This is a genomic window from Variovorax paradoxus, from assembly GCF_000834655.1.
GTDB classification, from domain to species: domain Bacteria; phylum Pseudomonadota; class Gammaproteobacteria; order Burkholderiales; family Burkholderiaceae_C; genus Variovorax; species Variovorax paradoxus_F.
The window spans coordinates 57,672-114,609 of record NZ_JXQQ01000044.1 but is presented as its reverse complement, the minus strand read 5'-3'; the positions used below and the strand labels follow the sequence as shown (position 1 = coordinate 114,609).

The 56,938-nt window shown below is 67.5% G+C and carries 48 protein-coding genes and 2 riboswitches (1 of these 50 running past the window's edge); of the genes, 14 read left to right on the top strand and 34 right to left on the bottom strand.

The features are described from left to right. The 6 genes from priA to RT97_RS18875 all read right to left on the bottom strand — a co-directional run. A protein-coding gene (priA, locus tag RT97_RS18900; protein ID WP_042580372.1) for a replication restart helicase PriA crosses the window boundary here: on the bottom strand, positions 1-1,066 show its 5' portion. The gene continues 1,010 nt to the left of window position 1, outside the view; only the first 1,066 of its 2,076 coding nucleotides appear in the window; it begins with the start codon at positions 1,064-1,066; its stop codon lies off the left edge, out of view. A gap of 503 nt (positions 1,067-1,569) precedes the next feature. Beyond that, positions 1,570-2,679: a uroporphyrinogen decarboxylase gene (gene hemE / locus RT97_RS18895; RefSeq protein WP_042580338.1), complete on the bottom strand. Its 1,110-nt coding sequence runs from the start codon at positions 2,677-2,679 to the stop codon at positions 1,570-1,572. Between the two features lie 62 nt (positions 2,680-2,741). Then, positions 2,742-4,085: an MFS transporter gene (locus tag RT97_RS18890; RefSeq protein WP_042580337.1), complete on the bottom strand. Its 1,344-nt coding sequence runs from the start codon at positions 4,083-4,085 to the stop codon at positions 2,742-2,744. Positions 4,086-4,213: 128 nt separating this feature from the next. After that, on the bottom strand, positions 4,214-4,924 hold the full coding sequence (locus tag RT97_RS18885) for a redoxin domain-containing protein (protein ID WP_172672226.1): 711 nt from the start codon (positions 4,922-4,924) through the stop codon (positions 4,214-4,216). 77 nt (positions 4,925-5,001) lie between these two features. Next, positions 5,002-7,233 (bottom strand): protein-disulfide reductase DsbD family protein, encoded by a 2,232-nt coding sequence (locus RT97_RS18880; protein ID WP_172672225.1) that lies wholly within the window; start codon positions 7,231-7,233, stop codon positions 5,002-5,004. Positions 7,234-7,279: 46 nt separating this feature from the next. Then, positions 7,280-8,038, bottom strand: coding sequence for an alanyl-tRNA editing protein (locus RT97_RS18875; protein WP_042580336.1), 759 nt, complete (start codon positions 8,036-8,038; stop codon positions 7,280-7,282). Between the two features lie 130 nt (positions 8,039-8,168). Between RT97_RS18875 and RT97_RS18870 the strand changes: the two genes are divergently transcribed. Continuing rightward, positions 8,169-9,545, top strand: a complete 1,377-nt coding sequence (locus tag RT97_RS18870; protein ID WP_042580335.1) for a PQQ-dependent sugar dehydrogenase — start codon at positions 8,169-8,171, stop codon at positions 9,543-9,545. 15 nt (positions 9,546-9,560) lie between these two features. On the opposite strand, the gene RT97_RS18865 is transcribed toward RT97_RS18870, so the two are convergent. Then, positions 9,561-10,115 carry a GNAT family N-acetyltransferase gene (locus tag RT97_RS18865; RefSeq protein WP_042580334.1) on the bottom strand — a complete coding sequence of 185 codons (555 nt, stop codon included), beginning with the start codon at positions 10,113-10,115 and terminating at the stop codon, positions 9,561-9,563. Between the two features lie 89 nt (positions 10,116-10,204). Between RT97_RS18865 and RT97_RS18860 the strand changes: the two genes are divergently transcribed. Then, entirely contained in the window at positions 10,205-11,953 is a 1,749-nt protein-coding gene (locus RT97_RS18860; protein ID WP_042580333.1) for a chloride channel protein, read from the top strand. Between the two features lies 1 nt (position 11,954). Here the strand turns inward: RT97_RS18860 and RT97_RS18855 are convergent, their stop codons facing one another. Continuing rightward, positions 11,955-12,965, bottom strand: a complete 1,011-nt coding sequence (locus RT97_RS18855) for a zinc-binding alcohol dehydrogenase family protein (RefSeq protein ID WP_042580332.1) — start codon at positions 12,963-12,965, stop codon at positions 11,955-11,957. 86 nt (positions 12,966-13,051) lie between these two features. Between RT97_RS18855 and RT97_RS18850 the strand changes: the two genes are divergently transcribed. Further along, positions 13,052-13,960 (top strand): LysR family transcriptional regulator, encoded by a 909-nt coding sequence (locus tag RT97_RS18850; RefSeq protein WP_042580331.1) that lies wholly within the window; start codon positions 13,052-13,054, stop codon positions 13,958-13,960. Between the two features lie 381 nt (positions 13,961-14,341). On the opposite strand, the gene RT97_RS18845 is transcribed toward RT97_RS18850, so the two are convergent. The 5 genes from RT97_RS18845 to pgaA form a co-directional block, all read right to left on the bottom strand. Further along, complete coding sequence (locus RT97_RS18845) at positions 14,342-15,139, bottom strand: SDR family oxidoreductase (protein WP_042580330.1); 798 nt, start codon at positions 15,137-15,139, stop codon at positions 14,342-14,344. A gap of 102 nt (positions 15,140-15,241) precedes the next feature. Continuing rightward, positions 15,242-15,832, bottom strand: a complete 591-nt coding sequence (pgaD, locus tag RT97_RS18840; RefSeq protein ID WP_042580329.1) for a poly-beta-1,6-N-acetyl-D-glucosamine biosynthesis protein PgaD — start codon at positions 15,830-15,832, stop codon at positions 15,242-15,244. Next, positions 15,822-17,099 carry a poly-beta-1,6-N-acetyl-D-glucosamine synthase gene (gene pgaC, locus RT97_RS18835; RefSeq protein ID WP_042580328.1) on the bottom strand — a complete coding sequence of 426 codons (1,278 nt, stop codon included), beginning with the start codon at positions 17,097-17,099 and terminating at the stop codon, positions 15,822-15,824. The genes pgaD and pgaC overlap by 11 nt, the downstream gene beginning before the upstream one ends. After that, positions 17,096-19,150 (bottom strand): poly-beta-1,6-N-acetyl-D-glucosamine N-deacetylase PgaB, encoded by a 2,055-nt coding sequence (gene pgaB, locus RT97_RS18830; protein ID WP_253278266.1) that lies wholly within the window; start codon positions 19,148-19,150, stop codon positions 17,096-17,098. Before pgaB ends, pgaC begins: the two co-directional genes overlap by 4 nt. 8 nt (positions 19,151-19,158) lie before the next feature. Next, complete coding sequence (gene pgaA, locus RT97_RS18825; RefSeq protein WP_042580327.1) at positions 19,159-21,657, bottom strand: poly-beta-1,6 N-acetyl-D-glucosamine export porin PgaA; 2,499 nt, start codon at positions 21,655-21,657, stop codon at positions 19,159-19,161. A 379-nt stretch (positions 21,658-22,036) separates the two neighbouring features. On the opposite strand from pgaA, the gene RT97_RS18820 reads away from it, so the two are divergent. Then, positions 22,037-22,873 (top strand): creatininase family protein, encoded by an 837-nt coding sequence (locus tag RT97_RS18820; RefSeq protein WP_042580326.1) that lies wholly within the window; start codon positions 22,037-22,039, stop codon positions 22,871-22,873. A gap of 7 nt (positions 22,874-22,880) precedes the next feature. Here the strand turns inward: RT97_RS18820 and RT97_RS18815 are convergent, their stop codons facing one another. The 9 genes from RT97_RS18815 to RT97_RS18775 all read right to left on the bottom strand — a co-directional run bounded on the left by RT97_RS18815 (position 22,881) and on the right by RT97_RS18775 (position 30,510). After that, the gene (locus tag RT97_RS18815) at positions 22,881-23,852 is read right to left on the bottom strand and encodes a threonine dehydratase (protein ID WP_042580325.1); all 972 of its coding nucleotides are present in this window, start codon (positions 23,850-23,852) and stop codon (positions 22,881-22,883) included. A gap of 20 nt (positions 23,853-23,872) precedes the next feature. Further along, the gene (locus RT97_RS18810) at positions 23,873-24,505 is read right to left on the bottom strand and encodes a LysE family translocator (protein ID WP_042580324.1); all 633 of its coding nucleotides are present in this window, start codon (positions 24,503-24,505) and stop codon (positions 23,873-23,875) included. Between the two features lie 2 nt (positions 24,506-24,507). Then, complete coding sequence (locus tag RT97_RS18805; RefSeq protein WP_042580323.1) at positions 24,508-25,200, bottom strand: VOC family protein; 693 nt, start codon at positions 25,198-25,200, stop codon at positions 24,508-24,510. A gap of 13 nt (positions 25,201-25,213) precedes the next feature. After that, entirely contained in the window at positions 25,214-26,137 is a 924-nt protein-coding gene (locus RT97_RS18800) for a PhzF family phenazine biosynthesis protein (RefSeq protein ID WP_042580322.1), read from the bottom strand. A 132-nt stretch (positions 26,138-26,269) separates the two neighbouring features. Further along, positions 26,270-26,911, bottom strand: a complete 642-nt coding sequence (locus RT97_RS18795; protein ID WP_042580321.1) for a glutathione S-transferase family protein — start codon at positions 26,909-26,911, stop codon at positions 26,270-26,272. 5 nt (positions 26,912-26,916) lie between these two features. Then, positions 26,917-27,579, bottom strand: coding sequence for a LysE family translocator (locus tag RT97_RS18790; RefSeq protein ID WP_042580320.1), 663 nt, complete (start codon positions 27,577-27,579; stop codon positions 26,917-26,919). Positions 27,580-27,592: 13 nt separating this feature from the next. Next, complete coding sequence (locus RT97_RS18785) at positions 27,593-28,795, bottom strand: PLP-dependent aminotransferase family protein (protein WP_155403842.1); 1,203 nt, start codon at positions 28,793-28,795, stop codon at positions 27,593-27,595. Between the two features lie 97 nt (positions 28,796-28,892). Next, a complete protein-coding gene (locus RT97_RS18780; RefSeq protein ID WP_042580319.1) occupies positions 28,893-29,855 on the bottom strand; it encodes a DMT family transporter in 963 nt (320 codons plus the stop codon). Between the two features lie 55 nt (positions 29,856-29,910). After that, positions 29,911-30,510, bottom strand: coding sequence for a LysE family translocator (locus RT97_RS18775; protein ID WP_042580318.1), 600 nt, complete (start codon positions 30,508-30,510; stop codon positions 29,911-29,913). Positions 30,511-30,600: 90 nt separating this feature from the next. Between RT97_RS18775 and RT97_RS18770 the strand changes: the two genes are divergently transcribed. The 3 genes from RT97_RS18770 to RT97_RS18760 all read left to right on the top strand — a co-directional run bounded on the left by RT97_RS18770 (position 30,601) and on the right by RT97_RS18760 (position 34,190). Then, complete coding sequence (locus RT97_RS18770; RefSeq protein ID WP_042580317.1) at positions 30,601-32,046, top strand: PLP-dependent aminotransferase family protein; 1,446 nt, start codon at positions 30,601-30,603, stop codon at positions 32,044-32,046. A 65-nt stretch (positions 32,047-32,111) separates the two neighbouring features. Further along, the gene (locus tag RT97_RS18765) at positions 32,112-32,867 is read left to right on the top strand and encodes a PhaM family polyhydroxyalkanoate granule multifunctional regulatory protein (RefSeq protein WP_042580316.1); all 756 of its coding nucleotides are present in this window, start codon (positions 32,112-32,114) and stop codon (positions 32,865-32,867) included. Positions 32,868-32,912: 45 nt separating this feature from the next. Then, positions 32,913-34,190, top strand: a complete 1,278-nt coding sequence (locus tag RT97_RS18760) for an FIST signal transduction protein (RefSeq protein WP_042580367.1) — start codon at positions 32,913-32,915, stop codon at positions 34,188-34,190. A 94-nt stretch (positions 34,191-34,284) separates the two neighbouring features. On the opposite strand, the gene RT97_RS18755 is transcribed toward RT97_RS18760, so the two are convergent. Beyond that, positions 34,285-35,586, bottom strand: a complete 1,302-nt coding sequence (locus tag RT97_RS18755; protein WP_042580315.1) for a D-amino acid dehydrogenase — start codon at positions 35,584-35,586, stop codon at positions 34,285-34,287. A 90-nt stretch (positions 35,587-35,676) separates the two neighbouring features. After that, positions 35,677-35,798: riboswitch (glycine riboswitch) on the bottom strand. A gap of 11 nt (positions 35,799-35,809) precedes the next feature. Beyond that, positions 35,810-35,902: riboswitch (glycine riboswitch) on the bottom strand. A 116-nt stretch (positions 35,903-36,018) separates the two neighbouring features. On the opposite strand from RT97_RS18755, the gene rfbB reads away from it, so the two are divergent. From rfbB to rfbC, 4 genes are read left to right on the top strand one after another with little or no spacing between them, the layout of a single operon-like run. Continuing rightward, on the top strand, positions 36,019-37,092 hold the full coding sequence (rfbB, locus tag RT97_RS18750; RefSeq protein ID WP_042580314.1) for a dTDP-glucose 4,6-dehydratase: 1,074 nt from the start codon (positions 36,019-36,021) through the stop codon (positions 37,090-37,092). Beyond that, positions 37,089-37,979, top strand: a complete 891-nt coding sequence (gene rfbD, locus RT97_RS18745) for a dTDP-4-dehydrorhamnose reductase (protein WP_042580313.1) — start codon at positions 37,089-37,091, stop codon at positions 37,977-37,979. The genes rfbB and rfbD overlap by 4 nt, the downstream gene beginning before the upstream one ends. A gap of 32 nt (positions 37,980-38,011) precedes the next feature. Beyond that, complete coding sequence (gene rfbA / locus RT97_RS18740) at positions 38,012-38,908, top strand: glucose-1-phosphate thymidylyltransferase RfbA (protein ID WP_042580312.1); 897 nt, start codon at positions 38,012-38,014, stop codon at positions 38,906-38,908. After that, complete coding sequence (rfbC, locus tag RT97_RS18735; RefSeq protein ID WP_042580311.1) at positions 38,905-39,453, top strand: dTDP-4-dehydrorhamnose 3,5-epimerase; 549 nt, start codon at positions 38,905-38,907, stop codon at positions 39,451-39,453. Before rfbA ends, rfbC begins: the two co-directional genes overlap by 4 nt. 4 nt (positions 39,454-39,457) lie before the next feature. On the opposite strand, the gene RT97_RS18730 is transcribed toward rfbC, so the two are convergent. The 11 genes from RT97_RS18730 to RT97_RS18680 form a co-directional block, all read right to left on the bottom strand. Beyond that, positions 39,458-40,483, bottom strand: coding sequence for a glycosyltransferase family 2 protein (locus RT97_RS18730; protein ID WP_042580310.1), 1,026 nt, complete (start codon positions 40,481-40,483; stop codon positions 39,458-39,460). After that, the gene (locus RT97_RS33480; RefSeq protein ID WP_052810702.1) at positions 40,480-40,857 is read right to left on the bottom strand and encodes a GtrA family protein; all 378 of its coding nucleotides are present in this window, start codon (positions 40,855-40,857) and stop codon (positions 40,480-40,482) included. The genes RT97_RS18730 and RT97_RS33480 overlap by 4 nt, the downstream gene beginning before the upstream one ends. A gap of 5 nt (positions 40,858-40,862) precedes the next feature. Then, positions 40,863-42,962 carry a hypothetical protein gene (locus RT97_RS18720; RefSeq protein WP_042580309.1) on the bottom strand — a complete coding sequence of 700 codons (2,100 nt, stop codon included), beginning with the start codon at positions 42,960-42,962 and terminating at the stop codon, positions 40,863-40,865. Further along, complete coding sequence (locus RT97_RS18715) at positions 42,959-43,348, bottom strand: GtrA family protein (protein ID WP_042580308.1); 390 nt, start codon at positions 43,346-43,348, stop codon at positions 42,959-42,961. The genes RT97_RS18720 and RT97_RS18715 overlap by 4 nt, the downstream gene beginning before the upstream one ends. A 10-nt stretch (positions 43,349-43,358) precedes the next feature. Next, entirely contained in the window at positions 43,359-44,717 is a 1,359-nt protein-coding gene (locus RT97_RS18710) for an NAD(P)/FAD-dependent oxidoreductase (RefSeq protein ID WP_042580307.1), read from the bottom strand. Beyond that, positions 44,718-45,653, bottom strand: a complete 936-nt coding sequence (locus RT97_RS18705) for an NAD-dependent epimerase/dehydratase family protein (RefSeq protein ID WP_042580306.1) — start codon at positions 45,651-45,653, stop codon at positions 44,718-44,720. 37 nt (positions 45,654-45,690) lie between these two features. After that, on the bottom strand, positions 45,691-46,437 hold the full coding sequence (locus RT97_RS18700; protein WP_042580305.1) for an SDR family oxidoreductase: 747 nt from the start codon (positions 46,435-46,437) through the stop codon (positions 45,691-45,693). Further along, positions 46,434-47,771 (bottom strand): FAD-binding oxidoreductase, encoded by a 1,338-nt coding sequence (locus RT97_RS18695; protein ID WP_042580304.1) that lies wholly within the window; start codon positions 47,769-47,771, stop codon positions 46,434-46,436. Before RT97_RS18695 ends, RT97_RS18700 begins: the two co-directional genes overlap by 4 nt. Further along, a complete protein-coding gene (locus tag RT97_RS18690) occupies positions 47,768-49,267 on the bottom strand; it encodes a UbiA family prenyltransferase (protein WP_080898358.1) in 1,500 nt (499 codons plus the stop codon). The genes RT97_RS18695 and RT97_RS18690 overlap by 4 nt, the downstream gene beginning before the upstream one ends. Positions 49,268-49,462: 195 nt before the next feature. Beyond that, the gene (locus RT97_RS32160; RefSeq protein ID WP_080898357.1) at positions 49,463-50,824 is read right to left on the bottom strand and encodes an FkbM family methyltransferase; all 1,362 of its coding nucleotides are present in this window, start codon (positions 50,822-50,824) and stop codon (positions 49,463-49,465) included. 21 nt (positions 50,825-50,845) lie between these two features. Continuing rightward, positions 50,846-52,198: a hypothetical protein gene (locus tag RT97_RS18680; protein ID WP_155403841.1), complete on the bottom strand. Its 1,353-nt coding sequence runs from the start codon at positions 52,196-52,198 to the stop codon at positions 50,846-50,848. A 383-nt stretch (positions 52,199-52,581) separates the two neighbouring features. On the opposite strand from RT97_RS18680, the gene RT97_RS33170 reads away from it, so the two are divergent. The 3 genes from RT97_RS33170 (at position 52,582) to RT97_RS18670 (ending at position 56,786) form a co-directional block, all read left to right on the top strand. Further along, complete coding sequence (locus tag RT97_RS33170; RefSeq protein WP_155403840.1) at positions 52,582-52,740, top strand: hypothetical protein; 159 nt, start codon at positions 52,582-52,584, stop codon at positions 52,738-52,740. A gap of 174 nt (positions 52,741-52,914) precedes the next feature. Next, the gene (locus tag RT97_RS32155) at positions 52,915-55,623 is read left to right on the top strand and encodes a glycoside hydrolase family 99-like domain-containing protein (protein ID WP_155403839.1); all 2,709 of its coding nucleotides are present in this window, start codon (positions 52,915-52,917) and stop codon (positions 55,621-55,623) included. Then, the gene (locus RT97_RS18670) at positions 55,620-56,786 is read left to right on the top strand and encodes a glycosyltransferase family 4 protein (RefSeq protein WP_052810699.1); all 1,167 of its coding nucleotides are present in this window, start codon (positions 55,620-55,622) and stop codon (positions 56,784-56,786) included. Before RT97_RS32155 ends, RT97_RS18670 begins: the two co-directional genes overlap by 4 nt. Positions 56,787-56,938: the final 152 nt, after the last annotated feature.

The window sequence follows — 56,938 nt, the reverse complement described above, 5'->3', positions numbered from 1 at the left end:
TGCGCTGGCCGATGGCGTCGAGCAGCGCGCCCGAGAGCACCGTCTTGGGCGGCTGCAGGTTCATGTCGACCAGCCGCACCGCGGGCAGCTCGCCCGCGCCGATGCGCGATGGCATCTCCAGCCGCACATAGCGTCCGCCCGGGTCGTCGCCTTCGGCGGGGCGGCTCTGGTGCCAGCTTTCGAGCGAAGGCGTGGCCGAACCGAGGATCACCTTCGCGCCTTCGCGCTGGCCGCGCCAGACGGCCAGGTCGCGCGCGGAATAACGCGCGCCTTCCTGCTGCTTGTAACTCGGGTCGTGTTCCTCGTCGACCACGATCAGCTTCAGCCCCGGGATCGACGCGAACACCGCCATGCGCGTGCCCAGCACGATGCGCGCGGCGCCGCTGTGCGCGGCGAGCCAGCTCGCCAGGCGCTGCGGATTCGTCATGCCGCTGTGCAGCGACACCACCGCCTCGTCGCCGAAGCGGGCCTTGAAGCGCGCTTCCAGCTGCGGCGTGAGGTTGATCTCGGGCACCATCACCAGCGCCTGCGCCTCGGGGTCGCGTGCGAGCAGGTCGGCCACGCAGCGCAGGTAGACCTCGGTCTTGCCGCTACCGGTGCTGCCCACCAGCAGGAACGTGCCGCTCTCGGACTCGATGCGGGCCAGCGCCGCCGTCTGCTCCGCGCTCAGCGCGATCAGGTTGGCGGCTTCGGCCGTCTGGGCGACGGGTCCGGTCGTTGTCTTGCGCTTGAGGCGGCGCGCGAGCTGCGTCGCCGTCAGGTCGCGCAACTGCGGCGGCAGGGACGCCAGGGCGATCTCGCCGATGGAGCGCTGGTAGTAGCGGGCGGCAAAGGCCACGAGATCGCGCCAGGCCTGGCCGAGCGGCGCCAGCGCGTCGAGGGCGGCGCCCACGGGCTTGAGGGCCATGTCGGGCTCTGCGCCGTCCAGCGAGACGGGTTCGTTCCAGACCACGCCCAGCACCTCGCGCCGGCCCAGCGGCACCCGCACCAGCGTGCCGGGCACGAGCGGCGCCGTGCCGGCGTAGCTCAGCAGATCGCCGAGTGCGGCATGTGCCGGCGTCTGCACGGCGATGTCGATACGCCACACCAGGCCTGCCGGCGCGCTCTCAGGCGGCGGCAGAGGGACGCTACCGGCGGCCGGGGCGTCCGTATCTGGGGCAGGACTGGCTGGAGAAATGGGAGACCTTGTTGGCAACGGTTGTTAATGCGACTTTGAGCAAAACCACTTAAGTCGTTGATTTTCCAGTGCTTTGCCAGCCATCCAGAGTTTCTGTGGATAACTTTGTTGACAACCGGCCTCGACACGCTGCGGAGCCTTGAAAATCAAGGCTTCGGCTGGATTGCCCCAAAAAAAAGCAAAGTTCAAATCCTATATAAATCAACAACTTACGCGTGCTATTGGTTTGGGAGCAAAGAGGTCAATGCCTCAGATAATCTTGCGCACTGCAACACAGGTTTTGTGCATAAGTCGGGCCTCCTACACCGTTTTTAGGCTTGACAAACAGCGGCGGAGCGATTTTCCCGGGGGCACTTCGCGCTTCCGCACGATCGGCCCCCCGGGTCACAGTTTCAGCCGCGCAGGGCCCGCGACTGCGTGTGGACCGCTTCGACCAGCGCCGCCACATGGTCGGGCGGCGTGAACTGGCTGATGCCGTGGCCCAGGTTGAAGATGTGCGTCGGGCCGGGGGCATTGCGGTCCGCATGGGGCTTGCCGAACGCCTGCAGGACTTTCGCCACCTCGGCCTCGATCTGCGCGGGCGGCGCGAACAGCACGTTCGGATCGATGTTGCCCTGCAGCGCCTTGGCCTTGCCGTCGGTGCCTTCGGCGACCTGGCGGCGCGCGGCGGCGAGGTTCACGGTCCAGTCCACGCCGAGCACTTCGCAATCGAGCGCGCGCATGGCTTCGAGCCAGAGGCCGCCGCCCTTGGTGAACACGATGCGCGGCACGGGCTGGCCATCGGCGCCGGTGCGCTTCAAGCCCGCGAGCACGCGCGCCGTGTAGGCGAGGCTGAACTCCTGGAAGGCGCCGTCGGCCAGCACGCCGCCCCAGCTGTCGAAGATCATCACGGCCTGCGCGCCGGCGTCGATCTGCGCGTTGAGGTACGTGGCCACCGAATCGGCATTGACCGCGAGGATGCGGTGCATCAGGTCGGGGCGGCTGTACAGCATGCTTTTCACGAGCCGGTAGTCGCTGGAGCCCGCGCCTTCGACCATGTAGCAGGCGAGCGTCCAGGGGCTGCCCGAGAAGCCGATCAGCGGCACCCGGCCGTCGAGCGCGCCGCGAATCGAGGCCACGGCGTCGAACACGTAGCGCAACCTGGCCATGTCGGGCACTTCGAGCGCGGCCACGGCCGCTTCGTCGCGCACCGGGCGGGCAAAGCGCGGGCCTTCGCCGGCTTCGAAAGAAAGGCCCAGGCCCATGGCGTCGGGCACAGTGAGGATGTCGGAGAACAGGATCGCCGCGTCCAGCGGGTAGCGTGCGAGCGGCTGCAGCGTGACTTCGGTGGCGTAGTCGGTGTTGGTGGCCAGCCCCATGAAGCTGCCGGCCTTGGCGCGCGTGGCGACGTACTCCGGCAGGTAGCGGCCGGCCTGGCGCATCAGCCAGACGGGCGTGTGATCGGTGGCCTGGCGCCAGCAGGCTCGCAGGAAAGTGTCGTTTTGCAATGGGGCGAAAGGCATTTCCCAATTGTCGCAGGGCCTCGCCATCGCCTGCGATGGCCCTGGGACCGTCCGTGGAAAGCTCAGACCACCGGCACGCGCCGCGAATCCGCCGGGCTCACGTTGCGCCGGTAGAGAACCAGCGTGGCGATCAGCCCGCAGATGGCGGCCGCCGTCATCCACAGGCCCGGCGCGCCCTTGTCGCCGGTCATCTCGATGAGCCCAGTCGCGATGGCCGGCGTGAAGCCGCCGAACAGCGCCGTCGCCAGGCTGTAGGCAAGCGAGAAGCCGGCGGTGCGCACATTGACCGGCATCACTTCGGTGAGCGCCACCACCATCGCGCCGTTGTAGCTCGCGTAGAGGAATGACAGCCACAGTTCCACTTCGAGCATGCGCGCGAAGCTCGGCGCGCCCACCAGCCACTTGAGCGACGGGTACGCGGTGAGGATGGTCAGCACGGTGAACAAAATCAGCAGCGGCTTGCGTCCCACGCGGTCCGAGAGCGCACCCATGATCGGCAGCCAGATGAAGTTGGAGACGGCCACGCACAGCGTGACGATGAGTGCATCGGTCGTGCTCAGGTGCAGCACCGACTTGCCGAAGGTCGGCGTGTAGACCGTGATGAGATAGAACGACACGGTGGTCATCGACACCAGCATCATCCCGGCGATGACGAGGCCCCAGTTGGCGATCATCGACTGGAAGATCTCGCGCGCATCGGGGCGGTGCTTGCGTGCCATGAACTCTTCGGTCTCCTGCAGCGAGCGGCGGATGACGAAGAGCACCGGCACGATCAGGCAGCCGACGAAGAACGGCACGCGCCAGTAGAAGTCGCCGATCTCCTGCGAGGAGTAGGTCACGTTGAGCCAGTAGCCGAGCGCTGCCGCCACGACGATGGCCACCTGCTGGCTGGCCGATTGCCAGCTCACGTAGAAGCCCTTGCGGCCCGGCGTGGCCATCTCCGAGAGGTACACCGACACGCCGCCCAGCTCCACGCCCGCCGAGAAGCCCTGCAGCAGCCGGCCGATGAGCACCAGGAGCGGCGCGATGACGCCGATGGTCGCGTAGGCCGGCACGCAGGCGATGAGCAGCGTGCCCAGCGCCATGAGCGCGAGCGTGACGATCAGGCCCTTGCGGCGGCCGACGCGGTCGACGTAGGCGCCCAGGAAGATCGCGCCCAGCGGTCGCATTAGGAAGCCCGCGCCGAAGGTCATGAAAGTGAGCATCAGCGAGGCGAACTCGTTGCCCGCGGGGAAGAACGCCTTCGAGATCTGCGTTGCGTAGAAGCCGAACAGGAAGAAGTCGAACATCTCCATGAAATTCCCGCCGGTCACGCGCAGCACGGTGGCGAATTTCGAGGAGGAGGCCGTGGTGGAAGAAGGGCGGGCGGCCGCGCCTTGTGGCGCAGCGGAGGGCGCAGGATTCATCTTGTTGTCCCCTTGGGCGATGTGTGAACGCCTAAGGCTAGGTCGGGCTCCCCGACCGCTACCTGACGCCGCGGGTCAGGTAGCTGTCACTCATGGAGTGACGGACGCAATGCGCGTCAGGTTCTGCGTCAGGTCTTGTATTTGATCGAGCAGCCGTAGGGCCGCGTCGTGGTCGCCGAGATCGGTTTGCCGCCGAAGGCTTCGCCCAGCGCCTGGTTCACGTAGTTGGTCGCGGTCTTGATGTCGTCCACGCGCGCCGACGCAATGCTGTCGATGCCGCCCGCATACACCAGCGTGCCCTTCGGATCGATGATGAAGATGTGCGGCGTGGTGCGCGCGCCGTAGACCTGGCCGATGACGCCGTCCTCGTCCATCAGCACGGCAGTGGGCGCGGCCGATTGCGACTTCATCCAGGCATCGAGCGCGTCGGCCTTCAGGTAGTCGCTCGCAGCGCGCTCGGTGGAGTTGATGGCCAGCCACACCACGCCCTTGGCGGTCGCGGCCTTTTGCGTGGCGGGCATGTTGCCGCTGCCGTAGTGCTTGCGCACGAAGGGGCAGCCGGGGTTGGTCCATTCGAGCACGACGAACTTGCCGGCGAAGTCGGAGAGCTTGTGCTTGGCGCCGGTGGTGTCCACGGCCACGAAGTCGGGCGCCTGCTGGCCCACGGCCGGTGCGGCGAACGCGTTGGTGCCCATCAAAAAGGCCCCGCCGAGCGCAACGGCGGCAGCGACCACGGCACGGCGGGAGGCTCGGCTCAGGGCGGCGCGGGCATGGCGCGCGGCACGAAGGGAACGCGAGTCGGAGGTCGGCGAGAGAGACATGGCCAGCTTGAGCTCCATTAGAAAATTCCAAACGACAACTGCAGCTTAGAACGGTTTCTTCAAGTGCATGTGACAACCCATGTCACGCAGTGTGGTCAAAGCGCGGCGAGTGCGGCGCGGACCTCGTCTTTACCCAAAATTTCGGTCAGCACGACCGGCGCCTTGCCCGGCGCCTGCAGCACGTACACAGGCACGCCGCTGCGGCCGAGCGCGGTGAGCGCGGCGGTGATCGCGGGGTCGCGGCGGGTCCAGTCGGCGCGCAGCATCGCGACCTTCTTGGCATCGAAATCGGCGAGCACGTCGGCATCGGCCAGCGTGCGCTTCTTGTTGTATTGGCAGGTCACGCACCAGGCGGCGGTGAAGTCGATGAACACCGGCTGGCCGGCGCCCGAGAGCTCGCTCACGCGCTCGGCCGACCACGGTTGCCAGCGCTGGTCGGCAGTGCTGTTCGCAGCCAGCCTGGCCGGCTCCACCACCTGCAGCACGTTGCGGCCGATGGCACCGGTCAGCACCGCGGTGAAGGCGATCAGCACGGTGGCGATCACCAGCCGCGTGCGGCCGCGCAGCGTGAATGCCCAGACGATGGCCGCCAGGCACACCAGCAGCGCGAGCAGCGTGCCCGCGCCGTCGATGCCGCTTTGCTGGCCGAGGATCCAGACCAGCCACGCCACGGTGGCGAACATCGGAAAGGCCAGCAGGCGGCGCAGCGTGCCCATCCAGGGTCCGGGCTTGGGCAGCAGGTGGGCGACGGCGGGCACGAAGCCGGCCACGAGATACGGCAGCGCGAGCCCGAGGCCCAGCGCCGCGAAGAGCAGCAGCGCCTGCGCGGCGGGCAGGCCGATCGCGAAGCCGAGCGACACGCCCATGAACGGCGCGGTGCAGGGCGAGGCGATCACCACGGCGAGCACGCCGGAGAGGAAGTCGTTGGCCAGCGGATGCTTGGCCTGGGCGGTGCACACCGACGAGGGCGCCGCGTGACCGAACTCGAACACGCCCACGAGGTTCAGGCCGATCAGCGTGAAGAGCGCCGCGAGCGCCGCCACCACGCCCGGCGACTGCAGCTGGAAGCCCCAGCCCAGTTGCGCACCGGCCGCGCGCAGCGCGAGCATGGCGCCGCCGAGCGCGAGGAACGACAGCATCACGCCGCCGGTGTAAGCGAGGCCCGCCTTGCGGTGTGCGCTGGCATTGCCTGCCTGCCGCGCAAAGCCCAGCACCTTGATCGCGAGGATCGGGAACACGCAGGGCATCAGGTTCAGCAGCAGGCCGCCGAGCAATGCGCCCAGCAACGCCATGGCGAAGGTGCCGGTGGGTTGGGCGGGCAGGTCGGTGGTCGAGGCGGATGCGGCCGCGTTGGCGGCATTTGCCGCATTGGCAGTGAGCGCGGCCTGCAGTGCGGGCGACACCTCGGCGCGTGCCGGCGTGGCGGCGGGCCAGTTGCCGGAAACCGGCGCTTCCGCGCGCCATGCCACCGGCTGGCCCGGCTGGCGGTCGGCGTCGGCGAGGGCGACCACGAGCGGCAAGACAGTGGGGCTCGCGCTGCGCTGGTCGGCCAGCGGCATCGTCGCGGTCCAGGTGCCGCCTTGCCAGCTTTGCGTCCAGTCCTTGCCGGAGACGGCCGCGGTGCGGATCACTTCGGGGGTCTCGGGGAAGAAGGCCAGCGTCTTGCCTTGCACGGCGGCCGGCAGCCCTTCGAGCGTGATTCGCAGGTTGGTGCCGTCGACCTCGATGCCGCCCGGTTGGGCCAGCGGCTGGGGCTGGGCGGCCTGTGCGGCGTCGAAGTCGGCCTTGTGCAGCGCGGTCGAGCCCTGCAGCGGCAGCGAAAGGATGAACTCGCCCTCTTCGGGGATGCATTCTTTTCGGCAGACCAGCCAGGAGGCCTTGAGCTTTACGTCCATGGCCGGCGTGCCGCCGGCCAGCGCCATCGGCGGCTTGTAGAGCGTCGAGACCTCCAGCGGGACCGGCAGCAGCACGGTGTTCTCGTAGCCGTAGTTGGCGAGGTTGCCGACCGGGATCTTCTTGGGCACCGGCCAGGCGATCTCGCCGGTCGAGACGCCGGCGGGCAGCGTCCAGGTCAGTTCGGTCGGGAGGCCCGAATCGCCGGCGTTCTTCCAGTAGGTGTGCCACTCGGGCTGGTGGGTGATCTGCAGGCCGACCCAGGCCTGGGCGCCGGGGGAGACGCCGTCGGGCGCATGCGCAACGAGTTCGGCGCGCACGTGCGGGGTGGTGACGACAGCCCCGGTCTTGGGCGCCAATTGCGCGGCGGCCGGCATGCTGGCTGCGGCGATTGCTATCAGAAGCGTAGCGAAATGGATGCGCGGGAAGATCATGCCGTCAGTCGGAGCAATAGGGCAGGGCGAAGTTCCGGGTGTTTCGTCAGGCGGCCGCTGCCGCCCAGCCCAGCACCACGCGCCGGCTGTTGGCGCTTTTCTTCTCGATCTTGGTGACGACCACGGCCCCGATCTCGGCGGTGTTCGCAACATGCGTGCCGCCGCAGGGCTGGAAGTCGATCTGCGCGTCGCCTTCGGCGCCGATGCGGATGGTGCGCACCGTGCCCGTGCCGCGCGGGGGCTGCACGCTCATGCTCTTGACCAGCGCCGGGTTCGCGTCGAGCTCTTCGTCGGTGATCGCGCCCACCGTCAGCGGATGAGCCGCCTCGACCAGCCGCGCGAGGCCGGCGGTGAGCGCTTCCTTGTCGAGCGGGTCGGTCATGTGGAAATCGATGCGCGCGTAGTCGGGAGTGATCGAGCAGCCGTTCACCGGCACCGGCACGAGGTGGCACAGGAGGTGGGAGGCGGTGTGAAAGCGCATCAGCCGGTGGCGGCGCTCCCAGTCCAGGCGGGCGGTGACGGTGTCGCCGGGCTTCAGCGCGGCCAGGAGGTCGGCCTGTTCGGGCGTCGGCACGTGGAGGAACTCGTGGGTGGGAAGGCCCTCTTCGTTCTTGGCCTTGCGGGTGTCGGCGATGACGAGTTCGCGGCCGTCGGCCAGGGCCAGCACGCCGCTGTCTCCAGCCTGCCCGCCGCCCAGCGGATAGAACACCGTGCGGTCCAGCACGATGCCGGCTTCGTCGATGCGCAGGATGCGGGCTTCGCAGGCGCGCAGGTAGGCGTCGGCACGGAACAGGTCGTCGGTCATCCGGCGATGGTAGCGGCGATGCGCGATTGGGGTGCGCCCACGCCAGAAAGCGCCCACGACCGACAACCCCGGGGCCGGCCCGCGATGGATGATCCGCGCGGTATGCGGCCCCCGCCGCGAAGGATCACGCATGAAAGCTCCGCAGCAAGCACCCACCCGCATCGCCCGCGCCTGGCAGATGTCCGCCCTGGCCGTCGCCGCCGCCCTGCTCGTGGCCGGCTGCGGCGAGGCCGCCAAGCTCGCCCCGGAGGTCACGACCGGCCCGCGTCCGCAGCTGGTCGAGCCGAACAAGACGATGATTCCGACCGTCAACGTGGCGCCAGCCGTCGGCTGGACCGACACCGCCGCGCCCACCCCCGCCGAAGGCCTGCGGGTGACCGCCCTCGCGCGCGGGCTGGAGCATCCGCGCTGGGTCTACACCCTGCCCAACGGCGACGTGCTCGTGGCCGAGAGCAACAAGCCGCCCAAGCCGGGCGGCAGCAGCGACGGCGGCAGTGGCCCGATCGCCAAGATCCGCAACTGGGTCATGGGCAAGGTCATGGCCCGCGCCGGTGCCGGCGTGCCCAGCCCGAACCGCATCACCTTGCTGCGCGATGCCGACGGCGACGGCGTGGCCGAGGTCAAGCAGGTCTTCATGACCAACCTGATGTCGCCCTACGGCATGGCGCTGGTAGGCAACGAGCTCTTCATCGCCAACGCCGATGCGCTCGTGAAGGTGCCCTACACCGAGGGCGAGACCTCGGTGAAGGTCAATCCCACGCTGGTCACGCAGCTGCCCGCGGGCATCAACCACCACTGGACCAAGAACGTGATCGCCAACGCCGACGGCACGAAGCTCTATGTGACGGTCGGCTCCAACAGCAACATCGGCGAGAACGGCCTCGCGGCCGAGGAAGGCCGCGCCGCGATCTGGGAGGTCGACGCCAAGACGGGAGAAAAGCGCCTTTTCGCGAGCGGCTTGCGCAACCCCAACGGCATGGGCTGGGACCCCGACACCAACGTGCTGTGGACCGTGGTGAACGAGCGCGACGAGATCGGCAGCGACCTCGTGCCCGACTACCTCACCTCGGTGAAGGAGGGCGCGTTCTACGGCTGGCCCTGGACCTACTACGGGGGCATCGTCGATGCGCGCGTGACGCCGCAGAACCCCGAGATGGCGGCTAAGGCCATCGCGCCCGATTACGCGCTCGGCTCGCACGTCGCGCCGCTCGGCATGACCTTCTCGCACGCGCGCGGCATGCCGCCGGAGTTCGCGAGCGGCGTCTTCATCGGCGAGCACGGCTCGTGGAACCGCAAGCCCAAGTCGGGCTACAAGGTGGTGTTCGTGCCCTTCATCGGCGGCAAGCCGAGCGGGCCGCCGGTGGACATCCTCACCGGCTTCCTCACCGCCGACGAAAAGGCCCAGGGCCGGCCGGTGGGCGTGACGCTCGACAAGAGCGGCGCGCTGCTGGTGGCCGACGACGTGGGCAATGCGGTGTGGCGCGTGTCGCGCGCGAAACCGCAGTAACTCGCGCCGGCTTTTTCAGCGCTGCGGGCGGCGGATCCGGAAGAGCCGGTGCGCAAGCAGCGGGCTTCCGGCGGGCACGGACGGATGGTCGAACGCACCGGCCACGTCCTCGTGCATGCCGATGCGTTCCATCACCGCGGCCGAACGCAGGTTGCCGAGCGCGGTGAAGGCGACGATTTCGGCGAACCCGAGCCGCTCGAAGCCGACCTGCAGCACGCCGCGTGCGGCCTCGGTCGCGAATCCCTGTCCCCACGCGTGGCGCGCAAACCGCCAGCCGATCTCCACGCACGGTGAAAACGGCAGCGTGGCCAGCGGCACGTTGAGGCCCGTGAAGCCCATGAATTCGCCCTTTGCCTTGTGCTCGACGGCCCAGAAGCCCCAGCCGTTTTCTTCGATGCGCGCCTTGATGCGTTCGATGAGCGCATCGCTGTCGGCGCGCGTGGGCAGCGGGAGCAGGAATTCCATGACCTGAGGGTCGGCTGCCATGGCGGCGAAAGGGGCGAAATCGCTCTCGCGCCACTGGCGCAGGCGAAGGCGGTCGGTGTCGAATTCGATCAGGGGAGCAGACATGCGGCGATTGTGAGCGATCGCATATACATCATGCTGTGATGTAATTGAGGCTGCTCCGAATCTCCCCGACGCGCGCCGACACCCCCGCCATGACTCCTGCTTCCCATCCCCCGCGCGGCGACTTCGCCCTCCATGCCCGCCTGCTGCGCATCACCGCCATGGCCGTGGTCATCGGCGTCATCAGCACCGTGGCCGCGCGCGTGCTGCTCGACCTGATCCGCTTCTTCACCAATCTCTTCTTCTTCCAGACCTTCTCGCTGGCCGAGCGCTCGCCGGCCACGCACACGCTGGGCGCCTGGGTCATCGTGGTGCCGGTGATCGGCGGCCTCATCGTCGGGCTGGTCGCGCGCTACGGCTCCGACAAGATCCGCGGCCACGGCATCCCCGAGGCCATCGAGGCGATCCTGTTCGGCAAGAGCAAGATGTCGCCGAAGGTCGCGGTGCTCAAGCCGCTCTCGTCGGGCATCGTGATCGGCAGCGGCGGGCCGTTCGGTGCCGAGGGGCCGATCATCATGACGGGCGGCGCCATCGGCTCGTTGATCGCGCAGTACTTCCACCTCACCGCCGCCGAGCGCAAGGCGCTGCTGGTGGCGGGCGCCACCGCCGGCATGACAGCCGTGTTCGGCACGCCCGTGGCCGCGGTGCTGCTGGCGGTCGAGCTGCTGCTGTTCGAGCTGCGTCCGCGCAGCCTCTTGCCGGTGGCCGTGGCCTGCGCGGTCGCGGGCTTCACGCGGCCGCTCCTGATGGACGCGGGCCCGCTCTTCCCGCTGCAGACGGCCGTGCCAGGTCCGCTCGCGATGCTCTCCTGCGTGGCCGCCGGCCTCCTGTGCGGCATGCTGTCGGCCTCGCTCTCGATCTCGCTCTACAAGGTGGAAGATTTGTTCGGCAAGCTGCCGATCCACTGGATGTGGTGGCCGGCCATCGGCGGCCTGGCGGTGGGCATCGGCGGCTACTTCGAGCCGCGCGCGCTGGGCGTGGGCTACGACGTCATCGGCGACCTGCTGCACAACCACCTCGCGCTCGGCGTGGTGGCCGCGCTGCTCGCGGTGAAGGCGGTGATCTGGGTCATCTCGCTGGGCTCGGGCACCTCGGGCGGCGTGCTTGCGCCGCTGCTGATGATGGGCGCGGGCCTGGGCGTGGTGCTCTCGCATGTGCTGCCCGGCAACGACCCGATGCTGTGGCCGCTGGTCTGCATGGCGGCCACGCTCGGCGGCGTGATGCGCGCACCGCTCACCGCCACCATCTTCGCCTTCGGGCTCACGCACGACAGCAATGCGCTGCTGCCGCTCCTGACCACCTCCGCCGTGGCCTACGGCTTCACCGTGCTCACGATGCGCCGCTCGATCCTCACCGAGAAGATCGCGCGCCGCGGCTATCACATCTACCGCGAGTACGGCATCGATCCGCTGGAGCGCCACTCGGTCGAGGAAGTGATGACGCGCGAGGTGCGCAGCATCGACGCCGCGCTGCCCGTCGGCGATGCGCTCGCACGCTACTTCGGCGAAGGCCAGGCGCACCGCGCCTACCCGGTGCTGCGCGGCAGCGCGGTGATCGGCATGGCCGACCGCGCGATGCTCGCCGCGTTCAGCGTGGGCACGGTGGGCGACGCCTGCGGCGATGCGGTGCCGGTGTTCGCGCTCGCGGGCGAGAACTGCCGCCTGGTGGCCACGCGCATGGCGCGCCACCGGCTGGAGCGGTTGCCGGTGGTGAAGGATGCGCAGTCGCTCGCGCTCGTCGGCCTCGTGGCGCGCAGCGATCTCATCAAGCCCTCGCTCGCGCACTTCGACGAAGAAGAAAAGCGCGAGCGCTTGCGCGGCCTGCCCTGGCAGGCCGGCTAGCTCAGAACCCCGCCAGCACCACCTTGCCCTGCGCCTTGCCGCTCTCGATGAGCGCATGCGCGCGCTGAAGATTGGCGGCGTTGATGGTGCCGAAGCTCGCGTTCGCCGTCGTGCGGATGCGCCCTGCATCGACCAGCGCCGCCACCTCGGCCAGCAGCTTGCCCTGCTCGGCGATGTCGGGCGTGGTGAAGCGCGAGCGGGTGAACATCATTTCCCAGTGCAGCGAGATGCACTTGGTCTTCAGCGGCATCGCGTCGAGCACCTTCATGTCGTCGATCACCGCGAGCTGGCCCTGGGGCTTGAGGCTCTCGATGATCTGCGCGAAGTGCTGCTCGGTCTGCGTGAGGCTGGCGACCATGTCGACCTCGCCGATGCCGGCGGCCTTGAGCTCTGCGGCCAGCGGCTTCGAATGGTCGATGACCGCGTGCGCGCCGAGCGCAAGGCACCACTCGCGCGTTTCGGGGCGCGAGGCGGTGGCGATCACGCGCAGCTGCGTGAGCTGGCGCGCGAGCTGGATGAGGATCGAGCCCACGCCGCCCGCACCGCCGGTGATCAGGAGCGTCTGGCCCGCGCCGCCGCCCTTGGGCACCTGCAGGCGGTCGAACAGCAGTTCGTAGGCGGTGATGGTGGTCAGCGGCAGCGCGGCGGCCTGCGCGTCGTCCAGGCTCTTCGGCGCGATGGCGGCAATGCGCTCGTCCACCGCATGCAGTTCCGAATTGGCACCGGGGCGAATGATCGAGCCCGCGTAGTACACGCGGTCGCCGACCTTGAAGCTCTGCACCTCGCTGCCGATGGCCTCGACGGTGCCGACCGCATCCCAGCCCAGCACCTTGGCCTGGCCGGCTTCGGGCGCGGCGTTCTTGCGGACCTTGGTGTCGACCGGGTTGACCGACACCGCCTTCACGCGCACCAGCAGGTCGCGCGCGCCGGGTACGGGCGCGGGCAGTTCGATGTCCTGCAGCGATTCGGCGTTGTCGATGGGAAGGGGCTGGTAGTAACCGATGGCTTTCATGGCGGATGACCTTTCTGAAACGATGCCTGAACTGTAGGATGGCAACGGCCATTTGATAAGTAGGCCGCTAACAGCAACACTTTCAAATGAAGATTGAAAATACCTCCGACCTGCAGGTGCTCGTGCAAACGGCGCGCGGCGGCACGCTCACGGCCGCGGCCCATGCGCTGGGCATCACGCCGGCGGCGGCCAGCGCCACGCTCAAGCGGCTGGAAACGCAGCTCGGCGCGCGCCTGTTCGAGCGCTCCACGCGCGCGATGCGCCTCACGCCGCAGGGCCAGACGCTGCTTGACTACGCGGTGCGGGCCTTCGAACTTCTGGCCGAAGGCGAGTCGCTGGTCACGGCCGATCGCGGCGAGCTCGTGGGCACGCTGCGCGTGGCCGCGCCCTCGGACCTCACGCGCAGCACGCTGCTGCCGTGGTTCGACGAATTCCTCGCGCTGCACACCGGCGTGCAGCTCTCGCTGTCGGTCGGCGACCGGCCGCTGGACGTGATGCGCGACGAGGTCGACGTGGCGCTGCGCTACGGCGCGCTGGCCGATTCGCGGCTGGTGGCGCGGCCCTTTGCGATGACGAATCCGCTGCTGACCGCCTCGCCCGAGTACCTGCGCCGCCATCCGGCGCCGAAGACGCCGCAGGACCTGGCGCACCACAACTGCCTGATCTTCAACCGTGGCGGACGGCGGCACCGCATCTGGCGCTTCGCGCAGAACGGGCAGTGGACCGAGGTTCGGGTGAACGGCAACCGCAGCGTGGACGACGCCTCGCTTGCGCGCGAGTGGGCGGTGGCGGGATATGGCATCACGCTGAAGTCGGCGCTCGATGTGCGGGACGACATTCGCAGCGGGCGGCTGGTGCATCTCATGACGGACTGGCAGACGGAGCCTTATCCGTTGCATGCGTTGCTTCCTAGCGGGCGGTTTGTGCCGGCGCGGGTACGGGCGGTTGTTGAATTTCTTGCGATGAAGTTTGAGGGGTTGGAGGCTGGGTTTTGAACGCGTCCTTTGATTGACGCTGCTGGCCGGGTCTCGCCCCGGCGGGCGAGCTACTTTCTTTTGCTTCGCCAAAAGAAAGTAGCCAAAGAAAAGGCGACCCCGCTGTCTGCGACCCTTCGCTTCGCTGCGGGCAACCTGCGGTGCTCGCGTTTCGCGGGGTCTCGCAGAACTCGCCTTCGGCTCAAACAGCTGCGAGCCCTGATCCGCGAAACGCTGCGCTCCTCGGCGCAGCCAGAGGGGCTTTGGAGACCGACGGGCCATCGCTGCGCTCGGCCTCTTTTTTGGTCGGGCCTTTGCTTCGCTCGGCTTGGGATTTGCTCCCTCTCCCCTTGGGGAGAGGGTTGGGGTGAGGGCGGCTGCGCGACGTGCGCCGGGCCTTCCTCAGATCAACGGCGTGACCGCACCGTCCATCGCGACGGTGGCGCCCGTCACATAGCTCGCCCTCGGCGATGCGAGGAACACGACCGTGTTGGCGATTTCCTCGGGCGTCGCGATGCGCCCGAGCGGCAGGCGTGCGGTGGCGCGCTTCAGCGCCTCGTCGGTGTCGATGCCCTGCAGCTTCGCGTCGGCCTTCATGCCTTCCTGCAGGCGCGCGGTCAGCGTGAGGCCGGGGTTCACGGCGTTCACGCGCACGCCCTTGGCCGCGTAGGCGGCGGCCATGCCGGCGCTCACCAGCATCAGCGCCGCATTGGCCGCGCCGCCGGCCATGTGCACGGGGCTGGCGACCTTGCCGCCCTGGCCGATCACGTTGACGATCGCGCCGCGGCCGCGCTCGCCCATGCGCTTGACCACCGGGTCGATCATGTGGATGTAGGTGAAGTACTTGGCGTCCATCGCGTCGTGCCACGCGGTGGGGGTCAGGTCGTCGGGCGGGGTGCGGCGCGCGGCGCCGGCGGAGTTGACGAGCACGTCGACCGGCCCGAAGGCCTTCTCGGCCGCATCGAGGGCGGCCACGGCGCCGGCCGGGTCCTTGAGGTCCGCGGCATGCACCGAGACCCTGTCTTCTGCCCCGGCGAACGCCTCGGCCAGCGCCTTGCGCCCTTGCTCCAGGTTCTGCAGGTCGCGCGAGACGAGGCTCACGCGCGCGCCTTCGCGCAGGAAGCCCAGCGCGCAGGCCAGGCCGATGCCCTTGCTGCCGCCGGTGATGAGAACGTGCTGGTCCTGGAGCTGGAGATCCATGAAAGTCCTTGAAGGGGTTGGAAACGATTCGCCGGCGGCGATTGAAGCACCGCGGCGAAACCCCTGCACGGACGTGGCTGTCCGTTCCCTCGTACTCGCGGGTCAGCGCGCTGCGCTGGCGCGGCGCTGCGGCATCTCGGGTTCCAGCGCGCCGGGGGCGGTATCGACCGCGTCGCGCAGCTGGCCGTGGTGGTCGTGGTGCGCGAGCAACTGGCGCGTGCGTTGCCAGGCCGACAGGCGCGAAGGCGGCACCTCGATGTAGGAAGCCAGCGCGAACAGCGACGACTGTTCCTGGTCGGGCGAGGCTTCGCGTTCCTGCTGGCGCAGGCGCAGCGGCGCCATCATCAGCATCGCGCCCAGGATCGCGCCGATCACCACGGCGTATAGGGCCAGCAGGTGCAGCACCTCGGGCTGCGAGCGCGCACCCAGCACGTAGGGCCATGCATACCAGACAGCGCAGAACCAGATGGCAACGGTCACTGCCGGCCGCAAGACGCGCAGCCACAGGTACATGGCCAGCGTGCGTGTCGGCGAGCGGCTGTTGCCATAGGCACGCAGCGGCATGCGCGCGGCGTCGATGATGGGCGCCTCGTCGGTCGGCTGGCCCCACGACCGGCTTCGTGTCGGGGGCGGCGCGTCGGCATAGGCCTCGGCTTGAAGATGGATGGCATGGGCATTGGATTCACGGGGCATCGGAGACTCCTCGGTCAGGGCTCGTCCACACCGCGCGTTTACCGCGTCGGCGTATCAGAGCTTTGGGAAGGGCGATGACGGTGGCCGCCATCGTGATGGTCCAGAAAGCGATCGGATACCAGATCGTTCCGGCGAAATAGCGCAGCAGGTCCTTGTCGTAGCGGCGGTCGATCCACAGGCTCACGAGCATCTGGAGGATGCAGGTCATGGCCAGCAGCGTGCCCTGCCAGTGCGGCAGCAGTGCCGAATGCCAGGGCGAGTCCTGCGGCAGGAAAGGCCGTGCCAGGCCGATCGCCAGCACCAGCGCCATCGCATAGGCCCAGACCACGCTGACCATGTACTCGGCATACACCAGCCACATGCGCCAATGGCGCGGGCGCAGGATGCGCGGCGTGTAGCGCAGCATGGTCTGGATGCCGCCCACGGCCCAGCGCAGGCGCTGCTTCCACAGGCCGCGCAATGTCTCGGGCATGAGGATCCAGCACAGCGCGCGCGGCTCGAAGCGCAACTTCCAGCCGCCCAGCTGGAGCTTCCAGCTCATGTCGATGTCCTCGGTGAGCACGTCGGGGCTCCAGAAGCCCACGTCGATCACCGCCCGGCGGCGGAACATCGCAAGCACGCCCGAGACGGTGAAGAGCGTGCCCACCAGCTGCTGCGAGCGCTTGATGAGCCCGATGATCGAGGAGAACTCGCCCACCTGCATGCGCCCGAGCAGCGTGGTGCGCGTGCGGATGCGCGGATTGCCGGTCACCGCGCCGATGCGCTCGGAGCTGAGCATCGGCTGCAGCATCCAGGCGATGGCGTTCTCGTCCACCAGCGCATCGCCGTCGATGCCCAGGATGTACTCGCCGCGCGCGAGCTGGCAGGCGGTGTTCAGCCCCACGGCCTTGCCCTGGTTGCTGGCGTTGTGGATCACGCGCAGCCGGCTGTATTCCGTGGTCATCGCGTCCAGCAGTTCGCCGGTGCCGTCGGTGCTGCCGTCGTTCACCGCGATCACTTCGTAGTGCGGATAGCGCGTGCGCATCAGCTGCTCGATCACCTCGCGCAGGTGCGGCGCCTCGTTGAAGCAGGGCACCACCACCGTCACCAGCGGATGGAAGGGGAGTGTCGGCAGCGGGTCGAGGTCCGCGGGATCGCCGCGCTCGAACACCCAGGCGTGGGAGAGCCCGCCGGCCATCCACACATAGGCCATGAAGAACGGGTAGTAGAAGACGAAGCCGAACAGCAGCGGCGGCAGGTTCTGCGAGAGGGCCTGGAGCGTGGTCATGGCGAGCCGGTTCCTTCTGCCGCCGAAGGCGACGGGATGACCTGGCGCACGGGGCGCGACAGCAGGGTTCGGACCGAGATGGCGCGGCGCACCACGTCCAGCGAGGGTTGGTTGTTCAAGAAGTCGTCGGGGTAGTAGCCCAGGTGGCGGATGCCCGCGCGCTGGAGCAGCGTCCACTGGCGCGCGAGCTCTTCATCGGGCACCGGATTGCCGGTGCGCCAGTCGCGTGCCTGCAGTTCGAACACCGTGCCGTCCAGGCCGCGCGGCGTGTCGGCCGCGCGGCGGGCCAGCCGTGCGAGCCATGCATCGCTCTGTGCAGGATTCTTGGCTTCGCGCTCCATGCGCGGCATGGCCATGAGCCCCACGTAGTCGTAGGCGGCGAGCGCGTTCTCGTAGTTCTGCGCGAACCACTGTTCGGCCGCGGGTTCCAGCACCGGGCGCGCATACAGGTTGCGCGCGGTCTCCAGGCCCGGCCGCCACACGCCCACGCGTGCCGCGAGTTCCTGCGTGAATTCGGTCAGGTAGCGTGTCTTGGCGGTGGTCCAGCGTGCCATCAGCGCCGGGTCGGCGCGGATGGCGGCCACGTCGGGCGGCAGGCCCCAGCGCGCGTACGCAGCGAGCGCGGCGGGGCTCGCGTCCTCGTCGTCCGAGAGCATCGCGTCGTCGTGGAACAGCAGGCCCTCGAAGAAGGCGTGGCGGCCGAGGTCTTCGTACAGGTCGCCCACCAGCGTGCGCACCGCGGGGTCGAAGGGCGAGAGGCGGTGGTAGCGATCGGGCGGCGTGGTGCCGTCCTGTGTGCGCACGGTGTGCGCGGCGAGCGGGTTCGAGGCCGGCAGGCGAAAGGCCATCACCGGCATCCAGGCGTAGACCTTCACCCCGGCGCGGCTGCGCAGCTGCCAGGCCGCGCGGGCGAACAGGTCGGCGCGCATCGGCAGGTGGCGGTTGGGAAAGTACAGCGCGTCGGCCACGCCGTCGCCGTCCGGGTCCGCATAGGCCTGCAGGAACACCGAGCGCGGGCGCACTGCGGCCACGCGCTCCACCAGCGCCGAGAGGTTGCGCTCCTGCTGGGCCGGGTCGGGGTCGTAGACGTAGTCCAGGTCCACGTGCATCACGCGGTTGATCGGTCGCGCCTCGCCGCCGACCGGGCTGCGAAGGAGGCGCGCGTAATCGGGTGCCTCGTTGTCGTAGGCCGCGAGCGCGCGGCGGATGCGCGAGAGCGGCACCGCCGCCGTGTTCGGCCCGTCGTCCAGCGTGAGGGTGACGGGCATGCCGGCGCGCTCGGCGGCCTTGAGCGCCGCATCGTTGTACGCCCCGTAGGGCCACACCATCGCGCGCACCTTGGCGCCGGTGCGCGCTTCGATGATCTCGCGGCTGCGGCGCAGGTCGGCCTCGACGCGCCGGGTGTAGGCGGCGTCGTCCTCGTAGCGGCCGGTGGCCGCGTCGTAGCGGTGCGTGGTCGCGGCGGGAAGCATGTTGCCCTGCGGGTTGGCCGGAATGCCGGTGTGCATCGCATTGCTGTGGCTCGCGAGTTCGACCAGGCCCGAGCGCGCCATCTCGGCCGCTTCGCTCCAACGCAGGAACTCGTCCCGCTGCGCGGGCTTGTCGCCCCAGTGCACGAGGCTGCCCTCGGGCACCTCGAGCCAGCTGGACACCAGCGCCAGCACGGCGGGGTACCGGTAGCGCTGCAGCAGCGGGAACACCTTGGTGTAGGCGCTGCGATAGCCGTCGTCGAAGGTCAGCAGCACCGGCTTGGCGGGCAGCGGCGTGCGGCCGGCGCGTGCATCGACGATCTGCTGCAGGCTGACCGGGTGGTAGCCGCTGTACTGCAGCCAGGCGAACACTTCGGCGAGCGAGCGTTCGTCCACGGCGGTCTCGTCGGGCGAGGTCTCGAAGCTGGCGCGCACGTTGGCGCGCACGTCGTGAAAGGAGAGCACGCGAAAGCTCACGCCGTCGTCGGTGTCGGCGGGCGGCAGCGGTTGCGCCAGGGCCGGCAGCGCGAGCGCCACCAGCAGCCAGAGCATGGCCGCGCGCAAAAAGGAGAGGGGTTTCATCGGCGGCATCACTGCAGGGGCATCGAAAGGTTCAGGAAGACGCCGCGCTGTCGTTCGCGCACGCCGTCGTAGGGATGGCTGGAGAAGCTCACGCCGTAGCGCAGCGTCATGCGCGGGCCGAGGTTCCAGCGGTGCTCGTAGCGCACGCTCCAGAGCGGGCCGGTGCCGAAGCCCGCCTGCCGGTAGCCGCCGCCGCTCACTTCGACCGCCTGGAAGAACTGGCGCTCGTCGCTCTTCCAGTTGAGCCATTGCGCGCGCACCGCGAGCTGCGCGCTCGCGTCGCTGGACGGGCTGAAATACGCCACGTCCTGCGTGCGGCTGCGGCTCGCGTCCACGCCCAGCCGCGTCTCCAGCTGGAAGCGCGGCGTACTGATCCAGCGCTCCTGCCAGGTGAAGTCCAGGCCGCGGCGCAGGTTGCCGTCGCTGAAGTCCATTTGCTTCCACCCGAGGTCGAAGCGGCGCGATTCGTTCACCACGTAGCCGACGCTCGCACCGGCCTCGCGCGCGCCGACGCCGGTGGCCTTGGCCTTCCAGGGCAATTCCTTGCTGTCGCCGTCGTAGGTGGCCGAGAGGCGCCAGGCGTCGCCCGCGCGGTAGTCCACGCGGCCGGCCACGCTGGTGCGGTAGGGCCCGCCGTTGCTGCGCTGCAGCGCGCCTTCGGCCAGCCAGCGGCCGCTTTCCCAGCGCAGGCCCAGGCCCGCGCGTGCGCGGTTCGCATCGCCGATGGACGTGTCGCCACGGCCCAGCGACTGGTCGTAGAAGACGCGCCACTGGTCGTCGATGAGACCCGAGCTGAGCCGGCTGTCGACGCGCCATTCGCGGTTCGCGAGGGCGCCGCCTCCGGTCGATGCGCCTGCTTCGACCTCCAGTTGCGGGCCGGTGATGGCGCGGCGCTTGCGCGCGAGGTTGCGCACCTCGGCGTCGTCGCCCGCATCGGCCTCGAGCGATTCGGCGCGCTGCCGGGCTTGTGCGAATTCGCCCGCGTCCATCAGCGCTTCGACATGGCCGGCGCGCGCGCTGATGTCGAACGGGGCGTCGGCCGCCTGCGCCTCGAAGCGCGCGACGGCGGCCTCGGGGTGTTCGCGCAGCCGTTCGGTGAGTCCCGCGCCGTAGGCGTAGCCGGGGTTCAGCGGGGCTTCGCCGGTCAGCGTCGAAAAGCGCTGCTGGGCGAGCGCGGGGTTGTCGCCATAGAGCGCCAGCAGCCCGCGCATTCCGTTCACGTCGGTGTACTGGCTGTTGGGCCGGCGCGCTTCCGGTGCGAGCCGCAGGTAGGCGGGCGTGGCTTCCTCGATGCGCTTGAGCAGGGCCTCGGCGTCTTCGAAACGGCCGGTGTCCTGGTAGGCGTAGACCAGCCCGAAATGGCTCTCGGCGGGCATCTGCAATGTGGGGCCGGCCTTGGCGATGGCGGCTTCGTACAGCGGCACCGCATCGACCGAGCGGCGCTCCTGCGCGAAGGCGCGGGCGGCGGCTGAAAGGCCGTAGGGCGGCAGTTCCGTGCCGGCGGCGTGGAGCGTGCCGTAGAGCGCGATGGCCTCGGCGGGACGCCCGCGCTCGACCAGCGCGAGCAGGCGGTCGGACAAGAGGCGAACGCGCACGGCGTGCCACTGCGGCGCATCGGCGGGCGGCGCGGCAGCGGCGGCTGTGTCGAGCCGGCTCAGCGCAGTCTCCTGGTCGACCAGCACGCGGTCCAGCGCGACCACGCGCGAGGGCCCGAGCCGTTCGTCGCGCTCCTTGATCGCCCAGCGCAGCCGCTGCCCGAGCGCCCGCTGTTGCAGCGTGGACAGCGCGAGGGCCGAAAAGGAACCGGGTTTCGCGCGTTCGGCCGCCTCGGCGTCTTCGAATGCGGTCGACTCGGCGCCGCTGTCGGCCAGCAGGAAGTCGGTTTCCCGGCGCAGGTCGGACCGGTCGGGCCCGAGCGTGCTGGCTTCGGCGTAGGCGGACATCGCCTGCAGCGTGTCGCCGCCCGCCCGTGCCAAGGCTCCGCGCAGCTCCAGGAGCGCGAGCCGGTCGGCTGTTTCGGTCGGCGCGGGTTGCGCGAGTTCGCGGTACAGCGCCTGTGCTGCGGGGATGTCGCCGCTGTCAAGACGCCAGAAGGCCTCGTGGATCCGCGGTTCTCGCGCTGCAGGTTGCCTTGCGCGCCACGCGGCGACAGTTTCGCCCTGCAATATGAGGTCTTTGGTACGTCGTGCCGCCACGGCCAGCGGACCCAGGGCGTAGTCGCGCAACTGGCCCGGCGGAAACTGCCGGCCCAGCGCCACGGCTTCGGCGAACTGGCCGTCGTCAACGGCAACGGCGATCGCATCGGAGGCCACCCGCTGGCGGGCGGCATCTGCGAGCGTGGCCGCGGCGAGCCAGTCCTTCAGCTGCCGCAGCGCCTGCGCGGACGTGAGGCGGCCGGCGCGGCGCTCGGCGATCAGCGCGTCGTGGCGCTGCGGGTCGTAGGCCGACGTGCCGCGCTCGGCGGCGGGCTGATTCGTGACAACGGATTGCGCCTGTGCCTGGGACATGCCCAGGGCCAGTACGCAAAGAATCGGTGGCAAGCCCCGCGCAACGGCTGCGAGGTGTAGCGACAACGAACGGACCAGCGCAGTTTTGCGCCCAGCCGTGACCGTGCCCCCATCTTTTTGGTGGATCGACACTCTGCTCCCTTGAACATCACCCGGTGCGCAGCCTCTTGTGCCGTCACAACGGAGAACTTGCAGCCTGTTAGCAAACGTAGCTGAAAGTTCTTAAAAAATGACTCTAGGGGATGTTGTTAACAAATCGGAGAAACTGACAAAACATAACTAATGACTGTGAACTGGATCGCAGTTTCGCGATTGACTTCAGGCAAGTTGTATGCAGGTGCAACTTGGGGACGGCAACGCGCCCGCCTAAGATCGTGAAATGAACGCCCCATCGTCCCCGTCGCTACCCCTTCCCCGGTTCTGGTCCCAGCTCACCACGCGCGATTTCGCCTCGCTCGACGCAGCTGCCACCGTCGCGGTGCTGCCGCTGGGCGCGACCGAGCAGCACGGCCCGCACCTGCCGCTGGGCGTGGACACGGTGCTGGCCGACGGCATCGTGAGCGCATCGCTGTCGCTGCTGGCGGCGGATCTGCCGGTGCTGTTCCTTCCGACCCAGCAGATCGGCCTCAGCCCCGAGCACGCACGCTTTGCCGGCACGCTCACGCTCTCGGCCGAGACCCTGATCCGCATGTGGAACGAAATCGGCGCGGGCGTGGCGCGCGCCGGCGTGAAGAAGCTGGTGCTCTTCAATGCGCACGGCGGCCATGTGGGGGCGATGGACATCGTGGCGCGCGAGCTGCGCGCGGCCCACGGCCTCATCGTCTACAGCGTGAGCTGGTTCAACCTGCCGCTGGGCGAGGCGAACGCGCAGTTCGGTGCGAAGGAGCACCGCTTCGGCGTGCACGCGGGCGAGGTCGAGACCTCGATGATGCTGGCGCTCACGCCGCAGCTCGTGCGCATGGGCGAGGCGAAGGATTTCCGCTCGACCTCCGAGCAGCGCGCCGCCGACTACGCGATCCTGGGCAACGGCAAGAGCGCCAAGCTCGGCTGGGCCATGGAGGACTACAACGCGCAGGGCGCAGCCGGCAATGCGGCCGCGGCGACGGCGGCGAAGGGGCAGGCGGTGGTCGATGCGGCCGCGCAGCAACTCGCGTTGCTGCTGGCGGAGGTGTCGCGCCTGCCGCTGGCGACGGCCAACACCCAGCCGCTGCCCTGACCAGCCTTCAGGGAGAAGTGCGCGAAAGCACCCCGGCGAACATGTCGGAATCGACATTGCCGCCGCTCACGCTGATGCCCACCGTCTTGCCGCGCCAGCGCTCCTGCTGCTGAAGCGCGCCCGCGAGCGCCGCGGCGCCCGCGCCCTCGGCCACGTTGTGCGTGTCGGAAAAGAGGATGCGCATCGCCTCGGCCACCTCGTCGTCGGTGACGGCGATCACGTCGTCGGCTTCGCGCAGCACCACCTCGACCGATTCGGGCACCGGCACGCGGCAGGCCATGCCGTCGGCCAGCCGCGTGCTGACCGGCGACTCGACGGGCTTGCCCGCGCGGAAGGAGTCGCGGTACGCCGTGGCATGCGCCGACACCACGCCGATGATTTTTGTGGCCACGCCGCAATGCGCGCGCGCCACGGCCGCGCCGGCGAATCCGGAGCCCAGGCCGATGGGCACGAACAGCACGTCGGGCGGCGCGTCCTCGAATGCGCTGAAGAACTCGACATACGCGGTCGATACACCGCGCACGAGTTCGCGATGGAACGAGGGCACGCGATGCAGCGCGTCGCGCTCGGCCAGCAGGGCCGCGTGCTCCGACGCCGCCTGGAAATCGTCGCCATGCTCCACCAGCGTGACGCCGAGCGCGCGCATCGCGGCGTTCTTTTCCTGCGAGTTGCCGTGCGGCACGACGATGGTCGCGTCCAGCCCATGCCGCCGCGCCGCGAAGCCGAGCGACTGGCCGTGGTTGCCGCGCGTGGCGCTGATCACATGGCGCACTTCGGGGTGCTCGCGCGCGAGCGTCTCGAAGTAGGTGAGGCCGCCGCGGATCTTGAAGGCGCCGACCGGCGTGTGGTTCTCGTGCTTGGCCCAGAGGGTTGCGCCCAGGCGCTGCGACAGCAGCGGCCAGCTGTATTGCGGGGTCGGCGGCATCGCCGCATGCACGGTGCGCTGCGCGGCTTCGATCTCCTGGCGGGTGAATTTCACTGGCGTCCTTTTTTTATTGCTTACTTGCGTTCGGTGAGGGCGACCCGCACCGCCAGCGCGGCCAGCACGCTGCCCATCACGTAGCGCTGCGCGCGCAGCCAGCCGGCGCTTTGCGACAGCACCGCGGTGATGCTCGCGGCGCCGAAGATCACCGCCGTGTTGACCGCCGCGCTCGACGCCATCTGCGCCATGCCCAGCTGCATGCTCTGCAGCAGCACCGAGCCGCGCTCGGGGTGGATGAACTGCGGAAAGAACGACAGGTAGAACATCGCCACCTTCGGGTTCAGCAGGTTCGTGAGAAAGCCCATGCGGAACAGCTTGCCCGGCGGATCGGCCGGCAGCGCCCGCGCCTCGAAGGGCGCATTGCCGCCGGGTCGCACCGCCTGCCATGCGAGCCACAGCAGGTAGGCGGCGCCCGCGATGCGGATCGCATCGAACGCGAGCGGCACCGCCAGCAGCAGCGCGGTGAGCCCGAGCGCCGCGGCGAACAGGTGCACCAGAAAAGCCATCAGCACGCCGCCCAGCGAGATCATTCCCGCGCGGCGGCCCTGGATCAGCGTGCGCGAGACGCAATAGATCATGTTCGGCCCCGGCGTGAGCGCCAGCAGCAGCGAGGCGAGGGCGAACCAGGCGATTTCGGTGAGGGTCAGCATGCTCAGAGTCCCTTGGATTCGAGGGTGACGGGGCCGCGCGGCGTGTCGAACACCGCGACGAGGTTGGGCGGACCGGCGTCCACCTTCAGCGCGCCCATGCCGATGGCCGAGAGCGCGCCCGACAGGGCCGGTGCGCGCGGGTGTGCGGCGCGCAGCGAACGCAGCACGAGGCCCGATGCAGGCATGGCGTCGGTCGGGTGCACCGGCCCCCACTGGATCAGCGTCGGCAGCGCGCCGTAGAAGAGCCGCTGGCCGTCGTCGCGCACCGTGATCTGCCATTCGAGCCGCCCGGCCGGCGTGTCGCGCGAGGCTTCGAGCAACTGGCCCCGGTCGATGTGCGCGTGCTCCTCGTGGGCCAGCGCGCGCGTTGCGGCGACGGCATCGGGCACGCGCGCGACGAAGTGGATCAGGTGCGGCCCGTGCTGCGCGAGGCCGGCCTGCAGCGCGGCGTCGTCCAGGTCGAACCAGCGGCGCGTGCCGGAGCGCGAGGGCTGCTTGCCGGGCTCGATCGCGATGATCTCCGCGTAGGCACGCGGAAACGCATCGCCCGCCACGTTCAGCAGGCGGTTGTGCGTGCCCATGAGCGGATGTGTGCCGCCGGGGCCGGGCGTGACGCCCAGCGTTGCTTCGCACCACGCCACGCCCTCGTCCAGCGAAGTGGCGGCGATCACCAGGTGGTCGACTTCAGCGTGCATGGCAGTTCCTGTTTCAGAGCGTGACGTTGCCGTCCACGCAGGTCACGGCATCGCCGCCGACCCAGATCTTTCCTTCGCCGTCGCGCTCGATGTACACGCGGCCCGCGCGGCCCAGGCACTGGCCTTGCGCGGCCAGGTAGCGCTCTGGCATGTGGCCGTCGGCGATCAGCCATTCGGCCAGGCTCGCGTTCAGGCTGCCGGTGACCGGGTCTTCCTGCACGCCGATCGGCTCGGCGAAGGCGCGCACTTCCAGGTCGATCTTCGCGCCGTCTTCGTTCGGCGTGGCGGGCCGGTTGCCGAAAGCGCGCGCCTCGCGGTTGGAGCGGCCGATGAGCAGCGAGGTGTCGTGCGCCGCGGGCACGCCCGCCACGCCGGCCTTCACGCCCAGTTCCTTCAGCGCGCGGTGGTCGGGCTGCAGCGCCAGAACGGCGTCGGCATCGTTGAGCAAGATACCGAACCAGACCGGGCCGTTGTCCAGCACCTGCGCCGCGACCACCTGCTGCGCCTTCAGGCCCAGCGCGCCGGCCACCTTGGCCAGCAGCGCGGGACTCGGGGCGCTGCGCTTGAGCGGTGGCGCGGCGAAAGCCAGGCGATCGCCGTCGCGCCGCAGCGGAACGAGGCCGGCGCCGCATTGCTGCACCACGCGGCCCGCGACCTTGGGCTTGCCGCCCGCCTCGAGCCATGCATGGCAGGTGCCGATGGTCGGATGCCCGGCAAAGGGCAGCTCGCCGCCGGGCGTGAAGATGCGCACGCGGTAGTCGGCCGTCGGTTCGGTCGGCGGCAGGAGGAAGGTGGTCTCGGACAGGTTGGTCCACTGCGCGAAACGCTGCATGGCGGCGTCGTCCAGGTCCTGGCCATCGATCACCACGGCCAGCGGATTGCCGAAGTAGGCGGTGGCGGTGAAGACGTCGACTTGCTTGAAGGGGCGGGATTTCATCGGATTCAAACGGTTCAGGTCAGAGGGCAATGTCAGTCAAGGAGACACCGTGGAACCGGCTCCGCCGGGCCACTGGTGTCGCCCCCTGCGAGGGGGTTGGCGAAGCGACACGAAGTGCGCGAAGACTGGGGGTCATTCCAGTCCCAGGTCGAGCACGCCGCGGGCGCCCGGGCGGGAGAGGAGGTCGGCGTACCAGCGTTCCACGTTCGGCCAGCTCGGCCGCCGGTATTCGGTGGCGGGCAGACCGAACCAGCGGTGCGCTTCGCAGCCGACGGGGATGTCGGCCATCGTGAAGCGGTCGCCGCCCATGTAGGCGCGCTGGGCAAGGTGCGCATCGAGCATGGCGAAGAGGGCTTCGCTCTCGCGCACCGAGGCGTCGATGAGCGCGGGCTGGCGCTCGGCGGGCGGCGTGCGGACCCACTGCACGAACGCGTCGCGGCTCGCGCGGTTGAGCGTGGTCTGCTGCCAGTCCATCCAGCGCTCGGCGTCGAAGCGCGCGGGCAGCTCGCTCGGATAGAAGGTGCCGTGCGAATGCTTCGCGCAGAGGTAGCGCACGATCACGTTCGACTCCCAGAGCGTCACGCGCTCGGCGCCTTCGCCGTCGTCGATGGTCGGCACCATCGCATTCGGATTGAGCGCGAGGTATTCGGGCGTCTGCACCACGCCGAACTTGCCGCCGGCCTCGGTGCGCTGGAAATCGAGCCCGAGTTCCTGCGCGCACCACACCACCTTGCGGACGTTGATCGAGCTGATGCGGCCCCAGATATTGAGCATGGTGTTCAGTGTCCTTGTGCGGAAAGTGCAGCCCCTGGTGCGGCGGGTCGGTCGAGCATCAGCAGGCGGATGGCCAGGCCGATCATCACCAGCGCGAGCAGCGTGCGCTGGAATCTTTCGGCGCCGGGCCGGCGCTGCAGCCATCGCCCGACCTGCCCGCTGCAGGCGCCCAGCAGCGTGTTGAAGGCGAGCGCGGCCACCGACAGCACGATGCCCAGTTGCACCAGCTGCAGCGGCACGCTGCCGCGCGACGGATCGACGAACTGCGGCAGGAACACCATGAAGAACAGCAGCGCCTTCGGATTGACGAGGTTGTTCAGGAGCGCCATGCGCACGATGCGCCCGAAGCCGGCCGGCTGCGCCTGCGCATCCATGCGAAGGCCGCCATGGCGCAGCGCCTGCACCGCAAGCCACACCAGGTACAGCGCGCCTGCATAGCGCAGCAGGTCGAACGACGGCGGCCACGCGGCCACCAGCGCGGTGACGCCGGTCGCCGCGAAGAGCGTGTGCACCAGGTCGGCGGCCGAGATGCCGATCGCCGCGGCGAACCCGCCGCGCGGACCGTGCGCCACGCCGTGCGAAAGCACGAAGGCCATGTTCGGGCCGGGCGAGAGGAACAGCGCCAGCACGGCGAGCAGGAAGAGCGAGAGCGTCGCGATGCCGATCATCGTCCCCGCCCCCTCACACCGATGCGGGCGCGAGCTTGTGCTCGCCGAGCAGCGCCAGTTCTTCGCGCAGCGTGAGCGCGAGGGCGGCGATGGCGGTGTCGATCTCTTCCACGCTGGCCGTCACGAACGACAGGCGCAGCGTGCGCGGATCGCCCAGGCCCGCATAGAACGGCGCGCCGGGCACGAAGGCCACGTTGCGCTCGACCGCCTTGGGCAGCAGCTTCACGGTGTCGATGCCCTCGGGCAGGCGCGCCCACAGGAACATGCCGCCCTTGGGCGCGTTGAACTTCACATCCAGGCCGGCCATCTCCCGGGTGAGCGCCGCCATCATCGCGTCGCGCTGGCGCTTGTAGAGCGCGCGAATGGTGGGCACGTGGCGGTCGAGGAAGCCGTCCTTCATCACGGCCGACACCATGCGCTGCGTGAAGATCGGCGTGTGCAGGTCGACGGCCTGCTTGGCCTGCAGGAGCTTCGGGTAGATGGCCTTGGGTGCCACCAGGAAGCCCAGGCGCAAGCCGGGCGCCAGCACCTTGGAGAACGAGCCCAGGTAGATGCAGCCTTCGGGGTTGCGCGCCGTCAGCGGCAGCGGCGGCGCTTCGTCGAACCAGAGTTCGCCGTAGGGGTTGTCTTCGATGATCGGGAGGCCCGCTTCGGCGGCGGCGGCCGAGACGGCGGCGCGGCGCTCTTCGGTCATGGTGCGGCCGGTGGGGTTCTGGAAGTTGGGCAGCAGGTAGACGAAGCGCGCGTCCTTCGCCTTGGCCACGAGGTCGTCGACGATCACGCCGTCTTCGTCGCTCGCCACGCTCATCGGATTCGGCTCCATCGGGCCGAAGGCCTGCAGCGCGCCGAGGTAGGTGGGCGTCTCCACCAGCACCTTGCTGCCCGGATCGATCAGCACCTTGGCCACGAGGTCCAGGCCCTGCTGCGAGCCGGTGGTGATGAGCACCTGCGCGGGATCGACGGTCCACGGCAGCATGTCGGCCACGGCCTGGCGAAGCGGCGCGTAGCCTTCGCTCGCGGCGTACTGCAGCGCGGCCTGGCCGTCGTTGTGCAGCACCTCGGCGCAGGCGTCGGCGAAGGCCTGGATCGGGAAGGTCTTGGGCGAGGGCAGGCCGCCGGCCAGGCTGATGATGCCGGGGCGTTCGGTGACCTTGAGGATTTCGCGCAGCACCGACGGGTTCATCTTGGCGGCGCGGGCGGCGAGTTTCCAGTTCATGGCGTTTCTTCTTTCAGGCGGGGTGAGGTGAGATTCGATGGCAGGTCGCCGAGGGATGCAACCAGGATTTTGTTGCAGGCGGCGTGAAGGGGCGTGGTCATCGGCTTCTTCCGGCCGCGCCCGTGGGGAGCGGCGCTGCGGCGAGTGCGGCCGGCGGCTGCGAGAGACGCTTGCCGATGACCACGGTGGCGACCACGGCAATGGCGAAGCCCAGCGTCACCACGTCGAGCGGTTCGCCCAGGATCGGGATCGACGCGAGGATCGACAAAAAGGGTTGCAACAACTGCGTCTGGCTCACGCGCAGCGCGCCGCCGAGGGCGAGGCCCCGGTACCAGGCGAAGAAGCCGATCCACATCGAGAACATGCCGACGTAAACGAAGCCCAGCCACGACGTCGTGGCGATGGGCTGCGTCGGCCACAGCGCCAGCGTGGCCGGCAGCGTGAAGGGCAGCGCCATCACACAGACCCAGCAGATCACGCGCTCGGCGCCCAGCGAAGGCGTGATCTGCGCGCCGTAGATGTAGCCGAAGGAGGCGGCGATGACCGCGCCCACCAGCAGCAGGTCGGCCCATTCGAAGCCGAAGCCATGGCCGCTCTGGCTTGCGCGCAGCACCGAGAACACCACCACCAGCAGGCTGCCCGCGATGGCGCAGAGCCAGAAACCCAGGCGCGCGCGCTGGTGCAGCACCCAGGCCGCAACGGCGGCCGTCACCAGCGGCAGCAGCGCCGTCACCACCGCCGCGTGGCTGGCCGTGACCACGCGCAGCGCATAGGCCAGCAGCAGCGGAAAGCCGATGCAGTTGCCCAGCACCGCGATGCCCAGCGGCTTCCACTGGTGTGCGGCCGGCCGCGGGGAGCGCGTGACCAGCAGGAAGATGGCCGAGAGCACACCCGCCAGCGCCGCGCGCCCGAGCGTGACGAACCAGGGCGAGAGCTGCGGTGCGTCTTGCGAGCCGGTGGCCAGCCGTGTCATCGGCAGCGTGATGGCGAACATGGCGACGCCGATCACGCCGAGCCACATGCCCAGCGTTTCGTCCTTGATGTCGAGCTTCTTGCTCATTGCGCAGCCTCCGCGCTGCGCACTGCGGCATTCGCCTTGGGAGCGGCCCGGCGGCTCATACGCTCACCATCCACCACGCCGTGAGCACCAGCACCAGGCCCATCGCACGGTTGAACCACAGGAGGCGCTTGCCCCTGGCGAGCCAGTCGCGCAGCAGCGCGCCGACCAGCGCATAGGCGAAGTTGCTGGTGAAGGCATAGAACAGCATCACCGGCGCGACGATGGCAAAGCGCGAGAGCGCATCGGGCTGGCCGGCGATCCATCCGGCCACCAGCGTGAGCGCCAGGAGCCACGCCTTGATGTTGACGAACTGCAGCATCACGCCCTGGCCGAAACCGACGTTGAGCCTGGCGCCATCGGCCTTGCCCAGCGTGCCGCTGCCGCTGAGCTTCCAGGCCAGCCACAGCAGGTAGCCGATGCCCAGCGCCTTGATCGCCAGGCGCAGCGGCGGCACCGCCACCACCAGCGCGCCGAGGCCGGCCGCGCAGATCGCCAGCAGCAGCGTCCAGCCGATCGGCACCGCGACCACGAAGCGCATCGCGCGCGGCAGGCCGCCGTTGGCCGCCAGGGCGGTGGAAAGCGTGGTGTTGGGACCGGGCGAAAAACTCATCGCCGTGGCCAGCACCAGCAGCGCGGTGAATTCTTGCCAGTTCATGACACAGACTCTAAACTTGTGACCATTACAGTTCCAGTACAGATAACCGGACAAACAGGTCATCTGTATTGGTGAAGCCATCGACACAGCATGCTGACACGAACCTCCACCCAGTCGTTGACCGGCCAGCTGGCCGACCGCTTGGCCGAGCGCATCCGCACCCGGCTGCTGCCGCCCGGCGCCCGGTTGCCCTCGGTGCGCGAGTGCGCGCGGCAACAGGGCGTGAGCCCGTACACCGTGGTCGCCGCGTACGACCAGCTGCTCGCGCAGGGGCTCGTCGAAGCCCGCAGGCAGCGCGGCTTCTACGTGCGCGATTCGGCGCAGGTGCAGGAAGGCCGTTCGGGCAAGACCTCCGACGCCGTCGGCGTGGGCGACATGCCGGCGGCCATGGCCGTTCAGATGATGGCCTCGCGCGTACCGGCCGACGCGAGCTCGCTGATCCGCAGCATGTTCCACCGCCCGAGCGACAAGCCGCAGCCGGGCATGGGCGTCTTCCCGCCGGACTGGATGACGTCGACCTTCATCCCCACGGCGGTGCGGCGCATGACCGGTACAGCCGTGCTGCAGGAGCTGTCGCTCCAGTACGGCGAGCCCTCGGGCGACATGAGCCTGCGCCGCAGCCTCTCGCAAAAGCTCGTGGGCATCAACGTGCCTGCCGCGCCCGACCAGATCATCACCACCATCGGCGCCACCCATGCGCTGGACATCGTGAGCCGCACGCTGCTGCGCCCGGGCGACCCGGTGATGGTCGAGGAGCCGGGCTGGGCGCTCGAATTCGCGCGGCTGGAGGCGCTGGGCATGCGCATCCTGCCCGTGCCGCGCCGCGCCGACGGGCCCGACCTGGAAGTGATGGCGCAGTACTGCGCGCTGCACAAGCCCAAGCTCTTCGTGAGCGTGAGCGTGCTGCACAACCCGACGGGCTACAGCCTCACGCCCGGGAGCGCCCACCGGGTGCTCAAGCTCGCGAACGAGCACGACTTCCACATCGTCGAGGACGATACGTACAGCCACCTCGCGCCCGAGCACGCCACGCGGCTGAGCGCGCTCGACGGGCTGCAGCGCACCGTCTATGTGAGCGGTTTCGCCAAGATCATCGCGCCCAACTGGCGCATCGGCTTCCTGGCCGCATCGCCCGCGCTGAAGGAGCGGCTGCTGGAAACCAAGCTGCTGGCCACGCTGACCTCGCCCACCCTCTTCGAGCGGGCGTTGTCGTGGTGCATCGACCAGGGCCAGCTGCGCCGGCACGCGGATCGCATACGCATCCGGCTCGACGGTGCGCGCGGGCGGTCGGTGAAGCTCGCGATGTCGCACGGATGCACCTTCGCCTCGGAGCCGGCGGGGCTCTTCGGCTGGGTCGATACGGGCGTCGACACCGACGCGCTCACCCAGCGCATGCTCGACCAGGGCTACCTGCTCGCGCCGGGCTCGCTGTTCCATGCGCGCCGGCCGCCCAGCACCATGATGCGGATCAATTTCGCGACCTCGCAGGATGCGACTTTCTGGAAGGTCTTCAGCAAGGTCAGAAGCGAGCTTTGAGGCCGGACGCCGGAGGCTTGGAGTAAGCTGGCAGCACAAGAAAACCCAGCCTGGAGACCTCCCGCATGACCAACGCCAGCCAACCCTTCAACTTCAGCCAGTTCGTCCCCGGATTCGACTTCCTGAAGAACCTGGCCGGGGGCGCCGCCGCAGGCGCCGGTGCCGCATCGTCGGTGCCGGGCATCCCGAGCCTGGCGAGCTGGGTGGCGCCCACGCTGAGCGTGGAAGAGGTCGACAAACGCATCCAGGAACTTAAGACCGTGCAGTACTGGCTCGAGCAGAACGGCCATGCGCTCAAGGCCACGATCCAGGCGCTCGAGGTGCAGAAGATGACGCTCTCGACCCTGCGCGGCATGAACGTGCGGATGGAGGACCTGGCGAGCGCGTTCACCAAGCAGGCCGCGGCCGTCGCTCCGGCGCCGGCGCCAACGCCTTTCGCAGCCGCGGCGCCCGAACCCGAGCCGGCCGAGGAAGAAGACGAAGCCGAGATCGAGAAAGAAGAAGCACCCGCTCCGAAGAAAAAGCCGCGCAGCAAGGCGGCTGCCGCTGCAGACGGCGCCGGCGTGGTCGATCCGATGCAGTGGTGGGGCTCGCTGACCGAGCAGTTCCAGCAGATCGCCAGCTCGGCGCTGCAGGACGCGGCCCAGCTCAAGGTCCCCGCCATGGCCCAGCCGCTGGCCGACGCGGTCGGCAAGGCGATGGGCAAGACGGCCGCCGCAAAAAAGCCGGCAGCCAAGACCGCGGCACGAAAGGCGACAACGCCCGCCGCGAAGAAAAAGACGTCGACCGCCGCCCGCAAGCGAACCACCGGCCGCCGCTGACGTCCTACACATTCCACTTTTGAAGAGAACGGGTTGGCACGCATCATGAAGTTGTTTCCCTCCGGCCATGCCACCCACCCGCAATGGCGCATGGCGGCCGGCCTCGTGCTGGCCCAGCTGCGCGCGCAGATGGCCCTGCCCGACTACGCGTCGTCACCGACGCTCGGGCTGCTCTACATCACCGACCACTACGCGGCCGAGGCGCAGGAGATCCTCGATCACCTGGGCGCCGAGCTGCCCGAGGTGACCGACTGGTCGGGCACCGTGGGCATCGGTGTCTCGGCCAACAACGCCGAATATTTCGACGAGCCCGGCATGAGCCTCATGCTCTGCGCGCTGCCCAGCGACCAGTACCGCGTGTTCTCGGGCGTCGCGCCGCTGAGCAATTCGGAGATGAGCGGGTTCGAAGCGCACACCGCGCTCGTCCACGCCGACCCCGCGACGCCCGACCTCACCGAGCTGATCGGCGAGATGGCCGGCCGCGTCGACACCGGCTACCTCTTCGGCGGGCTCTCGTCGGGCCGTGCTGGCGCGCTGCAGTTCGCGGTGGGCGGCAACGGCAACATCCGCGGGCACGGCGCCGCGGGCGGCGTGTTCTCGGGCGGCCTCTCGGGCGTGGTGTTCGGCGAGGGCGTGCGCCTGGTCTCGCGCGTCACGCAGGGCTGCCAGCCGCTGCGCTCGGGCGTGCGCGAACGCGAGATCACCGAGGCCGACGGCAACCTCCTGCTCAAGCTGGACGGCGAGCCCGCGCTCGACGTGCTGCTGGCCGACCTGCAGGTGTCGCTCGACCGCCCGCAGGAGGCCATCGACGCCGTGCGCAACACGCTGGTCGGCCTGGCCGATGCGGGCAGCGACGGCGTGCGCCGCACCGGCGACCTGGGCGCCGACGTGCTGGTGCGCCACATCATCGGCCTGGACCCGACGCGCCGCGGCATCGCGATCGCCGACGTGGCCGAGGCCGGCATGCGGCTGACCTTCTGCCGGCGCAACGCGCAGGCGGCGCGGGCCGACCTGATGCGCATCTGCGCCGAGATTCGCGAAGAGCTGGAGCCCGAAGAACAGACGCTGGCCACCGCCCGCGCCGTGGCCGCCGGCGAAGCCGAGGCGGCGCCGCACCCCGCGCGCCGCATTTCGGGAGCGGTGTACGTGAGCTGCTCCGGGCGCGGCGGTCCGCACTTCGGCGCACCGGGCGCCGAACTGCAGATCGTGCGCCACGCGCTGGGCGACGTGCCGCTGGTCGGCTTCTTCGCCGCGGGCGAAATCGCCCGGCATCACCTGTATGGGTACACCGGCGTGCTGACGGTGTTCACCAGCAAGGACTGAGACGGTGTGAACGAATCCGCCGTACCCGCTCATCGCGCCAAGGCACGCCCGCTCCGGCACGCCGAAATCATTCGCACCTTCTGACGGGCCGCGATCAGGCCGGCTGCAGCACGCGCGGCTGCGGCGCCGGCATGCCGGTGAACGCGAAGTCCACCTCGGGCGCAAGCCCGCTCACGATCCGCGCGATCGACTTGCCCGAGCCGCAGGCGTGCGTCCATCCGAGCGTGCCGTGGCCGGTGTTCAGGTACAGGTTCGGCAGCTTCGTCTTGCCGATAATCGGCACGTTGCTCGGCGTTGCGGGCCGCAGGCCCGTCCAGAACTGGGCCTGCGTGGTGTCGCCCGCGCCGGGGAACAGTTCCTCGACGCGCCGCACGATGGCCTCGCAGCGCACGCGGTTCAGGTCGCGGTCGTAGCCGTTGAGCTCGGCCGTGCCGGCGATGCGCAGGCGGTCGCCCGATTCCGACGTGTAGCGCGAAAACACGAGCTTGAACTCGTCGTCGGTCAGCGAGACCTGGTGCGCCTTCGAGGCGTCCTTGACGGGCAGCGTCACCGAATAGCCCTTGGCCGGATAGATCGGCAGGCGGATGCCCAGCGGCGCCGCATACAGCGGGCTGAGCGATCCCATCGCCAGCACAAAGGCATCGCCGCGGATGCGCTGGAAGCGGCCTTCGTTGTCGGTGGCCTCGACGTGGTCGATGCTGCCGCCGGCTTCGCGCAGCGCGGTCACCGTGTGGTTCATGAGGAACTTCACGCCGGCCGCGGCCGCGAGGCCCACGAGTTCGCGCGCGAATCGATTCGCGTCGCCCGATTCGTCCTCGGCCGTGTAGGTGGCGCCGGCCAGCTGGGGGCGGATGTGGGCGAGGGCGGGCTCGATCTTCACCGCCTCGTCGGCCGAGATCACCAGCCGCTCGCAGCCGAGGGCGCGCATCTGCTCGGCGGGTGCCAGGGCGCCGTCGAACTCCTTTTGCGTCGTATAGAAATGCAGGATGCCCTGCGTGCGCTGGTCGTAGGCGAGGCCCGTGTCGCGGCGCAATTGCTGCAGCGTGTCGCGGCTGTAGGTGCCCAGGCGCACGATCTGCTCGATGTTGTGCCTGGTGCGCGCCGGGGTGCATTCGCGCAGGAACTGCAGGCCCCAGAGCCACTGGCGCATGTCGGCACGGATGCGAAAGAGCAGGGGGGCGTCTTCCTTGCCGAGCCACTGCAGCACCTTGAGCGGCGCACTGGGGTTGGCCCAGGGCTCGGCGTGGCTCACCGAGATCTGCCCGCCGTTGGCGAAGCTGGTTTCGGCGGCCGGGGTGGCCTGCCGGTCGATCACGGTCACTTCGTGGCCGAGTTGCTGGAGGTAATAAGCCGAAGTCACGCCGAGCAGGCCGGCGCCAAGAACGATCACGCGCATTGCAAATACCTTTGAGGTGCAGCGCTTGGATGGCGGGCGCGGTGTGCTATTGATTCAATAGCAAGCAACCGGACGTCCGCTGTCCAAGTTGCCGCTCCCCCTGTCCTCGGTACCTGAGAGATTCACCACTGTTGCACCTTGCAACGGGTTTGCTCCTTCGGTGCATCGCGACACCTTTTTGCGGGGTGCGATGGCTCTCCAGACGGCGTTCGATGTGATGCAGTACTGACCCCCTGTTCGGGCCGACCTGAGCGTTTATGGGAGTTTGCGCCTTCGGTAGGGCCACCGGGGTGGCCCGCTCTCCTGCAGTGGGGGCGATTGTAGGTGCGGGCTTCGCATGCGCCAACCCCAGGTTTCGGCCCTGCGGGCCAATGGGATAATCATCCATTCATTTCGCCGGAGGGCGATTGTTCGACAACAACAGGGGACCCCATGATCCTGGTAACCGGCGGCGCAGGCTTCATTGGCGCCAATTTCGTACTCGACTGGATTGCAGAAGGCAACGAGCCGGTCGTGAACCTCGACAAACTGACCTATGCGGGCAACCTCGAGACGCTCGCGTCGCTCAAGGGCAATCCGAACCACATCTTCGTGCAGGGCGACATCGGCGACAGCGCGCTGCTCGACCGCCTGCTGGTCGAACACAAACCGCGGGCAATCGTTAACTTCGCCGCGGAATCGCACGTCGATCGCTCGATCCACGGTCCCGAAGACTTCGTGCAGACCAACGTGCTCGGCACCTTCCGCCTGCTCGAATCCGTGCGCGGCTACTGGAATGCGCTGCCTGCCGACCAGAAGGCAGCCTTCCGATTCCTGCACGTGTCGACCGACGAGGTCTACGGCTCGCTTTCCAAGGCCGACCCGGCCTTCACCGAAGAGAACAAGTACGAGCCCAACAGCCCGTACTCGGCCAGCAAGGCCGCCAGCGACCACCTCGTGCGCGCCTGGCACCACACCTACGGCCTGCCGGTGGTCACCACCAACTGCTCGAACAACTACGGCCCGTTCCATTTCCCAGAGAAGCTCATCCCGCTGATGATCGTCAACGCGCTGGCCGGCAAGCCGCTGCCCGTGTACGGCGACGGCATGCAGGTGCGCGACTGGCTTTACGTGAAGGACCACTGCAGCGCCATTCGCCGCGTGCTCGAAGCGGGCAAGCTCGGCGAGACCTACAACGTGGGCGGCTGGAACGAGAAGCCCAACATCGAGATCGTCAACACCGTCTGCGCGCTGCTCGACGAATTGAGCCCCAAGGCCGACGGCAAGCCGTACAAGGAACAGATCACCTACGTGACCGACCGCCCCGGCCACGACCGCCGCTACGCCATCGACGCGCGCAAGCTCGAGCGCGAACTCGGCTGGAAGCCCGCCGAGACCTTCGACAGCGGCATCCGCAAGACCGTCGAGTGGTACCTCGCGAACGGCGAGTGGGTGCGCAACGTGCAAAGCGGCGCGTACCGCGAATGGGTCGAAAAGCAATACGACACCACGAAAGCCAACGCATGAAGCTGCTGCTGCTGGGCAAGGGCGGACAGGTCGGCTGGGAGCTGCAGCGCAGCCTCGCGCCCCTGGGTGAACTTGTCGCGCTCGATTTCGACAGCACCGATTTCAACGCCGACTTCAGCCGCCCCGAGCAACTCGCCGAGACGGTGCTGGAGGTGCGCCCCGACGTCATCGTCAATGCCGCGGCGCACACCGCGGTCGACAAGGCCGAGAGCGAGCCCGACTTCGCCCGCAAGCTCAACGCCACCTCGCCCGGCGTGGTGGCCGAAGCGGCGCAGCGGATCGGCGCGCTGATGGTTCACTACTCGACCGACTACGTCTTCGATGGCAGCGGAGCCAAGCCCTGGAAAGAAGACGACGCGACCGGCCCGCTCAGCGTGTACGGCAGCACCAAGCTCGAAGGCGAGCAACTGGTGGCCCAGCATTGCGCCAAGCACCTGATCTTTCGCACCAGCTGGGTGTATGCCGCGCGCGGCGGCAACTTTGCCAAGACCATGCTTCGCATCGCCAAGGAGCGCGACAAGCTCACGGTCATCGACGACCAGTTCGGCGCGCCCACCGGCGCGGAATTGCTGGCCGACATCACCGCGCACGCCATTCGCGCAACGCTGCAGGACCCGTCCAAGGCCGGGCTCTATCACGCGGTGGCCGGCGGCGTGACCACGTGGCACGGCTATGCGCGTTTCGTGATCGAGCAGGCGAAGGCCGCCGGCGTGGAGCTCAAGGCCGGCCCCGAGGCGGTCGAGCCCGTGCCCACGACCGCATTCCCGACGCCCGCCACGCGCCCGCACAACTCGCGACTGGACACCACCAAGCTGCAATCGACCTTCGGCCTCGTGCTGCCCGAATGGCAGTCCGGCGTCGCCCGCATGCTGCGCGAGACCTTCTGACCGCAAAGCAAGACAAGAGACAAGAACACCCCATGACCCAAACGACGCAACGCAAAGGCATCATCCTCGCCGGTGGCTCGGGCACCCGGCTGCATCCCGCGACGCTGGCGCTGAGCAAGCAGCTGCTGCCGGTGTACGACAAGCCGATGATCTATTACCCGCTGAGCACGCTGATGCTGGGCGGCATGCGCGACATATTGATCATCAGCACGCCGCAGGACACGCCGCGTTTCCAGCAACTGCTGGGCGACGGCAGCCAATGGGGCATCAACCTGCAATATGCGGTGCAGCCGAGCCCGGACGGGCTGGCGCAGGCGTTCATCATCGGGGACAAGTTCGTGGGGAACGATCCGAGTGCGTTGGTGCTGGGGGACAACATCTTCTATGGGCACGACTTCGCTCACCTGCTGGCCGACGCGGACGCCAAGACCTCGGGCGCCACTGTATTCGCGTACCACGTGCACGACCCCGAGCGTTATGGCGTGGTGGCCTTCGATGCCAAGGGCAGGGCGAGCAGCATCGAAGAGAAGCCGCTCAAGCCCAAGAGCAGCTATGCGGTCACCGGCCTCTACTTCTACGACAACCAGGTCGTCGACATCGCCAAGGCCGTGAAGCCCAGCGCACGCGGCGAACTGGAAATTACCGCGGTCAACCAGGCGTACCTGGACCTCGACCAGCTCAACGTGCAGATCATGCAGCGCGGCTATGCGTGGCTCGATACCGGCACGCACGACAGCCTGCTGGAAGCCGGCCAATTCATCGCCACGCTCGAGCATCGGCAAGGCCTGAAGATCGCGTGCCCCGAGGAAATCGCGTGGCGCAACGGCTTCATCACGACCGAGCAGCTCTCCAAGCTCGCCGCGCCGCTGGAAAAGAGCGGCTACGGCAAGTACCTCAAGCACCTGCTGAACGACGAGGTGCGCTCGTGAAGGCCACGCCCACCGCGATTCCTGAAGTGATCGTGATCGAGCCGAAGGTCTTCGGCGACGCACGAGGCTTCTTCTTCGAGAGCTTCAACCAGAAGGCCTTCGACGAAGCAGTCGGCAAGCACGTCGACTTCGTCCAGGACAACCATTCGCGCTCCGTCAAGGGCGTGCTGCGCGGACTGCACTACCAGATCCAGCAGCCGCAGGGCAAGCTCGTGCGGGTGGTGCGCGGTGCGGTGTTCGACGTGGCCGTCGACATCCGCAAGTCGTCGCCGACCTTCGGCAAGTGGGTGGGCGTCGAGTTGAGCGAAGACAACCACAGGCAGCTCTGGGTGCCGGCCGGCTTCGCGCACGGCTTTCTGGTGCTGAGCGAGACAGCGGAATTCCTCTACAAGACCACCGACTACTACGCGCCCGCCCACGAGCGCGCCATTGCCTGGAACGACCCGCAGCTGGCCATCGAATGGCCGGCGACCGGTGTCGAACCGCAGCTGTCGGGCAAGGACGCCGCGGCGTCTCTGCTGGCGGACGCCTCGCTGTTCGACTGATCGATCAGGGCGGCGCCTGGGGGCGCTGCGCTGGCGGTGCATCGTCGAGCGGCGGCAACTGCGGGTGCAATGCCTGCGTGGGCTGGCCCGACACGTCGTAGTTGAGCCACGACAGCAGAAGCTGGAACCCCAGGATGATCGGCAAGGCCGACGCCATCACCGTGCCCGCAGAGGCCACGCCGCCGCTGATGCGGTTCGACAGCAGGTGCTCGGCGCCGTAGATGATGCCGAACGCCAGCAGCGGCACCGCGAACACGAGCTCCAGCGAGGCGAGCGAAAAATCCGAGACGAAGTAGCGGTAGAGCACGCGCTTGAAGAAGTTGCGCGTGTTGCCCCTCAGGAACGGCGCGATCACCTTCATCGGGCTCAGGCTCGACGGTTCGCCGTCGTAGGCAGCCTTCATCGGCATTTCGGAGACGACGGCCCGCAGCAGGTTCAGCCGAAACAGCATGTCGGATTCGAAGAAGTAGCGCTTCGCGATCTTCCCGGTGTCCAGTTCGGCCAGCACCCGGGCGTGGATCGCGGTGTACCCGTTCGTCGGATCGAACAGCTGCCAGTAGCCGCTCGACGCCTTGGTGATGAATGACAGGGCGACATTGCCGATCAGGCGAAGCGGCGGCATCGCCGCGACGCCGCCGGCGATGTGGAAGCGGTTGCCCTTGACGTAGTCCGCCTGCCCCGAAAGGATGGGGCTGCACAACTGCGGAATGCGCTCCGGCGCCATCTGCCCATCGCCGTCGATCTTGACGACGACGGAGGCGTCCGTCTTCATGGCCGCGTTGTAGCCCGTGATCACCGCGCCGCCCACGCCCTGGTTCTCGGCGTGGAAAAGAACAGTGACCCTGGGGTCGGTGCTGTGCTTGAGCACCGTCTGTCCGGTCTGGACCGGGCAGCAGTCGTCGACGACGAAGATCCAGCCGACTTCCGGCCCGATACGCCGGATGACGTCCAGAGCCAGTTCGCCCGACCGGTAGCAGGGGATGACGACCGCGATGGCGCGCAAGGGAGCGGTGTTCGGTGGTGGCGTCATCGGTAAACCCAGGTCTTTGAAATGAAGAACGACACGAACGCCAGCGCGAGTTCGACCCCGAGCTTGGCCGCAAGCAATCGATGGTCAGAGACGTGGTGGCTCGCCAGCGTGACCAGTTCGGAGCTCACGAAGGTCAAGGCCAGCCAAAGGACCAGCAGGCGGACGAAGCTTTTCTTCGAGGTCGATGCCGTGTTGTCGGGCTGCCTGAACGTGATCGCACCGTTCAGCGCAAAACCCAGAAGGAGCGCAAGGAACCGCGAGATCGAGTTCGCGATCCACGGCGTGATCGACAGCTTGAGCAGCAGATAGAAGATCAGCGTGTCGGCGACGAGCTGCGTCACGCCGATCACGCCGAAGAGGACGAGTTGCCGCATGGCCTTCAGAACAACCTGAGCCGGGCGCTCAGGTCCCGGGCCTTGTAGAGCGCATCGCCAGCTGCCGCCGGCTGCCGAGGCTTGCACAGGCAATACAGCGTGTGGGCAGGGCCCACCAGCGTCGGCACGGCGTCGGCACGCAGCACCGCGTGCAGCGCGGGACGATCGGCCGGATCGTTCTTCGCCAGCACGAAGCCGATGCCGTTGAGAGAAAGAAGCTGCTTCCAGCGCTCGCCCGTGAGGTCGGCGTCCGCTTCGGCGCCGGCCGCCGAGAAGTAGGTGTCGTACCAGCTCTGCGCGAAGGCGCGGCCCGCGAACGGCGCGGTGAAAGGGCGCTCCTTGTCGGCGAGGAAGACGGCCCTGGCTGGAGCGGGGTCCTTCAGCAGGTGCGCGGCTGCGACGGTCTCGAAGGCGTAGTTCCGCAGAATCTGCTCGTTCGCATCGCCCTTGGACCTCTTGACCAGCGAGCTCAGTTGCGTGTGAAGCAGCTTGTCCCTGAGCAGATAGATCGACGTCGGGATGAGCACCAGGTTGGCGACGACCAGGATGACGACGGCACCCGTTGCGATCTTCGGCGCCACATACCTGTCGATGGCGAACAGCGCGAGCGGAATCGCCACGATCAAGAGCGGCGCGATGTAGCGCAGGTACTGGATTGCCGCGAACATGCCCACCAGCGCGAGAAGCAGCCAGAGGGTCGTGCGGCGCAGCGCCGCAATAGCCAGCGTTGCGAGCAGTGGGATGCTCAATGCCAGCACCGAAAGCCCCGCGCCGCCGGCGCTGGTCTCCTGGTATTTGTCCGTCGCGAACGTGAGGTCCCACACGCTGCGCCAGTTCAGGCCTTGCGACCAACGCCCGTCGTGGAAATTCGTGATCGGGAAGAACGGCGACTTGAAGTAGGCATTGAACAGCGGCAGCAACGGGTTGCCGGTGGCGAGCCAGGCATACACGTAGCTCGAGCTGCCGAGTGCCAGGGCGATGGCGGCCGCGAGCAGCAACTTGCGCAAGTTGGCCTTGAACAGCGCGGGCGCGCAGACAAGAACGAAAGGTGCGATCACCAGGGCCTGCGACGCCTTCAGCGCAGCGAAAAGCCCCGCCAGGATCACGAGTGCGTAGATCGCGTTTGGGTCCTTGTCCCTGCAGATCCGCACGCAGAGGATGGCCAGTGCCAGCGTGAGGGGAACAAGCTCGTTCTCCACTTGCGCGGTCCCGAAGAGGCCGCTGATGTACGGCTGGCTCGCATAGAGCGCGATGCCCAGCCACTTCCATTTGTCGCTGAGGCCGATGAGCGCGCCGAATCGCCAGAGCGCGCAGCAGGCGAGCCAGAACCATCCGATGTTGACGGCGCCACGCGACTCCGTGTTGGCCAGCACGCCCACCACCGCATGCACGATGTCGGAGGCCCAGGGCGCGACCGCCCAGACCTGCGTCGCCACGTCGAAGCGGTAGTAGCCTAGGTGGATCAGCTGCGTTGGCAGCATCGAGTGGTAGGCGAGGTCGTCGAAGAAGATGCTGGGCAGCCAGGCGGTAGACAGCGAGGCGACGGCAACGACCAGGGCCAGGCTCGCGGCGGCCTTCGAGCGCGACAGGGCGTCGGCGCATCCCCGCCAGGTGACCAGCAGCACGTCGCGCGCCGCGCGGCGCTCCAGCCAGAGCAGCCCGGCCAGCAGGACCGTGTAGACCCAGCGCGTGTGGATCTTGTAGGGCAGCGTCCAGCTGATAAGGCCCGTCAGGACGAAGATGCCGATGAACGTGGCCAGGAGCAGGTCGGCCACGCCGAAGCGCCTCCCGATGCGTTGCCCCACGACCGCAGATGCCAGCAGGAAGGCCGGCATTGCAATGAAGGCCGACACCTCGACGAATTGCACCGACAGGATGGCAAACAGCGCCAGCAGAACCGCTGCGGGTTCCACGCGACGCCATGCGCCAAAGAGCGCGATGCCTCCGAGCGCAACCGCAAGCAACACGTAGGGCTTCGCGTCCTTCAGGGTCTGGGCAACGGGAATGCCCGATGCGGCGATTCCTGCGATCAGGCAGATAAAGACGCCGACGCAGGCAAGGGTCGGCCAGAGAAAACGCCTGGTGTCGGCCGATCCGAGGTTCATTTGAACGTCAGCATCCGGTGCCCGAAGTAGCTCGTGACTGCGGGCACCAGCACCCCCACGAGGTGCGCGATGGCTTCGGCATGGTTCACGACGCCGAAGGCCGGGAACACCCAATGCACCAGCACCAGGCTGATGGCGAGCGTCTGCAGCACCGCGAAGACATTCACGACGACGAACTTCGCGACCTGTGCGCGCAGGTCGCCGGCCTTGGCATCGAAGACGTGGTGCCGCATGAGCGCGAACGCCACGATCATGCCGACCAGGTAAGCCAGCACGATCGCCACGCTGTAGCTCAGCCAGATGCTGAAGACAAAGCGCGACCCGTAGTTGGCCGCTGCCGCGATGCCGCCGGCGACGAGGAAGCGCAGGAACTGGGGAATCACCACGACAGGCTTCTCATGCTGCGGCCTGAAGCGTGTCGAGTGCTGCCGAGGTCGCCAGCTGGCGGCCGAACCCGATGCTCTCCGAAATGCCGCGGTCTTCGGGGTAGTAGTAGGACGTGTCGGCCACCCACAGCCCCTTCACCGGCAACGCGGCCGGCGGCAGGTGGTCCAGGTAGCCGGGATCGCAGATCGGTTGCGCGTAGCGGTAGCGGCTTGCGCGCATGTCGACGAAATCGTCGGCGGTGAGGCTCGGGTTGATCTTCATGCAGTAGGCGCGCACCTTGGCCAGGAACACCTCGTCGGCGTCCTGGAACTTGGGGTGCTCGCCCGGCATGTAGAACGGCACGTACAGCACGTGCGGGCTCAGGGGCCGCAGGTTGCTGTATTCCACGAGGCCCGGGATGTCCATCTCGGGATCGTTGATGTTGAGCCAGAAATTCTCGGTCAGCGGCTTGCGCAGCTTGGCTATCACGCAGACCACCGCGATGTTCTTCAGCGCCGCGAAGGACGCGAGCACATCGGGCGGCAAGTCGGGCATGAGGCGCGGCACGTAAGGCAGCGGCACCGTGCTGATCACCTTGTCGAAGGCTTCGATGCCGGCCGCGGTCTGCACGCCCTTGACCGCGCCCGCTTCGATCACGACCCTGGAGGCCGGAGACGACAGCCGGATCTCGCCGCCCTTGCTTTCGATGGCGTTCTTCATCGCATCGAGCAACGTCTGCGAGCCGCCTTCCAGGTAGCCCAGCTTCTCCTTGAAGAGGCTGTAGCGCGAGCGCCCGATGCGCCGGATGCGGCTCCAGATCCAGGCGGCCGAGAGGTTCGAGCTGTAGTCGTAGAACTTGTAGTCGAAGAGGCGCCGCCAGAGCACCTCGTAGGCTTCGGCGCCGACCCAGCGCTTGATCCATTCCGTGGCATCCAGGCGGTCCAGCGGCTTCCAGTCGTTGCGCTTGGTGGAAAGAAAGGCATGCAGGCCATAGCGGAACTTGGCCACCAAGCCCAGGCCCTTGAAGCGCAGCAGCGCCACCGGGTTGCCCCAGGCCTGCAGGCGGTTCTGGTACCAGTAGCCCATCTTCGTGGCGACCCAGTTCATCTTCGCGCCGAGGCCCAGTTCGTCCAGCACCTGCAGGAAGGCTGCGTCGGAGATGCAGTGGAAGTGGTAGTAGCGCTCGATCTTCAGTCCGCTGAAATCGAACGCGGCCGTCATGCCGCCCACGCGGTTGTCGGCCTCGAAGACCACCGGCCGATGGCCTTCGAGGGTCAGTTGGTACGCCACCGCCAGGCCCATGGGCCCGGCGCCGAGCACCGCGATGCGCTGGGATGGCCTGGCTGGGGTGGGGGTCGAGGTGGAGATCGAAGTGGAAGACGCCGTCATTCAGAACTCCAATGCAACCTGGCTGTAGACCGGGTGGTTGAAGGTTTCCTCGATGGCCTCGGCGAAGGGCGTGCTGCGTACGCCGAAGATGCCGGGCCAGTCGATGACTTCGAATTCGTCGCGCGCCACCAGCGCCTGCAGCTGCTGCGTGGTGAAGGGCGGGTTGCGGTCGAAGAGCGACCAGACCCACAGCAGCGCATAGAAGAGGCCGTAGGGGATCTTCACGATATGGGCCTTGGCTTTCGTCACGCGCTTGATTTCGCGAATGATGTCGATGTAGTCGACCTGTTCGTGGCCCGTGATGTTGAAGATGCCGGTGCGCACGTCGTTCTCGATGCAGCTGATGATCACGTTGCAGAAGTCGCCCACGTACAGCGGCTGGCGCATGAACTTGCCGTTGCCCGGAATCGGAAAAACCGGCACGCGCGCCATGAAGCGCGACAGCCAGCCCAGGTGCTTGCGGTCGAACCAGCCGAACATCAGCGTCGGCCGCAGGATCGGGCATTCGATGCCGCTCTCCAGCACGATGCGCTCCTGCTCCTTCTTGCTGCGCGTGTAGAAGTCATCGGCCACCGACTCCACCACCGATGAGCTGATGTGGACCAGCTGAGGGATCTTGTGCTTTCGAATCTCTTCGAGGATGAGCTGGGTCGAGGCCACGTTGTTGTCCTCGAATTCCTTGTAGTCGATGCCGCCGATCTGCGCCTGCAACATGACGACGGTGTGCGCGCCTTCGAAGTGCCGCTGCCAGGTGCCGGGCCTGGCGAGGTCGGCGTGCTCCGCCGTGATGCCGTCCTGCGTCTTGCGCAGGACTTCGAGGTTGTGCTCGTGCTTGTCGAGCACGACGATGTCCGTGTAGCCACGTGCCCGCAGGCGTGCCACCAGGTTCTGGCCCACGAGGCCGGCGCCGCCGGGCAGTACGATTTTCTTGTTCATGGGTTTTGCGTGATTTGTCTTTGGTGCGCGGTGCGCGTCAGAGGCTCAGGCGCTTGAAGACCAGGGTGGGGATGCTCTTGATGATCAGCATGATCCAGCGCCAGAACCAGCGCGTGTAGAGCACGTCGCTGCCGCGTGCCACGGCGCGCTGGATGTCCTGCGCCACCTGGTCGGCCGAGGCCGTCAATGCACCCGGCAGTTCCAGGTGCGCCGTCATCGGCGTCGCGACGAAGCCTGGCTTGATGAGCAGCAGGTGCACGCCCTGCTTGAAGAGGCTCGCTCTCAGGCCCGAGGCGCAATCTTCCACCGCACCCTTGGCGGCGCCATACACGTAGTTGGTCGGCCGGCCCCGGTCGCCGGCCACCGAGCCGATCACCGCGAGCGTGCCGTTGCCTTGTTTGCGGAAATGCTGCGCGAGCGCCAGCATGCAGACGACGGCGCTCTCGCCGTTGAGGCGGAACTGTTCGACGGCGTAGGCCAGGTCTTCCTCGGCGCGCGCCTGGTCGGGCAGCGAGCCGTGCGCGATCAGCGCGAGGTCTACGGTGCCGAGTTGCTGCCACGCGCCGGCGATCGTTGCGCCAGCCTGCGCGACGTCGTTCGCGTCCCATGGCAGCACATGGACACTTGCCGCGCCGCGCGCGGCAAGGTCGCTCGCGATGACGTCGAGCTTGGCGGTGTCCCGGCCCACGAGCACGAAGTTGCAGTTCGACGCCGCATAGCGGCGCGCCACGGCCTCGGCGATGCCGGAGGTCGCGCCGATGATCAGGATGTTCTTTGTCGTCATGAGGTGAGGCCCCGTTGAGTAACCCGCTGCCAGAAGCGGGATTGCAGATGGCGGTCGCGAAGCGCTTCGACGCGGGGCCACGCGGGATAGGCCTTCTGGAAATGGATTGCGCCCATGTGCGCATCCTTGGCCGGATAGAGGCGCCCGCCCGCTTCGTCGACCAGCGCGTCGAGCCGGGCGAACAGGGTGGCGTTGGCGGTGTCGCGCTGCGCGAAATCGAGCGCGAGCGAAACGCCCTCCAGTGGAAAGGAAAGCAACCCTGGCGAGCGGATGTCGCCGCAGCGCTTGAGCACCGCGAGGAAGGAGCCGCTGCCGCTGCGCGCGATTTCCGCGAGCATCGCGCGGATCGCGTCGCGGGCGTTCGCGTGCGGGATCACGCATTGGTATTGCTGGAAGCCGCCGCGTCCGTACATGCGGTTCCATTGCAGCAGGCCGTCCAGCGGATAGAAGAAGGGGTCGTAGCCGACGACCGAGGTCACGCGCTTCGTCTGCTGGCGGTGGTAATAGAGAGTGTTGAAAGCCTTGAGCGTCAGACCGTTGACCAGCGAGAAGGGCGGGTCCACCGGCATGCTCCTGGGCCGCGGCGGCGCGATCTGCAGCCGTCCGTCGGTGGCGTGATTCCCGACGATGTAGTGGCCTCGCCCAGCATGCCGTCCCGTGGCCAGGCAATCGACCCAGGCGACTGCGTATTCATGGCGGGCATCCAGTTCTTCGGACAGCGCGAAGAATTCGTCGAGGCCGCCGAACTTGATGGCGCACTGGTCGACATACGCCGATTCGACGCGGCGCAACTGCAGCTCGACCGACAGCACGATGCCGGTGAGTCCGAGCCCGCCGACAGTCGCCTCGAACAGCTCGGCGTTGACGTCGGGCGAGCACTCGACGACGCCTTCGTCGGTCCGCAGCAGCGACAGGCGCTTCACGTGGCGGCCGAAGGTGCCCGTCACATGGTGGTTCTTGCCGTGCACGTCGTTGGCGACCGCGCCGCCGAGTGTGACGAACTTGGTGCCGGGCGTGACGGGCAGGAACCAGCCGCGCGGCAGGGCCATGTCGATCAGGGCGCCGAGGGTGAGGCCCGGCTGGGCAACGATCGTGCCGGTGTCCCAGTCCGCGGAGAGCACCCGGTCGAAGCCCGCCGTGGCGACCACGTGGTCCGACGCGGCCATGCACGAATCGCCGTAGCTGCGGCCCATGCCGAACGCCAGGGTGCCGCCGGTGGCGGCCGCGAGCGCTTCGGCCACGGCGCCTTCGACCTCCGAAGGCCACTGGACGGGATGGACCGTCTGCGGATGCTGCGGGTACCTTCCCCAGGACAGGCGGGTGCGCGCGTTCAAAGCGAGGCGAGGACGAAGGTGCTTGCAAACGCGAGGCCGATCAACTGGCTCACGCGATCGCGCAGCGCGAAGACGATGGGGTCGTCGTTCATCTGGCCGCGGTGCGCGATCAGCCAGACGCGGCTCAGCCAGAACAGGAGCAGCGGGCAAGCCATCCACAAGAGCTTGGGGTGCCCGTAGAGGGTCAATGCCGAGGTGTCGTTGATGTAGAGCGCCAGCACCAGCACCGACAGGTAGCCCGACGAGCCGCCGAGCGAGGCGAGCAGCTCGAAATCCTGCAGCTGGTAGCCCCGGCCGGGCACGGCGTCGCCCTTGCGCTGTTCCTTGGCGTCGTAGAGCTCCGTGTAGCGCTTGACGAACGCGAGGCTCAGGAACATGAACATGCAGAACGCGAGGATCCAGAACGTCAGCGGCGCCACGATGGCTGCCGCGCCGGCGACCACGCGCACCGTGTAGAGCATGGCCAGCGTGATCACGTCGAGCATCACCAGCCGCTTGATCCAGAGCGAGTAGCCGAGCGTGAGCACGTAGTACGCGCAGAGCACGAGCGCAAATCGCCAGGGCAGCAACAGCAGCGCCAGCCCGAATGCCAGCACGAGCAGCGCCGCCATCCAGACCATGGCGTGCACCATCGGGAAGGTCCCGGCCGCGAGCGGCCGGTTGCGCTTGGTGCGGTGCTGCCGGTCGTCCTTCAGGTCGAGCAGGTCGTTCAGGATGTATACGCTCGATGCGCACATGCCAAAGCAGATGAATGCCAGCACGCCGTTGAGCAGCAGGTCCAGGTTCATCAGCTGGTGGGTTGCCAGGAGGGGCACGAACACCAGCAGGTTCTTGGCCCACTGGTGCAGGCGCAGCGCCTTGCGCAGCACGCGCAGGTAGCTGGCGCGATCGTCGAACACCTGCCCCGTGCGTCCCATCCGGCGCGCGCGCGCGAGCACGCCGAACTCGGGGTTCACCACGTGCACGACGCTAGCGGAGCGCCACACGTTCAGGTCGGCCGACGAGTTGCCGACGTACTCGAAGCCCTGCTCACCGTAGCGAGCGACCAGCGCCTTGCGCTTGTTGGTCGATGCGAGGTTCTCGTTCTCGGTGCCGAGGACTTCGTCGAAGAGGCCCACGTGGGCGGCGACTTCCCTGGCGAGGCGAGTCTCCGACGCCGTGGCCAGCACGAGGCGCGCGCCGGCTTTCTTCTGCACCTCGAGCCACGCGATGAGCGGCTGGTTGTAGGGCAGCGTCTGGACGATGGGCGAGACCGCATCGGCGATCCTGCGCTTGAAATAGGCCTTGCCCTTCAGGACCCAGAACAGGGCCCGCACGAAGAGCAGGGGGTGGTACCTGAGCAGCAGGAAGACGCTTTCGACAAGGAGGTCTGAACGGATCAGTGTTCCATCGAGGTCGACCGCGATGATCCGTTGGCCCGCGGTCGTGGAAGAGACGGGCGAAGCGAGGGAAGAGGGCGTGCCAGTGTCATCTCGCACGTGGGGCAATGCGCTCATGGCAACGGGTCAGCCTTGGCGTCCCGGGGACGTTGCGACGGGTTGATTTGCCGTGGCTGCAAGACTCGAGTTTCAGCGACGGTACGCATGTTCGCGGGATGAGATGCAAAAACGAGGATTCTATTGGCATTGCCCCGAGCTAAATGCCTTCGCGCGGCCCCCCGCAGCGGGCGCTCGCACGGCCTCTTGCCCGCGTCAGCGAGGCCTGAAACGGTTCAGCACGGCTCGCATCCGGCCGCCCACATCGCGCAAGGGCGCAGTGAATTTCCACGAGCGGCTGTTGCGAAGGGCGGCCAGTTCGGCCAATGCCGTTTCGTGGTGGTTCTTCAGGGTATCGAGGTAGGCGTTCGCGTGTACGAGGTCGCTCGTGGCGTCTGCGAGCTGCAGGCCGACGCGGCCCTGCGCCATGAGCGCCTGCGTCAACTGCGTCGTCAGCGCATCAGTCTTTGCCTCTGCCGCAGCGAGTGCGGATTGCAGGGCGTTCAGTTCACCTTGCAGTCTTTCGCGCGTCTGCGAAGCAGCCTGTGCGGCCTGTGCGGCGGCCTGCAACGCGGCAGCCTGGGCGCGCTGCGCGGCCTGGGCTGCCTGCACTTCGGCCCGCAGGTCCGATACCTCGCTCTCGAGTTTCTGGTGGGCCTGCGTCGCAGCCTGCGCGGCCGGAGACGGATACGACAGGCCCGGCCCCTGCCCCCTGTTCGCAAGCCTCAATACCTCGTGGGGGTACTGCGGCTTGTGAAGCATCACGGCCGCCATGTCGTCCGCGTTGTCGATCGCGAACACCCACGGCAGGCCCTCGGGCAGTGCCCGGCCAGCCGGCAGCAGCAGGAGGTTGAGTTCCCTGCCGCCGTCGAAGATGCTGCGCGCCTGGCCGTTGAAGTTCTCCGGATTGAAGGCGTCGGTCAGGTGCCCCAGGCATTCGTAGCCATTTGCTTGGCACCACGTGAGGATCTTCAATCCGGCGGCAATCGAGTTGGCCTCGGCGAACACCGCGGGCTTGAAGGAAGCGATCGTCTCGCGCGCGCCGTCGAGCACCTGCCTTTCCATGCCCTCGACGTCGATCTTTAGCAGGCCGACGGCGGAAAGCGCGAGGCTGTCGACGGTCACGAGCGGCACTTCGTACGCAGGCCCCGAGGCCGGGCCTTTGTCGTCGTCCTCGAGCGCCAGCCCCGCGAAGTTCGTCAGGGCGCCGGATGGCATCCGGTGCAGCTGGATGCTGGCCGGTGCGTCGGAGACGCCTTGCTGGTGAAGGCGAACGTTCGTGCGCTGGTTGTCCTGCATGTTGCGGGTCAGCAGCTCGAAGGCTTCGGCGCGCGGTTCGAACGCGATCACGGTGCCCCGGTCGCCCACCAACGTGGAGAAGGCCAGCGTGTGCGTTCCGATGAAGGCGCCGACGTCGAGCACCGCCGATCCCGGCGCGATGAAATGGGCGAGGAAGTCGATCTCCTGCTGGGCCCACTCGCCGTACAGCGCCAGCGATTCCGACACGATGGAATCCCGCCCGAGCAGATGCATCAGGCCGTAGCGTGTGGTGACGGGATGAGGGGTGTTCGTGGGCATGGGGTTGTGACGTCCCGAGGCTCAGTTCGATGCCGCGGGCGGCGTCTTGTAGAGCGGACCGCCTACCTGTCGCAGCTTGGCGATCCCCTGTGCGACGGTGCCCTGGGTGTCCGGCGTATCGACGAAGAAATAGCTGGCGATCTTGCGCTTGGCCAGCGACTCCGGAGCCTCCTGAGAACCGATGGCCAAGGTGGCGTTGCTGTACTGGGCATTGTTGTCGCGAACATCATGCAAGCGATAAAGCGCTCCCCATCTGAAGGCGTGTCCATATGCAACCACCAGCACCGCTGCCAATGCCCATCTCGCCAGCGTCTTCTTTCCCGATTCCGTCACGATGATCCAGGAGAGCGGAACCAGGGCCACCACGAGGTAGCCGTAGTGCATCTCCAGGCCGGGCGACCATTCGCCGCTGCGCGAGCGCCCGAGCACGATCGAGACGAAAAGCATGGCGTACGCCAGGAGGGTGGCGTGGAGCGCGACCTTCGCCATGTCGGCGTTGCCGCGGCGCAGAGCCTGCATCAGATAGGCCAGTACGCGCACCAGCGCCGCGCCAAAGAACACTGCGCACAGGATGGGGCGCCAGTAGCCCTGCAGCCAGCCGTCCACGATGAAGCTGGATTCCACGAGGTGGCGCGCCCACGAAAGCATGCGCGTCGCGGGATCGGTCTGCGCAGCGAGCGTGGTTCCGGATGGCTGCCACGTGAGAAAGACCGCTGCCGTCGTCGCGAGCACGGACGCAGGGCCGGCGATCATGGCGCGTTGGGTATTCCAGGCCTTCTGGCGAATCGCAAGTACCAGGATGGCCGCCGAAATCACCGTGGCTACGATGGCGCCATTCATGCCACACAGGGCGCATGCCCATAGCGCCACCATCGCTGCAATCAGCAAGGGCCCGGAGTTCGCGGATTGCGACTTCATGAATAGAAATAGAAACACGAAGCTGAGCGCAATGCAGAAGCTGAACTGTGCAGAGAATGCCCATGCATAAAGGCCGAACCCGAAGTTCAGGACCGTCAGCGGAATGACCAGGTCGCCCCAATGCGCCGCCCCTCGGTGCAAGCGCGCTGCACCGGCCAGCGCCAGTGCTCCCACAGTAGCGATGGCGGCATTGAACAGAAGCAAAACTCGAAAATCGAATCGGCTCGCTTTCAACAATCCGTATTGAACGAGTTTGATGATGGGGATTCGATGATCGACGTGCTGTGCAACAACCCATTGGAAAAATTCTTTCCAATTGGAGCCGTAAATTCCGGGGTAAGTCCAATCGTCCGACCAAGGGTGCGCGCGCGACACCGGATATATGCAAAGAGCGAAAACGATGAATACGCCGATGGTGGCGATTTTTACAATTTGTGGCGTAAACCTGGAATTCATCGAGTAGTTCGCTGCTTTGATGCGCTTCCTGCGAGAGGTCGTCGGATGGCCTCGTGTTATACCTGATGCCCCAATCGCGCCCGAAACGCCGCCGGTCCTCCGCGTCGCCCGATGTCGCGAAGTACTGGCTCTTCAACGGCCTTGCGTAAGCGGTTGCGCCAGAACCTCAGCCGACACCTGTTCGCATCGATTGCCAAAGGCGATGAGCGGCGTGAGGCAAAAAGTCGGGCTGCTATGATTGCTAACGACCGTAAAGCTTCCTCTCGTCTTACGGGAGATGTTGCGCGTTAGAACTGTCACATGACGGACGGTTGGCTCGGACAACAGTGCCCGGATTCTCACGAATGGCGGAGGATTGGAAGGATTTTTCCTAGGCTGCACAGATGCAAAAGAATCCTGTGGGTGAGATGGGAAATAAATTGAGCGGCATTGAAATGGGGCGAGCTGAATTGCTGAACTCAATCTCAATGACGCGACTGACCCGGGTTTCAAAAATCGCTTGTTTTTCGATTTTCTCATCTGAAATTCAATGCTGCGATTGAATTATTTGAACGAGGCGAGGATTTTCATTCAGCCAAGTATGAATGCCCGGGGAGTCGGCATTCAAAAAATACAACCATTAATCTGAATTTCTCTGCGCATAAATGGCCGATCTGCATATATCGGCCCGCAGGCTGAAGAATATGAATAAAAATCCAGTTCATTGGTATCGCCGGTTGAAATCAATTGCAGGCCGGGTACTCGGCCGGGCGACCGGCGGGCGTATTTCATTCGGCGAAAAGACACTGACGGAGCCGCATCCACTGTTCGATGCAGCCTGGTACGGCGCGCGCAACCCGGACATCGTGAAGGCTGGGCTGAACCCGATGCGCCACTTCCTGCGCTTCGGCTGGAAAGAGGGGCGCAATCCGCATCCGCTGTTCGATGTGGCGTGGTACCTGGAGCAGAACCCGGACGTCGCGAAGGTTGGCTGGAACCCGCTGCTGCACTACGTCGACCTCGGATGGAAGGAAGGCCGAAACCCGCATCCGCTGTTCAACACGACGTGGTACTTGGACCAATACCTCGACGTGAAGGCTGCCGGTCTCAATCCGCTCATTCACTACGTCCTTTTCGGTGCGCCCGAGCACCGGGTGCCGCATCCGGCGTTCGACCCGGAGTGGTATTGCGCAGCCTATGGAGACGTCGACGATGGCGTCGATCCCCTGACCCATTTCCTCGCGCACCGGCACGAGGCGCTGAGAAACCCGAGTTCAGCGACCGACCTGATCGAGCATGCGCGCAAGTTCCCGGCCGCCGGGACTGACAAGGTACACGAGCTTGCGCAGTTCCTGGTACAGGAAAGCTGCTACGCCGTGGATGGCGACTACGCCGAGGCGTTTGCCAAGGACGGCATCCCGCGCGCCCGGATGCACGAGGGCCTGGCCCGCGTCGCCAACGGGAAATGGGAGTGGTCCCGTTACGGCGCGATGCGCGCACGCCTCGCGCAGGCCGAGCAGCGGCGTGCGGAACAGTACCCGCGCGTGGAGACCTCGATGCCGGCGGTCGGCAAGGATGCAGAGCGCGAACCTGCCGCGCCGCTCGTGATTCCGACGTTCGAGCAGCCGCTCGTCTCGATCGTGATTCCGGTCTACAACAAGGTGGCACTGACCCGGGCGTGCCTGCGCACCATCGTCCAGAGCAAGTGCCGCGCTTCCTATGAAGTGATCGTCGCGGACGATGCATCGGTCGATCCGGACTGCCTCGAACTGGCCAACGTGCCGGGCCTCGTGTTCCTGCGCTCGGAAGAGAACCTGGGCTTCGGCGGCAATTGCAACCGTGCCGCGGCCGCGGCACGCGGCAAGTTCGTGCTGTTCCTGAACAACGACACGCTGGTCCAGGACGGCTTCCTCGACGCCATGGTGGCGGCGCACGAAGCGGACGTGGGCATCGTGGGCCCGCAGGTGTTGTATCCGTCCGGCCTGCTCCAGGAGGCGGGCGGCCGGATCCGCGTGGATTGCTCCGCGGCGCTCGTCGGACACGGCGCCAGCCCTGAGGACCCGCGCTTCAACTACCGCCGCGACGTGGAATACATCTCCGGCGCGTGTCTCCTGATCGAGCGCGCGCTGTTCGACGAGCTGGGCGGCTTCGATCCGCTGTTCCACCCGGCCTATTACGAGGACGTGGACCTGTGCTTCCGCGTGCGTGCGCGCGGCCTTCGCGTGGTCTACGAGCCGAAGGCGCGCATCGTCCACTTGATGAGCGAGACGATGTCGTCGCTGTCGCCGGCCTACAAGCACGGGCAGTCGGCCCGTAGCGCGCAGCACTTCGCCGAACGCTGGCAGGCCCAGCTGGAGGCCAACAACGCGGTGAAGGCGATCGCCTTCTACCTGCCGCAGTACCACATGGTCCCGGAGAACGATCTCTGGTGGGCGCCGGGCTTCACCGAGTGGACGAACGTGTCCAAGGCCAAGCCCAACTACCCCGGGCACGACCAGCCGCGCCTGCCGGCCGATCTCGGGCACTATGACCTCACCAATCCCAAGAGCATTCGCAAGCAGATCGAACTGGCGATGCAATACGGGCTGCACGGTTTCTGCTTCTATTACTACTGGTTCAACGGCCGCCGCATCCTCGAGGCGCCGCTGGAGCTGTACCTGGAAGACAAGTCGCTCGACTTCCCGTTCTGCCTCTGCTGGGCCAACGAGAATTGGAGCCGGCGCTGGGACGGCCGCGACCAGGACCTGCTCCTGAAGCAGGAATACTCGACCGAGGACGACAAGGCCATCATCCACGACCTCATGCGGTTCATGGGCGATGCGCGCTACATCCGCGTCGAGGGCAAGCCGCTGGTGATCGTCTATCGCTGGGACCTCTTGCCTTCGATCGCGGACACGGTGAAGGTCTGGCGCGAGGAATGCAGGCAAGCGGGTATCGGCGAGATCTTCGTGGCGAGCGTGGACTCGTTCGACCTGGCCTGGAAGCTCAAGGACGCGGCGGACTTCGGTCTCGATGCGAGCATCGGCTTTCCGCCGCACAACATGGGTTCGCCCGTGCCCAAGAAGCCGTCGGCGGTCAGCCCCAGCTTCACGGGCACCGTCGACGATTACGAAACCGTGGGCACGCGCTATGCGACCGAGCTGCCCCTGCGGCCGCACACCCATTTCCCGGGCGTGCTGCCGGGATGGGACAACACGCCGCGCCGGCAGGATGCCCCCTACATCCTGGACAACCCCAGCCCCGGCGCATTCCGTGCGTGGCTGGAGCACGCGCTGGACTTCTCGCGCGACTTCAACGCGCCGGAGCGCCGGATGGTGTTCATCAACGCCTGGAACGAGTGGGGCGAAGGCGCCTACCTGGAGCCCGACCAGCGCTACGGCCACGCCTACCTCACGGCGCTGCGGGATGCGCTCGAATCACACAAATACCAGAAGAGAAACGGATGAGCATGGCGGCAACTGACCACTCCAGGAATCCGGACTGCCTGATCGTCGGCCATCCGTACACGGCGATCGGCATGGGCGCTCACTGCAGGGGCGTGGTGCGCTCCCTCGCTGCCGCCTACGGCAATCTCTCGGTGCACGATGTCTACAAGTACACCCAGCCCATGCCGCGCGAAGCGCGCGAGTTCGGGCCGCTGCTGACCGAGCAGTTCACAGCGCCGGTGCGCATCTTCTGCATCAACGGGGACGAGATCGAGCCCGTGGTCGGCAAGATCGAGCAGAAGCAGCCGGGCGCATTCGCCGGCGGCTACAACATCATCTATCCGATGTGGGAGCTGCCGAGATATCCCCAGGAGTGGGCGCGCCAGCTCGAGAAATTCGACGAGGTGTGGTCCCCGTCGCTGCACGTGGATGCGGCCTTGCGGGCTGCGGTTGGCAAGCCCATCGTCCACCTGCCCATCGCCGTCGAGCCGCGGGTCCACGAGCTCTTCGACCGCAAGTACTTCGGCATTCCCGAGTCGCGCTACACGCTGCTGTTTTTCTTCGATGCGCTGTCGTTCGCCAGCCGCAAGAACCCGTGGGCCGCGATCGACGTCTTCAAGCGCGTGCTCGCTAAGAGACCGCTGGCCAAGCTGCAACTGGTGCTCAAGGTCAACAATTCGGCACGCGATGCGAAGTCGCTGGAGCGGCTGAAGGCCGAGATCGAGCCGATCCGCGACCGGGTCACGCTGATCGACAAGACCGTGACCGAAGAAGAGGTCAAGAGCCTCGTGCGGGTCTGCGATTCCTTCCTCTCGCTGCACCGGGCCGAAGGCTTCGGCCTCGGGCCGGCGGAAGCCATGTTCTTCGACAAGCCGGTCGTCGTGACGGCCTGGTCCGGCAACATGGACTACATGACGCCGGACAACTCGCTGGGTGTGCGCTACGACCTCGTCCCGTTGGTCGAGGGAGACTACCCGCACTGGCAGGACCAGGTGTGGGCCGACGCCGACCTGGAAGATGCCGCCCAGAAGGTGCTGTCGCTCTTCGAGAACCCCGAGTTCGGCCGGCAACTTGGCAAGCGCGCCGGCATCCACATGCGCACGCATTTCTCGTACCGCAGGCAAGGCCTGCGCTACCGCGAGCAGTTGCAGCGAATTGCCTCGACGCTCGCACAAGAGCACTGAGCGCCACGATTCCCCGGGCCGCCGGCCCCTCCGAAAAGCAGTTGCGCATACCACGTATGTGCAACTTGCTTGCGCGCGCCCGCTCCAAGTGCGAGCACCATTCGTGATGAAGTACTGAAAACCAAGGTTCACGGATAAACTGCGCGTAACAA

Bases quoted from the DNA above. Each gene is read 5' to 3' on its own strand.
- hemE (WP_042580338.1), bottom strand. From the start codon at position 2,679: ATGCCTTTCGCCCCATTGCAAAACGACACTTTCCTGCGAGCCTGCTGG.
- RT97_RS18890 (WP_042580337.1), bottom strand. From the start codon at position 4,085: ATGAATCCTGCGCCCTCCGCTGCGCCACAAGGCGCGGCCGCCCGCCCT.
- RT97_RS18885 (WP_172672226.1), bottom strand. From the start codon at position 4,924: ATGGAGCTCAAGCTGGCCATGTCTCTCTCGCCGACCTCCGACTCGCGT.
- RT97_RS18880 (WP_172672225.1), bottom strand. From the start codon at position 7,233: ATGATCTTCCCGCGCATCCATTTCGCTACGCTTCTGATAGCAATCGCC.
- RT97_RS18875 (WP_042580336.1), bottom strand. From the start codon at position 8,038: ATGACCGACGACCTGTTCCGTGCCGACGCCTACCTGCGCGCCTGCGAA.
- RT97_RS18870 (WP_042580335.1), top strand. From the start codon at position 8,169: ATGAAAGCTCCGCAGCAAGCACCCACCCGCATCGCCCGCGCCTGGCAG.
- RT97_RS18865 (WP_042580334.1), bottom strand. From the start codon at position 10,115: ATGTCTGCTCCCCTGATCGAATTCGACACCGACCGCCTTCGCCTGCGC.
- RT97_RS18860 (WP_042580333.1), top strand. From the start codon at position 10,205: ATGACTCCTGCTTCCCATCCCCCGCGCGGCGACTTCGCCCTCCATGCC.
- RT97_RS18855 (WP_042580332.1), bottom strand. From the start codon at position 12,965: ATGAAAGCCATCGGTTACTACCAGCCCCTTCCCATCGACAACGCCGAA.
- RT97_RS18850 (WP_042580331.1), top strand. From the start codon at position 13,052: ATGAAGATTGAAAATACCTCCGACCTGCAGGTGCTCGTGCAAACGGCG.
- RT97_RS18845 (WP_042580330.1), bottom strand. From the start codon at position 15,139: ATGGATCTCCAGCTCCAGGACCAGCACGTTCTCATCACCGGCGGCAGC.
- pgaD (WP_042580329.1), bottom strand. From the start codon at position 15,832: ATGCCCCGTGAATCCAATGCCCATGCCATCCATCTTCAAGCCGAGGCC.
- pgaC (WP_042580328.1), bottom strand. From the start codon at position 17,099: ATGACCACGCTCCAGGCCCTCTCGCAGAACCTGCCGCCGCTGCTGTTC.
- pgaB (WP_253278266.1), bottom strand. From the start codon at position 19,150: ATGAAACCCCTCTCCTTTTTGCGCGCGGCCATGCTCTGGCTGCTGGTG.
- pgaA (WP_042580327.1), bottom strand. From the start codon at position 21,657: ATGTCCCAGGCACAGGCGCAATCCGTTGTCACGAATCAGCCCGCCGCC.
- RT97_RS18820 (WP_042580326.1), top strand. From the start codon at position 22,037: ATGAACGCCCCATCGTCCCCGTCGCTACCCCTTCCCCGGTTCTGGTCC.
- RT97_RS18810 (WP_042580324.1), bottom strand. From the start codon at position 24,505: ATGCTGACCCTCACCGAAATCGCCTGGTTCGCCCTCGCCTCGCTGCTG.
- RT97_RS18805 (WP_042580323.1), bottom strand. From the start codon at position 25,200: ATGCACGCTGAAGTCGACCACCTGGTGATCGCCGCCACTTCGCTGGAC.
- RT97_RS18800 (WP_042580322.1), bottom strand. From the start codon at position 26,137: ATGAAATCCCGCCCCTTCAAGCAAGTCGACGTCTTCACCGCCACCGCC.
- RT97_RS18795 (WP_042580321.1), bottom strand. From the start codon at position 26,911: ATGCTCAATATCTGGGGCCGCATCAGCTCGATCAACGTCCGCAAGGTG.
- RT97_RS18790 (WP_042580320.1), bottom strand. From the start codon at position 27,579: ATGATCGGCATCGCGACGCTCTCGCTCTTCCTGCTCGCCGTGCTGGCG.
- RT97_RS18785 (WP_155403842.1), bottom strand. From the start codon at position 28,795: ATGAACTGGAAACTCGCCGCCCGCGCCGCCAAGATGAACCCGTCGGTG.
- RT97_RS18780 (WP_042580319.1), bottom strand. From the start codon at position 29,855: ATGAGCAAGAAGCTCGACATCAAGGACGAAACGCTGGGCATGTGGCTC.
- RT97_RS18775 (WP_042580318.1), bottom strand. From the start codon at position 30,510: ATGAACTGGCAAGAATTCACCGCGCTGCTGGTGCTGGCCACGGCGATG.
- RT97_RS18770 (WP_042580317.1), top strand. From the start codon at position 30,601: ATGCTGACACGAACCTCCACCCAGTCGTTGACCGGCCAGCTGGCCGAC.
- RT97_RS18765 (WP_042580316.1), top strand. From the start codon at position 32,112: ATGACCAACGCCAGCCAACCCTTCAACTTCAGCCAGTTCGTCCCCGGA.
- RT97_RS18760 (WP_042580367.1), top strand. From the start codon at position 32,913: ATGAAGTTGTTTCCCTCCGGCCATGCCACCCACCCGCAATGGCGCATG.
- RT97_RS18755 (WP_042580315.1), bottom strand. From the start codon at position 35,586: ATGCGCGTGATCGTTCTTGGCGCCGGCCTGCTCGGCGTGACTTCGGCT.
- rfbB (WP_042580314.1), top strand. From the start codon at position 36,019: ATGATCCTGGTAACCGGCGGCGCAGGCTTCATTGGCGCCAATTTCGTA.
- rfbD (WP_042580313.1), top strand. From the start codon at position 37,089: ATGAAGCTGCTGCTGCTGGGCAAGGGCGGACAGGTCGGCTGGGAGCTG.
- rfbA (WP_042580312.1), top strand. From the start codon at position 38,012: ATGACCCAAACGACGCAACGCAAAGGCATCATCCTCGCCGGTGGCTCG.
- RT97_RS18730 (WP_042580310.1), bottom strand. From the start codon at position 40,483: ATGACGCCACCACCGAACACCGCTCCCTTGCGCGCCATCGCGGTCGTC.
- RT97_RS33480 (WP_052810702.1), bottom strand. From the start codon at position 40,857: ATGCGGCAACTCGTCCTCTTCGGCGTGATCGGCGTGACGCAGCTCGTC.
- RT97_RS18720 (WP_042580309.1), bottom strand. From the start codon at position 42,962: ATGAACCTCGGATCGGCCGACACCAGGCGTTTTCTCTGGCCGACCCTT.
- RT97_RS18710 (WP_042580307.1), bottom strand. From the start codon at position 44,717: ATGACGGCGTCTTCCACTTCGATCTCCACCTCGACCCCCACCCCAGCC.
- RT97_RS18705 (WP_042580306.1), bottom strand. From the start codon at position 45,653: ATGAACAAGAAAATCGTACTGCCCGGCGGCGCCGGCCTCGTGGGCCAG.
- RT97_RS18700 (WP_042580305.1), bottom strand. From the start codon at position 46,437: ATGACGACAAAGAACATCCTGATCATCGGCGCGACCTCCGGCATCGCC.
- RT97_RS18690 (WP_080898358.1), bottom strand. From the start codon at position 49,267: ATGAGCGCATTGCCCCACGTGCGAGATGACACTGGCACGCCCTCTTCC.
- RT97_RS32160 (WP_080898357.1), bottom strand. From the start codon at position 50,824: ATGCCCACGAACACCCCTCATCCCGTCACCACACGCTACGGCCTGATG.
- RT97_RS18680 (WP_155403841.1), bottom strand. From the start codon at position 52,198: ATGAATTCCAGGTTTACGCCACAAATTGTAAAAATCGCCACCATCGGC.
- RT97_RS33170 (WP_155403840.1), top strand. From the start codon at position 52,582: ATGCAAAAGAATCCTGTGGGTGAGATGGGAAATAAATTGAGCGGCATT.
- RT97_RS18670 (WP_052810699.1), top strand. From the start codon at position 55,620: ATGAGCATGGCGGCAACTGACCACTCCAGGAATCCGGACTGCCTGATC.